This is a genomic window from Lacihabitans sp. CS3-21 (assembly GCF_024343675.1).
Lineage (GTDB): Bacteria > Bacteroidota > Bacteroidia > Cytophagales > Spirosomataceae > Leadbetterella.
In genome coordinates this window covers 57672-115342 of the sequence record NZ_RJUD01000104.1, presented here as the reverse complement: position 1 = coordinate 115342, position 57671 = coordinate 57672, and the positions used below count along the sequence as shown (strand labels likewise).

The following is a 57671-nucleotide window of genomic DNA, read 5'->3' as shown; positions in this document are numbered from 1 at the left end:
GCCATAAGAATATATATTTTAACCGATTGAAGGGCTTTTTTATGCCAAAAATCAATGCGGAACGATTTTCTAATTATTTTCTAAAAACAAAACTAACCATTAATCCAAATATTTCATTAAATCCAAGCCAATATCTTTCCTAAAATACTTCTTCTTAAATTTCACTTTTTTGGCCATTTTTTGTGATTTCTTCACTGCTGCAGTCATAGTTCTACCTAATCCTGTTAGTGCAACAACCCTTCCACCGTTGGTAATCACACCCGCTTCTGTAGTTTTTGTGCCTGCATGAAAAATTACGGTGTCTTTGTCGGCCACTGGAATTTCCATCAAGTCACCTTTTTTGTAATCTTCAGGATATCCTCCTGCTACCACCATGGTAGTTGCTGCAGATTTTGGATTTATGCTGAGTTTGATTTTGTCTAATTTACCATCGGCAGCAGCAACCATCAGCTTCACAAAATCAGTTTTAATTCTTGGCAATACTACCTCGGTTTCGGGGTCACCCATTCGGGCATTGTATTCTATCACCATCGGATTACCTTCGTCGTTCATGAGGCCTATAAATATAAAACCCACATAATGAATACCCTCGGCTTGAAGACCCTCCAAGGTTGGTTTTACTACCAATTCCTCCACTTTTTGCATAAAAGCGGCATCTGCAAATGGCACTGGAGACACAGCTCCCATGCCACCTGTATTGAGCCCAGTATCGCCCTCTCCTATTCTTTTATAATCTTTGGCTTCAGGTAAAATCACATAGTTTTTACCATCAGAAAGCACGAAAACCGAGAGTTCTATTCCTTTTAAAAACTGCTCTACCAGTACTTTATCTCCTGCTTCTCCGAATTTCCCTTCGGTGAGCATTTCTTTTAAACTAGCCTTGGCTTCGTCTTTGCTTTCGGTGATAATCACTCCCTTACCAGCAGCCAAACCGTCGGCCTTAAGTACGTATGGACCAGATTGTTTGTCGAGATAAGCGAGGCCAGCCTGTAAAGTTTCTCGTGTAAAAGTTTCTGAAAATGCTGTAGGCACACCATGTTTTTGCATGAATGCCTTCGAGAAGTCTTTGCTGCCTTCGAGCCTTGCACCAGAAGCATCAGGGCCCACAATTTTTACTTTTTTGAGTTGTTTATCGGCTTTGAAAAAATCTACGATTCCTTTTACCAAAGGGTCTTCAGGACCCACAACTACCAAACCAATACGCTCTGAAAGTACCAATTTTTTTATACCTTCAAAATCATCTACTTTGATATCTGCATTGGTGGCTATTTGGCTTGTCCCAGCATTGCCAGGAGCCACAAAAAGTTTGTCGCATTTTTTGCTTTGAGCCATTTTCCATGCAAAAGCATGCTCTCTACCACCCGAACCTATTATAAGAATATTCATTTTCTGTATTTAAAAATACAAAAATAGGTATTGAAGGGGTGGTAACAAAATGGGACCTAAGTGTAAATTCAGAATTAACATGCAATTCAGATACAAATAATCCAAAAAAAATTATATTCTGAGTTTTTTATCCATTAAAAAATAGGTTTTACAAATAGAGTGGAAAACAGATAAAACGGACGCAAACATCTCAGATTTGCACAGATTTTACTTTAAATTTTAATCATTTAAATATTAATAATATATCCGCCATTTTCTAAATATTACCTAATCACCCCCCTACACCCGCTCCAACTTAACCGGATAGGTCTTTTTAGAGGCCCATTGGGGTATGTAGATACTTCCGTCGCCATCTATACATACATCGTGCGGATGCATAAACACTTTGGCCGGATCTGATTTTCTTTGTTCTTGCAGTTGGCCGTTTTGATAAATCGGTTCAGAAGCTCCTGGCGAGGAAATCACTTTGTCGTTTTCGTCTAATATTTGGATATACCCTGAGTTTGGATATTCTTCTGATGTAGATCTATAAACTGCTCCATAAAGATTGTCGCCTTTGATTACTGGGCGACAAACAAACGAACCTGGCAAATGAATGGTTGATAAATAATTACCGTCGAGCGTAAATCTTTTCCAGCAGTTTTGTTGCCTTGAAGTGATAATCAATGTTGGTTTTGATGGATTTCTGATATCCACCACTATACCATGATTACATTTAAAATTAAAATTCTCATTTCCGTTTCCGCCCCAATGTCGAATGTATTTACCTTTCGAATCATACTGAATCACAAAGTTTTTACCATAACCATCAACCACATAAATATCTCCATTGTAAGGACTTACGGCAGTTTCTGTGGGCACAAACTGGCTTGGATATTGATATTCACCTGTTTCTTTGGGGTATTCAATTTTAAATATCTCTTTACCTTTCAAATCCGTTTTTATTACCTGATTACGGCTATTGTCACATATCAAAAGATACTGTTTTTCTCCCTCATTGAATATCGTGAGGCCGTGAGCTCCGGGATAAGAGTTACCCCAAGTTTCAAGCAATTTACCCGATTTGTCATAAATGAGGATGTTGTTTTTGGTTTCGTTGGTGCACATGATGAGCCTTCCTGAGGCATCTTCCACCATTTCATGGCAATCATTTACGGGTGTTTTTTGAGCATCTAACATTCCCCAGCCTACCACAACTTTGTATTTATGGGTATTATGGCCAATGATTATCTCATCCTTTTTACCAAAACTTAAACTTGGCATCATCTGCAAACTCGACGACACACCTACGATTTTCAGGAAATTTCTACGATCTAAATACATGTCACTTATGTTGAATAGTTTATGCAAAATACTCAATAATATATTTGGTTTGCTCTAATTTTAATTTTTTTCTTAAAAAATCGATAATTCTTAAAAAAACTTACGATATAAGCTTTTTCTTTTCTTCAAAAATGTACTTTTTAGCTGTTTTCATTTGAAATATGGATAAATATTTAAAAATTTGAGTCATGAAAATTTCCAATCTATATAAAACCCTTTCTACAATGAGTCATGTTTTTCCTAAAAAATTGAAATTATCACTTACTCTATTACTGTTCTCAACTGTATTTTCTTTTGCTCAATTACTCCCTTCAGGCCCGCAAGTACTGACATTTCACTCTGATGTAGATGATACAGAGCAACCTTATGGCTGCTATATTCCGAAAGAATACAGTGATAAAAAGTCGTATCCATTGGTGGTAATGCTGCATGGTGCAGGATCAAACCACCGTTTGGCGTTGCGGAGAGTTTTTGGAAAAAGTAATGCCGAAGGCGAAAACGATGTAGAAGCTAGCCTTAAGTTTCCAAAATGGAAAGATGTGAATTACATTGTCATTTCGGCATACGCTCGCGGCACTATGGGCTACCAAGGAATAGCCGAAAAAGACGTTTGGGATATGATAGCTGACGCAAAAAAACGTTTTAATATAGACGAAAATCGTATGTATCTCACAGGCCTTTCTATGGGTGGCGGCGGTACGATGTGGGTTGGACTTACACGTCCTGACGTTTGGGCAGCCATTGCACCTGTTTGTCCTGCACCTCCTGCAGAGACTATCAAGTATTTAGACAATGTATATAATATGCCTGTGCATTTTTTCCAAGGCGATCAAGATCCAGCAGTAAAAGTTGAAAACACTAGAAAATGGGTGGAAGACTTCAAAGCTGCAGGAGCCAAAGTAACTTATCAAGAATATCCGGGTGTAAAACACGACAGTTGGGTAAATGCCTACAAAGACGAATTTATATTTACATGGTTTTCCAAATTCACTAGAAATCCGTTTCCTGACAAAGTGAAATTTACCACTAGCCAACTAAAATATAACAAAGCATATTGGCTGGAAATCATTGATAAAAATATTGGAGAAACTTCAAAAATTGAGGCTAACTTCAAAAACAAAAATATATTGGATGTTAAAACAGAAAATATAAATGCGTTTTCAATAAATATTCTTGAACACCCAAATTTCAATACAAAATCTAAGTTAAGTCTCAATATTGACGGACAAAACCTTTCTGTTTTTGGTTTGACAAATGGCCAAATTTTGATAAAAACCGGTGAAAAATGGGCCGTAGGAAAAAGACCAGATAATATTAAAACCAAAAACCCAACTTTGGAAGGGCCCATGACTGAAGCCATTGGCGATAGACATATTTATGTTTACGGCACCAAAGGAAACCCGACAAAAGAGCAGCTAGACCAAAGACGTAAAATAGCTGAGCAAGCAGCAGATTGGAGTGTTTATAGAGGCGATTTTATGGGAAGAGTAATGGTGTTCCCTAGGGTATTGTCTGACAAAGAAGTTAGGCCAAATGACATAGAAAGATCCAATCTGATTCTTTTTGGTGATGCTGAAACCAACGAAATTATAGAAAAATATGCTTCTAATCTCCCTTTGTCTCTTAAGTCGACTGCAAGAGAAAATGCAAGTTTGAGTTTTATTTTTCCGAATGGCAATAAATACATTTTGGTAAACTCAGGTCAACCGTTTTGGGAATTGCCCAATGCCGACAATAGTCCATTTGCAAGATTACGTTCTGCTGGCAAAGCAAGTATACTTTCAGGATATGGGGATTGGGTATTGTATGATAAAAACATCAACAATGTGATATCTTATGGTATTTTTGATAAAGACTGGAAGCTGATGGAAAAAGACAAAGGGCTCCTGAAAAACTCAGGAATGATAGATATGAATTGACGAAAAGGGCTGAAAAGCCCTTTTTTGTTTTATAATAAATCCCGACCTTTGCTAACGAATAATACACGTAAGGCATGGAAAGTATCGAGCATCTGTTAAAAAACACCCACAAAGTAGCTTCACAAATTAGAAGGTTGACAAAAGACCAAAAAGCTCAAATACTGACTGATTTGTCTGAAATCTTATTATCCAATTCAGTGGAAATCATTGCTGAAAACAAAAAAGATTTGGACTTAATGGACCCCAAAGATGCCAAATACGATAGATTGCTACTCAACGAAAATCGGATAAAAGGCTTAGCGGACTCTTTGATTCAAGTAGCCAATTTGAATGATCCAACTGGACAAATTTTGACCGAAAGAACACTTGACAATGGCATTAAAATGCAGAAAATCAGTGTGCCGATGGGTGTTGTTGGAGCTATCTATGAGTCGAGGCCCAACGTTACGATTGATGTAGCATCGCTGTGCATGATGTCTGGTAATGCCTGCGTGCTAAAAGGCGGAAAGGAAGCCAATTTTTCCAATCAATATTTGGTGAGCTTGATACATAAAGCATTGACCAAAAACGGAATTTCGACAGAAGTGGTGATGCTTTTGCCAACTGACCGTAAATATTTGAGCCAAATGCTGGAAGCTGACAAATATGTGGATTTGATTATTCCTCGTGGTTCGCAGTCGCTAATAGATTTTGTGCGAAGCAATTCCAAAATCCCGACCATAGAGACGGGTGCTGGAGTATGCCATACTTATGTCGAAAAAACTGCAAATCTTGACATGGCTGCTGAAATCATCATTAATGCCCGAGCTTCTCGTCCATCAGTTTGCAATTCACTAGACTGTGCTGTTTTGGACGAAAGTGTTCTTGAAAAACTGATACCAAAACTAAAAACAGGATTCGAAAAATACAATATTGAAGTCTTTTCTGATGAAAAAGCATTTCCTATTTTCAAAAAAAATGGCTTCACAAAACTACAAAACGCTCAACCTGAAGACTTTGGTAAAGAGTGGTTGGATTTCAAAATTTCGATAAAAACTGTCAGTGGCTTCGATGATGCTTTAGAACATATCACCCAGTTTTCCTCAAAACACTCCGAAGCTATTATTACAGAAGACATCGTTTTAGCCGAAACTTTCCTACAAGAAGTGGACGCTGCCTCAGTATATCACAATGCCTCCACAAGATTTACCGACGGTGGTGAGTTTGGACTAGGTGCAGAAATCGGCATTTCTACCCAAAAACTGCACGCTCGTGGACCATTTGCTTTAGAGAAATTGGTTACTGAAAAATGGATTTGTAGAGGTGATGGACAGGTAAGGTGGTGATTCGATTGTAGATTTACGATTGGTTCGACTGTAAAACACATAGAAAACGATTGCATTTAGCTTCGATAATGTTTACAATAAAATTCACCAAATTTATCTGGGCCGCTTGTGTGATTTAATCCAGTAACTCCCTGTTCTTTAAGATTTCAAAAATCAAATTGGAAGGTTAACACGGGTATAAATCCACTTCCTCGATATTCTGTATAGGTAATATTTTTGGCCGAATCATAAGCTATATTGGTGGCATTGAGTCGGTTGCTAGCATTTTGAAAATCCAAACTTATGTTTCCAGAAGTTTTCTCCCCATTAAATCTATAAGCTATTCTGGTGTCTAATCTTTGGAATGGTGCCACTTGCCCTTCGTTTTCTTTGGTTTGATCACCCACATATTGCCCTTTTTCTTTGGATTTTATAGGATCAAAAGGCGTATATCTAAAACCTCCACTGAACAAATACCGACCACCTATCTGAAGAATATTGCCATTTTTAAAAGGAAATTCTTTTCCAAAAGTATAACTCGACGAAAATCTAGTATTGAAGCGACTATTGTGCCACAGACCGTCATTGGCCTTGAATTTGGAATCTAAAACCGAAAAAGTAGCCAAGAAAAAGTAAGAATTTGAAAACTGTTTTTCTATGGCTAAATCAATGCCTTTATTTCTGCCCAGGCCTTGGCTTTTCACCTGAAACTCAGGAAAATCCGAACTGTAATTAAGCAACCAATAATTGGAAGTAACATCAGCACTAATAGGCACATTAAAAATACTTTGGTAATAAGCCTCCAAGCTCAAACGCATGCGGCTTTGTGTATAATGATGAAAAGCTGCAATGAAGTGATCTGATTTTATAGGCTTTAAGTTCAAATTAATGTTTTTACCTGTTGAATCAGCAAAGAAATAAGTCATCATTGGCAATATTCTGCCATGACGACCATAGGCAAAACTTAGTTTACTTGACGTATTCGGAGCGTATTGCATAGAAACCCGCGGTTCAACAGAACCCGTTTTATTCGTCAGAAATTCAAGAAAATGCATTCCTGCATTGAGCGAAACTTTACTTGAAATTTTATAGGTGGTTTGCACATATTGCTGCAACATTTGGCTATTCCCATCGCCTTTTACAGATACATTAACTTGACGTTGATTGATATCCTGTTGATTAAGCCTAGCTTGCGTTTCTTTAAAAAAATCATAAAAAATCTGGTTGGCGATAATCCCTGTTTTTACCCAAAATTTCTCCGAAATCCGCTTTGAATAAGTCACGGATGCCACCAATCGTTTGTCGAGATACCGCTCTGAATTGTATCTAAATCTTACATTCTGTAAATCCAACGTATCACTATTTCTAATCTGATCGCTGCCCACCAATGCCACCACAGCTTTTATATATGTTTTATTATCAGGCATATAAGTATATGTATAACCCAAAGCACCCATGTTGGAAGGTTTCACTCTGTCTTCCCATTCACTTGATCGGTTTTTGTTTCTATCCACACCATTTTCAACTGGCAAATAACGCTCTTCACTCAGGCCACCAATACCAAATATTGTGGATATCGACTTTTTCTTTTTGAATACGAGATTGAAAGATAAATCCTGAAAATCGTTGGTAACACGTTCACCAACCAAATAAAATCCCATTTTTCCCAGAAGTCCTAAGGTAGAATATCTGTAGTTTACCAAATAGGAAGAAGTTCCGTTTTTTATGGGCCCGTCGGTTGCAAAGTCTAGTCCTAAAATTCCGATTTTGGCCCGATGTTCACGTTTTTGCATATCACCATGCCGAAACTGAACATCAAATGCTCCCGAAAGTGCATTGCCATATTCGGCCGCAAAACCACCAGTAGAAAAGTCGGATTTAGCCAATAGTTGTGCCGAAAATACCGAAACACCTCCACCTGACGAACCGACAACTGCAAAATGATTAGGATTGGGCATATCTACACCTTCTAATCGCCAAAGAATACCGATAGGAGAATTCCCTCTCACAACAATCTGATTTTCAGTATCGTCTGGACCTCGTTGCACACCAGGATATGACAATGCTACGCGACCAGGGTCGTTTACACCTGCGGGCATTCGTTCGGTTTCTTCTGCTGTAAATGAGCGAGTACTCACCACCGAAAGTTCGTTTAGAGGCTCAAAAGCGTTCTTATTTGCACTGATTATTACTTCGTCGGCATTGATACTGCCATAACTCAATTCTATTTTTAAGGTAACGCTTTTAGCCGAAGTCAAAACGATTGCATCAGATTTTTGGGGCAAATACCCAATGTAAGTAATGCTCAATATTTGACGACCAATGGGAACTTGGTTCAAAACAAAATTCCCGTTTTCGTCTGTTGATGCCACCAACTTTGGATTTGAATTTTCAACTAATATAGTCGCTCCTGGCAATGGTGTTTTGGTTTGTTTATCCAAAACCTGCCCATAAATAGTTTGAAAATGCTTTTGAGCGATGGCATTGAAGCTTATTAAGTATAAAAAAATTATACAAATTTTACTAGTCATTCTATTTAGGGTTTATTCTATCCCGAAAAATACATTTTTTAAATTAAATAAATTAAAGATAGATTAAAATCTTGACTTTTATCATGTCAATAAATAGCCTGATATTTTTAATAATTTAAAGCTAAAAACCCTGTGATGTTTATTTTTATTTAATTTGTGCATTCTTATAAATTGGATAAACTAAAGCAAATGAATGAGCTATTTAAATATTTTCAAAAATTCCTTCATTTAAGCGAAGAGAGCAAAAATGCTTTAGAGAAATCATGCTCCTTATTAACATTAAAAAAAGGAGAAAATCTTCAGAATTTTGGACAAACCTGCAAAACCATTTATTTTCTCAAAACAGGTGTGGCTCGAATATATTACTATAAAGACGGCATAGATATTACGGAATCTTTCGCATTCGATGGCGAAATTATTGCTCGTGTAGAAAGCCTTTTTACTGGATATCCCTCACAAAAAGCCATTCAGATACTAGAAGACTCCGAAATAATAGCCATAAACGCGACCCAATTATTTGGTTTGTACGATGAATTCCCGCAAATTGAAAGACTATTTAGGTTGATTTTTGAGGCTGGATATGTTGAAACCGTGCGACGGATTGAGAGTATTCAATTTCATACAGCAGAAGAACGTTATCAAGCATTGATGAAAAAACCGAATTTGCTTCAAAAAATTCCGTTAAAACACATTGCTTCTTTTTTGGGCATTACGCAGGTGAGTTTGAGCCGCATAAGAGCTACCTCAAAATAGAAATAGATTCATGAAGCATTAAAACGTTTTCTCAATGAATTCGCTTTTGAAAGATTTCTAAAACGGAAGTAAAGAAAAACTGCTGAAACGGATAAACCTGATAGCAATCCCAACCAAATGCCTATTGATTTTAAGCCAAAAACAAAACCTAAAAGATAACCCATTGGTAAAGCCACTACCCAGTAAGCCACAAATGTAATGATAGTTGGAAGTTTTATATCTGCCAAACCACGAAGTACTCCAAGTCCTACTACTTGAATGCCGTCTGAAAGCTGGAAAAATGCAGCTATGCTTAACAAAGGAAGGGCTAATTTGATAACTTCAAAGTCGTCTATATAAAGTTTAAGTAAAAATTGATCAAAGACCAAAATCAGCACACTGCACAAACTCATAAATAAAAACACTAGAAAATAGGCCGAAAAGCCCGCCAACTTGATATCTTTTATGCTTCGTTTTCCCCAAGCTTCTCCAACTCTTATACCGCCTGCAAAAGAAAAGCCAGTGGCCATCATGTAAGTGGATGATGCGATATTAATCGCAATTTGATGAGCCGCCAATGCAGTTTCGCTGATCCAGCCCATCATGATAATGGCAATCGAAAAGGCAGCTATTTCGAAGAAAAACTGAAAACCACCGGGAATACTTCTGAATAAAATTTCCTTTGCTAATCGAAGATTGACCCTAATTTCCAATTTCTTAAATACCCCTTTAAATGTATCACTATTTCTTAAATACAAGAAAAGCAAAATCAACATAAAAATTCTTGTCAAAAAAGTTGAAATAGCTGCTCCTTCTAAACCCAAACGCGGTAAGCCTGCTTTACCGTTTATGAGTAAATAATTGCCTATTCCATTTATTATCAAGCCCAAAGCCGTAATCACCATTGCAACTTTGGGTTTTGATAAACCATCCGCAAACTGCTTCAATGCCAAAAACAAAAATAAAGGGACATTGGAGGCCAAAATATAAAATAAAAACCCAGGAGCAGTACGGTTGATGATTGGCGACTGCTGTAATAATTCGAAATGAGTAAATACCAAAACCCCTACTAAAGAAAGTACGATACAAAATATTAAAGCTACCAATAAGGTATTGATAAAGAGTTCCTTGATGACCGAATTATCTTTCTCAGCGGCACATTTAGAAACCATTGGAGCCACAACCGACATTCCACCAATGGCTAATGATGCTATCAAATAGGCGATAGAATTGGCAATACCTGCTGCACCTAATTCTATTTTTCCAAGAAATCTGCCCACCATTATATTGTCTGTTATGGCCATCATCACCACGCCAAGCTGGCCAATAATTATGGGCACAGCCAGATTTAATGTGAGTTTGATTTCTTTTTTGAGTTCTTTTGAAAACATATTGCAAATTTCAACATTAAAAAGTCTTAAAAACAAAAATGACCAGTAAAAACCGGCCATTTTCTAATATCCCCGAAAAATTTCTCTTAAGCTCTCTTTAATTCAAAGACTGTTATCTCGGGTAAAATACCTACTCTTCCAGGATAACCCAAAAATCCAAAACCACGGTTTACGTACAATTGCTGATCGTTTTCTTTGTATAACCCAGCCCATTCTTTATATCTGAATTGCACTGGACTCCACTGAAAACCCCCGATTTCTATGCCATACTGCATTCCATGTGTATGACCAGCAAATGCAGCGTCAATGTCAGTTTTGCCCAAAACCTGAGATCTCCAGTGACTTGGGTCGTGCGAAAGCAAAAGCTTATTGCTGTATTCTTCAGTTCCGACAAGAGCTTTTTTTAGGTCGCCTTTTTTCTTAAAACCGCCCATTCCCCAGTTTTGTATACCTACTATTCCAAGTTGTTCACCGCCCAATTTTATACTGCGGTTTTCGTCTAAAAGTATATCCCAGCCCATTTGTCTGTGGCCAGCGATTAGCGTTTCTAAGTTTTTCGCTTTCTTTTCTTCATTATCCCAAGGAATGTAGTCGCCATAATCATGGTTTCCAAGCGTAGAATAAACGCCCAACGGAGCTTTAACTTTTTTGAAAACGTCGAAATAATCGTTCAATTCTTTGGCTTCATTGTTCACCAAATCTCCTGTAAAAAACACAACATCAGGCTTTTGAGCCAACAACATATCAACACCACCTTGCACAGCAGTTTTGTTATAAAAACTTCCAGAGTGTATATCTGAAAGCTGAGCAATTGTCATTCCTTCGAACGACTTCGGCAAGTTTTTCAGATATAGAGGCACTTTTTTTACTCTATAATCATGAGCACCAGAAATGATGCCGTAGGCCATAATTCCCAAATGAGCCCCACCGACTGCCATAGCTCCTTTTGCCAAAAACTCACCTCTAGTAATTGAATTTCCCGGTTCAACATTTCCAGTAATTTTTTGACCTATATTTCTGAACATATTCACAATATCTCCAATCAATAAGAACGCCGCTCCCATAATTTTAGATATGTAGATGATGAATACCGAGGCCACCATTAAATTTCTAACTTTAGCACTGAGGTATTCGGGATACAGAACCATGGCTCCAAATGAAATCAACAGAGAGAGAACAGGGATGCTCCAGTAGATAATTTTTATCCATCGCTGAGCAGAATCGCTAAGTCCTCGAATACCGACTTTTACTGCCTGAAAAAAGTAGTAGTCAACTGCAAGAAAAATCAGTACAACTACTCCTAAAAAAAATATTCTATTCATAATTTGTGTAAAAAAAAGCTGTCTTTCCCGGAGAAAATTTACCGATTAAGACAGCTTAAATTATTGTATATTAAGCCAATGCAGCCTTCACATTGTCAAAATTTGGCAAATCGCCAGCACTTTCCAATACTTCAGCATAAGCCAAAGTTCCATCAGGATTTACTACAAAAGCGGATCTTTTGGCAACTCCTTTCAAACCCAAAACAAACTCTTCATATTGTGCACCGTAAGCTGCACTTGCTGTTTTGTTAAAATCAGAAAGCAATGGAAAAGGAAGTTTTTGGTCTTCTTTAAATTTACCCAAAGTGAAAGGGGAATCCACAGAAATAGCTAAAATTTCAGCGTTTAAAGAACTGTAAGTAGCAATATCGTCTCTTAATGAGCACAATTCGGTGGTGCAAACTCCCGTAAATGCCATTGGGAAGAATAAAATAACCACTTTTTTGCCTTTATAATCTGAAAGACTTACTTGTGATTTGTCTGAAGAAACCAATGTAAAATCTGGAGCTACGTCGCCTATTTTCAAAGTCATAATTTTTGTTATTTTGTATAAGAGATAAACTCAATTTTTAGAATAAAGGTTTGATTTGATGTTTTTTTTTGGACAAAAGGCTGGTATGAGATTTAAATGGACTTCTTAGTTCAACATCAAATTACATCCACGAATGTCTGAATTGTCAAACCTGCCCATAACCTTAAATCCTTCATAGTCAGGCGTAAAGCTCCCCAAGTCTTTGGTTTCGATGAATGAACAGGAGTCAATATTGACCAAATCGACCACATTTATTCCGCCTGTACGGCCTCTGTATTTCACATCTTGGTCGGGTTCGCCCAAAGCAAACCTGGGTAAATAAGTAAATGGGTCGTTAATTTCTCTCAAAAGAATTTTCATGGTTTTAGGCAAATAAAAAACGCCTTCGCCTTTTGAATAACCTTGTGAAAGCAACTCAGTCATCCCGTATTCTGAGTGAATGTTTTTTACTCCAAAAGCAGTAGTAAGTACAGCATGTAATTCCTCCCGCACCATTTCTTTACGGCGGCCTTTCATACCACCCGTTTCCATGATGATGATTTTGTCAGAAATTGCTCTTATTTTTTCTGCAAAAACTTCATTTTCTGCCAAATCCAATAGACCGAAAGTTACACCTACCAAAAGGATTTTTCGACCGTCCTTAGCTGCTTCCGTCATATTTTGTATCATTTCATCCAGATTATCCAGATAAAATCCACCAAACTGACTAAAACTATGAAAAATAAAATTTTGAACCATATACACCAACGAAGAGTTATTTCGTTCGAGATAAGAAGGCAAAAGTGCAAAAACGTGGTAGTCTGTAAGCGGTCCATAGAAAGTCTCAAAAGTATTGCGACTCATGAGTTCGTAAAAAGGCAAGTCGCTAACAAAATGTCGACTTGTGTTAGCAGAAGTAGTTCCGCTACTTTCGAATACTATTTGTGGCTCGACTTCTCTTGAAATTACTTGATGATTTTTGAAAAACTCTATAGGTAAAAAGGGAATTTTTTCGAGACGGTCAATTTTTTTTATATCTTTATACAAAAACTTGACGTATGTATTGTAGACAGGATTTTGGGCAAACTGAAACCTAAAAACCTCCAGAGCGAGTTTTTCGAAAGAATATTCGAGAGAATATGGATTCTGGTCCAGTTGTACCAAAGCAGCCTTGAGTTCGTCTCTGATGGTCATTTTTGTTTAAATGTCCTTGGTTTTAATTATTTTTACAAAAATAAGTTTTCTCACATGAGTAAGCAGCATTTTAAAGGTTTAATATTTTTGGTTGTAGGAATTTTCTCCTTGAGCTCATGCTACAAAGAGCCAGATTTTTCTTTGACGCCAGCCATAGAATTTGATTCTATTACTAAAGATATTCGTCTAGATCAGTTTTCAGGAGCGAAAAAGGACTCCATCATCGTATCTGTAAAGTTCCAAGATGGTGATGGTGACTTGGGCTTTAATGCCGAAGAGATAGGCAGCAAAGTGCCACAAACCGACTATAATTATGTGGTGAAATCATTCAGGAAAACAAAAGGTGTTTTTACCCAATTCAATACCTTTGAAACTCTCTCAGGATTTTATCCTAGACTTAAAACTGACGATAAAACTGGTCCTATAGAAGGTAAACTTAGTTACAGAATTGAAATAGAGACCGCTTTTTGGCCTTTCAAGAAAGACACTGTAAAATTCGAAGTATATATAAAAGACAGAGCTGGGAATAGAAGTAACACAGTGGAAACTACACCCATTGTTTTGAATCAGCTTTAAGTTTTTTTGCAGAATTCCGATAAGGTTTATAAAATCTTCTACATATTTTCACAAAGATTTGGTGGTTGGTGCTAAGGGTTTTATCTTGTTGTATAATACCCTATCTTCAACATGAAAAAAATCTATTTCCTAGGCTTATCCGTCGCCATTTTTGCTTGTAAAGTAAACAAATCTCCCGAAACAGATTATCAGAAAAAAGCCGATGAATTGGCCCATAAATACATCATGGTGGACGGCCATGTGGATTTACCATATCGATTGAAAGTAAAGAATTTTCAGATGCAAAAGGAATTTACGGGCATACCTGTAGAAACCAAAGAGGGCGATTTTGATTACAAAAGAGCTAAAAAAGGTGGATTAAGTGCTCCTTTTATGTCTATTTATATACCGGCCAGTTATGATACCCAAGGTGCACAAAAACTGGCTGATTCGCTCATAACGATGGTCAATTATATAGCCACCGAAAAAAGCGACTACTTTGAAGTAGCCAAAACTCCCGCAGAAATACGAGAAATATTTAAAAAAGGTAAAATAGCCCTCCCGATGGGCATGGAAAATGGCTCACCGATTGGCGAAGTGGCCGACGTGGCCAAATATAGAGCCAAAGGCATCAGTTACATCACACTCAGTCATGGAAAAGACAATCGAATTTGCGACTCGAGTTACGACACCACCCACACTTGGAAAGGCCTGAGTCCATTTGGTAGAGAAGTAGTAAATACCATGGTGAAAGAAGGTGTTTTGGTGGATATCTCGCATGTGTCTGATGATACTTTTTATCAAGTGGTAGACATGTCGCCCGTGCCGGTAATTGCCTCCCATTCTTCTTCAAGGAAATTCACACCCGATTTTCAAAGAAATATGTCGGACGATATGATCGCTAAATTGGGTAAAAACGGTGGTGTAATCATGATCAATTTTGGGTCGACGTTCCTTTCGAGCGAAGTGTCAGAATACAGAAAAAGTCTACAAGCTGAAATCAAAACGATTCTTGATAAAAAAGGCCTAAAAGCCAGAGACCAAGCTGCCGAACCCATCATAGATGAGTTTTTTGCTAGTCACCCACTTGCCTTTGCCGATGTAAAAAAAGTAGCTGACCATATAGACAACGTAGTAAAATTAGCAGGAATAGACCATGTAGGCATTGGCTCCGATTTTGACGGCGTGGGCAATAGTCTTCCTACCGGCCTAAAAGATGTGAGCGATTATCCCAACCTCATAGCCGAATTACTTAGACGTGGCTATTCAGAATCTGACATCGAGAAAATTTGCTCAGGCAACATTTTTAGAGTTTGGGAGAAGGTGCTGGCCTATGCAGGGAAGTAGATTCTTTCTTTTTCTTCTTTTTGCTGGCCTGAGCTTTTGGGTTGTAGTCGAGACATTGTTGTATCCAAAAATCGAAATTGGCTTGGGTTCTTAGGCCGGTTTCATCCACTTGTACAAAGGCCTTCATGGGTCGGCCTGTAAACATCATTTCGAAGCAACCTTGCTTTTCCAAAAGTTCAGGTTTCAAATCAGGATCGACTCTGCACATGAGGTCATCTTTGATGATACCCACGCACATTTTATCATTCACCATAAAACACAAGCCACCCATCATGTGCTTTTCCTCTACATTATCGAGGTTTTGCAAACTTGTGCGTATGCGGTTGGCTAGGGATTCGGAATAGGACATTATTTACAATTTAAAGATTAACCAAACCATTTTTTATAGCGAAAAGTACTAGGCCAACTCTGGATTTCAGTTCAAGTTTAATAAATAGACTTTCTCTGTAACCATCAATGGTTCTTGGCGAAAGACACATTTTATCGGCTATTTCTTTGTAGGTGAGTTCAGAACAAGCCAATTCTAAAAACTCCTGTTCACGAGCCTGAAACTGCACAAGCGGCTTGGAGATTGTTCCGTTGGGTTTATGTAAACTTTTAAGTAAGGTACTGGATACCAGCTCGCTGTGATAATACCCTTTGTCTCGCACAATCTCCAATGCAATTCTAAAATTGGCTGTATCAGTGTCTTTCAACAAATAACCTTTGGCACCACACCGCAACATTTTTATGATAGACTCTTCGTTGTCTTCCACCGAAAGGGCCAAAGTTTTGATTTGTGGATAATGATTTGTAAGGTATTCAGTAGTTTCATAGCCATTTTTTTCTGGCATATTGATGTCGATAAGAGCAATGTCTGGAGCTTGATTTTGCTGAAGATAATCTATAAATTGCTGGCCATCAGCTACATCAAAGATCACTTTAAATCCTTCAAAACGGTTAATTAGTTCTACAAGAGCATTACGGATGAGGTGGTGATCATCCGCCAAAGCGATAGTTGTCATAGTTTTCTTTAAACGGGAATGGTTAATTGGGCTTTGGTGCCGCTGACCTTTCCTCGTTCGAAAACCAATGTGCCATTCATCAATGCAGCTCTATGAATTAGGTTATTCAACCCAGCTCCACTTTGAAAGCCATTTTTCTGAATTTTCGTCTCGAAATCGAATCCAATGCCATCGTCAACCACCTCCAAATTAAGGTATTGCATTGTCTCTTCCAAACTAACTTCAATATTTTTTGCCTTGGCGTGCTTCAAACAGTTTTGGAGCAATTCCTGAAAAATCCTGAAGATCAAAACTTCTTTCTTACGGTCAACGGATACAATTCCGGTATTTGCAGAGAATTTTACCGAATAGTTGCCCAATTTCTTCACCCGGTCCACCTCAAAACCAACGGCTTTTTCAAGACCTTCATGCAAAAGATTGTCACTGTTCAAACTCTTTGACAGTGCCCGAATATCTGTCAAAACATTATTCACAAACTCTTTTGAATCATTAATTTTCTTATTGTCAGGCGATTCTTCGGAGAGATTATTGAGTTGTATTTTCACTAAAGTTAGCATCTGCCCTACATTATCATGCAGCTCACGACTGATGTGCTTCATAGTGGAGTCTTGAATCTCGTTTTCAGCGTTAAGGATTTCTTGTTCGAACTGGGCTTTTAGAGCGGCTTTTTCGAGTTGGTGGTTTTCTAGGCGGTTTTGATGGATAAAGAAAAAGGAGATGATGAAGATTACAAGAAGTATTACTATCAAAATGATTGCAATAACTGTAATAAATAATTCGCTATTATATCCTCCTTCCATGTAAATTATATTTACCTAACATAATACTTAAAATGAATGAAATATATAAAATATAGTTTGAGAGAAATCTAAAAATAGAGAATATGCTTTCAATACTTTTGAATTTTGAATTCAGAAAATTAAATGAACCCAAAAGAAGAATGTTAATTGAGCAAAAAAATATTAGACCAATGCTAATGGGAAAAAGTCTATAATCATAAAATGCAATTTGCTCATTTGGATTTTCTAGTATTTTAAGAAGATAAATACTAGCAAAAATAACTTGAGTCAAACAGAAAATAACAAAGCTGTTAGTTCCGAAATCGACATTATATTTTTGGATAAACATACTATTTAATATCATGATTATAGTTTCGAAAAGAATTAATTTAAAAATCCATTTATTCTTCATTTCTTGATAAAAAATGAAACAAAAAAGATAATTTTCGAAAGGCATAAAAATATGAAATAGGAAAATATTGGACTTATTGAATTTAAAAAGTTGATAAGATGCAGTTTCAACCACAATAGTTGAAAATAAAATAAGTAATAATGGCATATTTGCCATTTTAAATTTAATCACCCCAATTATAAGGCCGAATAATAATATTGAGTAATATGCCTGATACATTCTATCCTATTTACACGGAGGCTTACAAGGTTGAACATATTCTATCACATAATTATCATTAGCAACTTTAAAATATTCTGAATTCAAAATATTTCTAGTAGCTTCATTATTTTTTGTTCTAATGCTATATTTAAATTTACCTTTACCTAAATCCACTTTATCTACTCCAAAAATCAATATTGTCATTGATTTCTTCTTTGTTATTGTATCTTCCCTTTCTCCAAGCCTAAACCACACTTCTTCAATGGGATCTTTCAAAGACTCTTTTTCGTTTTGTTTGATAATTACTTCTTCTAACAGTTTTGAATCCACTTGCCACCCTCCAATATTCCTATTCCACCACATAGCTTTAAGAGTATCAAGCTTTAATGGTTGGCACAATTTGTTCGTAAAATTTTCCGAAAACTTTACTTCATTTTCCTCGTCAATAACTTTACCGGGACCGGAAAAACTATTCTGTGGTTTGTCAAAAAATAACATTGCATTTTCTTCGGGTTTGAAAATGAATTCATTCAATCCAGGGATAAGAAATAGACTTATTAAAATTAAAAAAAGAGAAAAGATAAATCCTGGAATTAGTTTCTTAGCTAGTTCTACAATTAAGTTTTTCATATTAGAGAATATATTTTTAAATAAAATTCGGTATTTATAATACTTCATTAACCGAGAAAAACACCCTATTTCAAAAAACAACCACAAAAAAATCAAAAATCCGACGTAAATACATATCTTTAAATACCCAAATCCTGATAAGCCATTATACCCAAAAACCCAAATAGTAAACATAATTTCTCTCTCTGGCAAATTCTTCTCCTTTTGCCATTCCTAAACGCATGCTCCGTAAAAGAACAGCATATTTCTAACAAAATGCCTGAGCAAATTAGTGTTCAAAGTATTGAATGCCTGATTGACAGTACCGATAAATTAGGTTTTAGCGAAGTTTCAAAAAGTCCATCATTCAGAAAATTCAATGGTCCAGAAATTGGTTACGGACATTTGAGGAAGAATTTGTGGGTTAGGGTAGTTTTAAAAAATCAAACCAAAGAACCCCAAGAGGGAATTTTAAGTACAGACCAAATCATCCTTGAAAATGTTGAATTTTACACTAAACAGAGAGGTAATTGGCAAATAAAACAAGCCGGCTGGGGTAAGGCCATACAAAACAGGGAAGTTCCTGCATATTTGCATGCCTTTCTGGTGACTCTCAAGCCCAATGCTACAGATACTGTTTTCTACAAAATCCGAAACGAATATCAAGTCGTAAGGCTGCCTCTCAATTTGTTTAATAAGCAGCAGTTTTATCGACATTATTATACCTATATTTTATACGATGGTTTAGTAACCATGGCTTTGCTCACGGCCATTTTTTATTGCCTTTATAATCTATTTTATTCTAATGCGAGAGACCGCAAAACGCTGATTTTGTATTTGATTTATGCAGTCAATTTCCTGATTTTTTACACGATCCGTATTTCTTCGCCATCGTTTTTTACAACAGATCAACCTGTTGTTCTCAATTATTTCGTAAATATTTTTGTGTTCATCAGTACCTACACCTTTTACCGTTTTGCCACTGCATTTATTGATCCAAAACAAGCGTTTAGGAATCGAAGGGTTTCAAATGTCATCGATATGCTTTTTGTTTTAACCATTTTTGTATCACTAGTGCCTGCTTGGTCGGCTATTCAGTTCTTTTTGTATCTGAAGTTGGCATTTTTTGTCGGCACTATTTTTTACCTTATTTGGTATCTGATTATAAATTTCCGAAAGAGCTTCCTTACCCGCATTTATTTTTTTATGGCCATGCCGCTTATCAGTACCGGACTGATAGAGGGTCTGACCAACGTATTTGGCATTTTGAATGTTCCCTACCAATTCTTTGAAGCTTTTCGGGTTTCTATTTGTGTTGAAATGCTTTACATTTTGTTTGCTTTGATATTTCGTGAGCGATATTTTAGTAAACAAATACAGGCCAAATTGCTCAAAACTGAGTTGGAAATGTTGGAGTCACGAATTGCTATTCAAGAAACCGAGCAAAGACGCATAGCCAGAGATTTGCATGACGACCTAGGAGGAACTTTGGCCAGTTTGAAACACCTGATTTTGTCTAAAATAACCAATTTGGTGAGTAAGGAAGATGAAAAACTCATCAAGGACTTGGCACAAAAATCAGGTGATGACCTCCGTCGGATATCTCATGCCTTGATGCCACCTAATTTTGAGCGAGTAGGATTGGTTGATTCTATTAGAGAATTGGTGAGAACCAATAATTCGGAAAGTATTAAATTAAATTTTATCGAAGAAACGAATCGCCTGAATATAGACGCTAATGTGGCACTAAATATCTATAGAATCCTGACAGAACTTATCCAAAACATTCAAAAACATAGCAGAGCTACTGAGGTATTGATACAGTTATTGCAAAGTGAGTCGGAACTTACACTAATGGTTGAAGACAATGGCGTAGGTTTTGAAATTAGTGATGATGCTCAAGGTTTAGGTATAAAAAATATGTTTGCGAGAGCTAAGAATATCGGTGGAGTGCTTAATTTTGATTCAAATAAAAACGGAACCACCGTAATTTTAGAACTACCCTATGCCTAAATCAAGAATCTTGATCATTGACGACCACCAACTATTTGGCTTGGGTCTCAAGGAGCTGCTCCTGAAGCAAGAAAACTTTGAGGTTTTGGGTCCGTTCAAGAATATTCATGATATCCATGCGGCTATCCAGGCCAACCATCCCCATTTATTGTTGCTCGATATAAACCTAAACGGTGTGAATGGACTTGATTTGGGAAAAAAAATTAAAATAGACTATCCAAAACTTAAAATCATTATCCTTACCATGTATGAACATGCGGTGTTTTTGAAACAAAGCAAGGAATACGGAATGGACGGATATTTACTCAAAGACAGTGATCCTCAGATTCTCATAAATGGTATCAATAATGTACTCAAAGGTGGCCATGCATTTTTAGAAATTGAAGAAGAATCTAAAATCGGCCTTAAAGACGATTTCGCTGCTAGACATAAACTGAGCGAAAGAGAAATCGAGATTGGCCATGAGATTTGTAAAGGACTCAACAACAACGAAATAGCCGAAAAGCTATTCTTAAGCTACCATACCGTAAAGACCCACCGAAAAAACATCTACCAAAAGTTGAAAATCTCCCATGTAACTGAGCTCATCGAGATTTTGAATGGGTAATCCGTGAAAAATACCCGATAAAAATACCCCAACCAAAAGGGTAATTGAAGCCTAAAAAACCTTACTTAAAAGTTAGAATTTTGACACATCAAATCGTTGAGGCAAAGCCAAGACAATTGTTAAATTCTAAAAATTTAAGAAATGGAAACCCTTTCAAAAGTAAAAAACTCATCTAACACTTTAAAGACTTCATTTATAGCGTCTTTAAACGCAAAAGTAAAAAAAGCCAACATTCTTTTTGCGGACAAACTCACCGACAAACTTTGGAATGGTCTGGAGATTGAGCAATACGTCAGGTATTTGCAAGTACAATATCACCTCACCAAAGGTGTACAAAGTACATTTTTGGCTATGGCGAGTCATGCTGACACGAGACCTTACAAAGAGCTTAGAGCCTTTTTGATAAACTTCGGCTACGAAGAAGAAATGCATTACAAATTGGCTGAAAAGGATCTTCAGGAATTGGGAAGTCAGACGGGTGAAATTCCTTTTGTAGTAGAACTTTGGTGGGCTTATCAAAAGGCCATTTTGCCCACCAAACCGCTTGAAAGACTTGGAGCTACCGCCATACTGGAAAACATTGGAAACTTTGCCGCTCCAGTTATAAAAGAACTTATGGCTGAGGCGGACTTTATCACCAAGAAGAACAACTCATTTACACAAGTACACATGCACGAGGAGTTACCACATGGCGATCAAATAATGGATGCCTTGGCCAACGAAAATTTCTCGGAACAGCATCAGGCCCAAATATTAGAAGGTACCACCAGAGCGACTTGGCTCTATGCCAATACCATTTTCGATTGGATCATCACCGGTAAACTGATTTAAGACCATGAGAGTAAATATTGCCAAAACACAAGTAGAGTATGATGCAGTGAGACAACTACGCCTCAAGGTAAACTATGAAGAACTCGGTAAAGATTATCTCTTTGATAACCAGGAAGAAATAGATGAAAATGCCACGGTGCTCTTTGTCGAAAAAGACGACGAAGTCATTGGAACCGTCAGATGTTTATTTGTGAATTATAATCAAGAAATAGAAGATTATTGGGGAATAGGTAGGCCGATTTCGAGGTCGAAAATTGGCTTAACGGATCGTTTGGCCGTATTACCCGCCTTCAGAAATAGCAGAGCAGCCTATCAACTGGTGACACAAATATATAAACAAGCACTTTTGGAAGGTTCACATTTGGCCCTTATGGAATGTGAAGATTACCTGCTGCCATTTTATGAGCACATGGGATTTAGGGCATTCAGGCAAGTGGTACACAGCTACGGTTTGCGTAATCAACTGTACATAAATCCTTGGAACGCCAACCATTTGGCTAAGGTAAGAAGCCCTTTTTTAGGTGAATACAATCGATATCAAGAGGAGATGAATCGCTTTATAATGTCTCAAAATCAGGCCGTTTGATAAATTCAAAATACCCCACATGGGGTATTGACCTCCTACCTAAAAACCTCTAGTTTTGAAATTCTAATGTAAGCCAAAAAAGTAAAATATAAAATCATAGACCATGTTAGCCGTAAAACTACCAAGTCCACAGGACATCCTCTTTCTAAGAGGAGACATTAACTACACCGAGTTTCATCTGGTAAATGGAAAGAAGGTGGTATCAAGCACAACATTACTTAGACACCAAGAGAAATTGGACGGCTTCCTAAGAGTTAGTCGGAAGTATTTGGTGACTCCGGAATACATAACAGCAACGAGAAAGGAACAAAATGTCAGATATGTAGTGCTTTTGGGTGGTCAAGAGTTGAGGGTAAGTAGGAGACGAACCAACAACATACAATAAAACTCCTCTTTAATTATAAAAAAATACGCCAAAATACTTTGATTTTGTGAAATACTCTAATAACTAAATATTTAAAAATGTAGAAATCTATTTTAAAATATGAATTCGACTGATATATCAATTATTAAAATAATTCATCTTTTTTTACTCAGCATATAAAAGAAAAATTTACGAATTTTCTAAAACTCAATTTGAAAAGCATTTACGAAAGCGAAAGAGCAACAAAAAAACAAATGAAATGAAAAAAATATCACTGATAGTATTAATCTTCTTAACAACTAGTATTGTCTTTGGACAGAATAAGCCGAAAGTAGTAAATTTTGGAATTCAGTTTTTAGATACATTAAGTTTGCCATCTAAACATAATTATATTGAATCTGTAAAATTATATCCAATAAAAGACAAACATTCTAAGAAGTATTACAACGACCCAACGTTTAATTATTTATTAGATTCAAAAGGATTTAAAAACATTACCGTGGAGAGTAAAAGAGATAGTTTAAATATTGTCCTAATTCCACCTCTTAAACCAAATAGGTTTTACAAACTAGAAATCACTTATGTTGGAAGAGAAGACCTATATGGGGCTTTTCGAGATATGTTCATAGAAGGCAACGATTATGAAGACAAAACAAATTGGATGAAAACAATCGATTTTCTGAATGCTGAAAGTATTAGAAGCAATCAACCATATTTGTATTTATATCAACCAACTAATAAAGACCTTAAAATATTGAAAGAAGAATTAAAGGCTATAGATTTTAATTCTTCTCTTGACACAAATTACGTTTCAAATATTCTTTATAAAAACCTTACTGGTTTGAAAGTAAGGCAAAAAGAAATCGAAAAAAATAAAGTTATTGAATTCTGTAGATGGCTATCAACCTTTGATAATTTTCAGCCCGATACAGGCCTAAAAATATTTGAATATTTTGGAAGAATTCCTGACCATCAAAGGTTGTATGATTTTTACTTAAGATATATAAAAGTTGAATTAGTTAATAACCCAACAGCATATCTAACCCATACTAAATTTAAAGAATTGGTAGAAAACGCAATAGAAAAGGAAGTCGAATTTCTAAAGACCAATTTAGATGGTAAAGAACCTGTCCCTAATTATATAACATTCATTGATAAAGCCAAACTATATCCTAAGACTCACAAAATAAGCTCCTACCCAGATAAATACGAAACAAGCTACGAGAGAAGTCTCGTTCCAGACTTTGGCTACATAACATATATACCATATGAAGGAAGCATTAAGGGCGGTTCACCTTATGTTGGTGTACATATCTCATTATCTCCTGTGAATAAAGATGTTCCCCTTACATTATCTCAATTGACCTTTGCACAAAGATTTTCAATTCATACAGCCGTTACACTAAATTCGCTTAAGAAAGATGGATTTAGAGATGATTTCTTTGCTAATTATTCACTAATGTTAGGTGGTGGCTACAAAGTATTAACCCAATCAACAAGATTAAACTTCGGAGGTTTATTTTTCAAAAAGACTGATGCAGTTTCAGGAAATTCGAACATAGCGGTTCAACCTTATGTCGGCATATCAATTGATATTGAAATTAGAAAATGGCTAGAGGGAATTATTCCAACTTTTACAAAGAACTTTAAAGATAACTAACTATGAAAAAAAGAGCATTCAAATTATTTGTTCTAGCTTTAACATTAAATTCTTGTTACCAGGAAGACGACTTTTCTCCTTCGTCACTTTCAAATCTAATGATTTTGAGAATAGAAAATGATAACCAATTAGCAGATGGTACGAGTAAAATTAGAGCTATTGCAGAATTTCCACCAAACTTCTCTACAGAAGAGAATGACAAGGTTACCTTTGTTTTAGACGGAAATGAAACAGAAGTTAATATACGATTGGTTCAGATTAATGGAGAAAATAAGAAAATAGCTGATTTTGAATTTACTTCTAAAAGAGTTAAATCTACAAAAATAAAGGCAATAATATCTGTTTATGAATCCGAAATTTCAAAAGAACAAAGTGTTACTTTCAAACAAGCTTTTTGTGAATCAATAGATGTAACTTCATCATCCCTAACAATTGTTCCTGATTCGTCTTTTACAGAAATTATTTTAAGCACAAAATTAGTTAGAAATTTTGGTTTAGTTAGTACAGGTACAGTTGCTAAGACCAGGATTGTCGATATAAATGGTGTCAAGAGAGGTATTCTGATTGATAATAATTTTAAAACAGACTCTCTCGGTATAATTACTAATCGATTTACAATGGGCAATGACAGTTTCAAAGGTCATCTTTATGCAATATCAGAGTCTGTTGATGAAAATAATAATATTAAAAAAGACACTTTAGTCATATATTCTCAAAATTAATTTGATATGAAACAATCAAAAAAAGTATTCAAAGAAAATCTTAGGAAATTAGATAAGGATTTATTTGAAAAAATAAATGCACTTTTAAAAGAAAACGGAATTCATGATGCAGAAGTAACGAGTCTAAAAATTAAAAATACTAATCTTCAAGCGTTGACCTGCCCTCCTGGTAAGATTTTGTATTGTTGGACAGATATAAATGGGAGAGAATACTGTAGATGTGTATAATTAGCTTGCTTAACATGTATGTAAAAAATTGGAGAAGTAGCTCTAAAATCAAAATCTTTTCCACTGTCTTTGTGTCAAAGAGTTCCTTTTTCTTCTGCAAATGAAAATAGCTGATTCAATATTTCTACTCTAGTAGAATTTGATTTTTCATACGCAATTTATAGAGTCAAAAAATGGTTATTTAGAAATAGGAATAATTTGGGATTTTTAATATCGATAATTGACGTTATTGCGGTTATAGCAATTCGATTGTTAGGCAACAATGAAGCATTTCCAGAAATGACATGGAGTAATATTTTATCTCCGAGTCTGCTTTTATACCATGATATTCACAGGCAACCTATTACATTATTTCTTGGCAACCAAAAAGAAGCAGGTTTAGTTAAAATAGAAGATATTAAAGCAATTATAGGAAGCAGATAAAATAGATTTATCATTGGTCAACCTATGATATTCCAATGTTTAAATTATTAAGAAGATAGTAAGCTTATAGATAAATGAGAATAGAGTCTGTTAATTAAACTGTGTTAGTAAAATTAGGATCTGTCGATCAATAATAAAACATTTGCTCTGTTATTGACATTAAAGATTCCAGGATCATTACTAAGTCATAAATCGATAATAATAATTTAAATATTATATCCTCTCCCCCCCCCTCATACCACCTCCAACCTCTCCCCACCAAATCGCTCAAATTCCCTAGTTTCAACGATGGTTTTTATCCGAACAATGGTTTCAAAAATTTCTTCAAAGGTGTTGTAAAGAGGTGCAATACCCAAGCGGATGTTGTTGGGTGGGCGAAAGTCGGGTATGATTACGGGTGAATCGTTAGTGGGTTCTATCATGGCTCGGTTTATTCGGTATCCTTCTGGGTGTTGGATGGAAATGTGGGAACCTCGTTCTTTGGAATTGGTGGGCGAAGCAATTGTAAATCCAATAGGAGTCAGTAGATTTTCGATCAATTCTATCAAATAGTTGGTTTGAGAGACACTTTTCTCTCTCAAATTCTTCATGCCCGCTTCGAGTGTGATGTCTATGCCTGACGCTATGGCTGCCAGTGAAAGTACCGAAGGTGTGCCGGCTGAGAAACGCTGAATATCAGCTTTGGCCTCGTAATTTAAGGTAAAATCAAATGGCTTTTGGTGACTAAACCATCCCCAAATAGGATTCATCAGTTTAGCTTGGAGGTCTTTTCGCACATATAAAAATGCAGGAGCCCCTGGGCCACCGTTGAGATATTTGTATGTACAGCCTACGGCCATGTCTGCACCAGATTCATTGAGATTAACCTCCACAGCACCAGCAGAATGACTCAAGTCCCACAAAACCAAGGCACCTTTTTTATGGGCCAAGTGGTTAATTTTGTGCATGTCATACATATAAGCACTTTTGAAAACCACGTGGGAAAGTGTTAATAAAGCCGTTTCGTTATCTAAAGCATTAGAAATGGCTTCATCTGAAATTCGCTGTTCGTCGGCACTTTGAATTATAGTAAGCGAATGATTTTTAAACTGTTGCTCAATCAAACCTTGTAAAACATAAATATCCGTCGGGAAATTGAGTGAGTCGGTGATGATTCTGGTTTTGGACTCTTGGTTTTTAAGTGCCGCAAAAGCCAACTTATAGAAATTGATGGAGGTACTATCGCCAACAAATATCTCATCTGCTTGGGCTCCAACTACCTGGGCTATTTTGGCTGCAACCTTGCTGGGAAGCTCCATCCAATGCTCATTCCAACTTCTGATCAGACGTTTTCCCCACTGATTTTGAGTTATTTCCGAGATAAGGCTAACGGTTTTTTTGGGTAATCTTCCGAGTGAATTTCCGTCTAAATATATTTCCTCTCCAATTTCGAATTGATCTCTAAAGTGTGCGAGCTGATCCTTTTTATCTAGTTCTAAGGCTTTTTGCTGTAATTCGTCTTGGTTCATGGCTTAACTTTCTTCAGGAGTTCGGGTACTATTTTTTCTGTCCAAAGCTGATACATTTTTCCAGAAGGATGCAAACCATCTTCTGCAATAAGAGAAGGGTCATTGATGGCTTGGCGAGAAATGGGTGTGATGTCCACAAAAAGAATTCCCCTTTTCTCGGTTTCTTCTTTTTTTATGGCATTGAATAAGTCTATTTGTTCGGATATTGACTTTTTAGGACTATTTCTGCCAAAAGGCGTTACTCCCCAGTCAGGAATGGAAACAACAAAAACATAGTGTGGTCGATTCCCTGAAAATTGAATAGCGGTTTCTAATAAATCAACGTATTGTTTTCTAAATTCTTCCACACTTCGGCCCCTATATTGGTTATTTACGCCAATCAATAAAGAAACCCAATCATACTTTTTGGTGATATTTTCTGAAACAATTTTTGCTTTTAACTCATCGGTGGTCCAACCCGTTTTGGCGATTATTTGCGGTTGTGAAACCGCAATACCATTTGAAGTTAAACTTTTGGCCAATTGCACCGGCCATCTTTGATCCTCGGTGACACTTTCACCAATCGTATAACTATCTCCTAAGGCTAAATATGATAAACCGTTCGACATGGTATTGTTTTGATTATCTATCTCTTGCGAGGTGCTCTCACATGAATAAAAGAATAAAATTATAATTAAAAAGATAGGTTTCATCTACGTTGATTTTGTCTTTGAAAGAAACGAATATACTTATCAACATGGATCAAACCGTATGGTTATTTCTTTTTTTATAAAATTCAATTAGGATATAAAGTACAGACAAAACCGCCAGAAAAACGACTAAACTGGTGATTTCTTTCATCGCCAAATTAGATAAAAACCATAGGATGGAAATAGCTGCCGAGACAGGAATACCCACTCCGAAGGGTAATCTAAAGCCTATTGACTTGTCGGTTTCCTGCAATCGGAGTTTGATAGTTGCTGCTACGACACCGAAGTATACCACAAGAAGTGATGCACTGGCTATTATGGCTAATTGCTTAAAGCCACCAGAAAGTGAAAAGACCAAATCTAAGATTGCATAAGTAATAATGGCAACATAAGGGGTTGCAAATTTCGGGTGAACCTTGGCCATTATTTTTGGCATCCAACCTTTATTTGCTCCTGCAAAAATAACCCTAGGATAAGACAAAACCGAACCACTTAAAGCAGCAAACATAGAGAAAACCGCACCTGCAATCATCAAAGTTGAGCCAAAAGAGCCGATTACTTTGTTTGCTACAGCTGCCAAGGGTGCCTCTTTAAAATTAACCAAATCTGCTCCAAGTACCCCCTGAGAGACAGTCTGTATTAAAACATAAAACAAAACCACTGCACCCATACCCGAAAGTATGCCCAGTGGAACAACTTTTTGCGGATTTTTTAGCTCACCACTTACGTTTAATGAAGCTTCACCTCCTGCAAAAGCAAAAAATAGCAATATTGAGGCCTCACCCAATTTTGAGATTGTAGGCAGCGAATGCCACTTTAAATTGTCGATAGAAGTGCCCATAAAACCTGCGATAATGAGGATAGTCAATGGTACCAACTTGATAAGCGTATTAATCTTTACCATATTATCGCCATGTTTAACCCCTAAAATATTGACGAAAGTAAAAAATCCAAAAACTAACAAAAAGAAGATTGCCCTGAAAAGTATTTCAGATAAAAAAGGTAAATAAATACTGAGCATATCGGCCATGGCGTTGGCTATGGCGGCGTCGGCCAAGATTCCTACAAACCAAAACATGGTATTGGCCAAAAAACCTGCGTAAGGCCCAAAAGCGGCGTGGATATAAGCATATGCACCTCCTGTAGATGTAATTTTGCTGCCAATTTCTGAAAAACAGAGCATGATGAGCATCATTAAGAAACCGCAAAAAAGGTATGCTAAAATGCTTGTTTCGCCCAAAAAACTGGCCACAAAGGCAGGTAAAACGAAAATTCCGGCACCGATGGTACGGTTGAGCGTATTGGCTGCTAGTCCTAAAACCCCGATTTCGCGGCGAAGGCCTTCATGATTTGTTGATGACATCTATTTTGTTTGAAGTTTTAAATACGAAAGTCTAATTACTCCCATATTCAAAACTAAGCTTTTTGTGGAGAAGAAAAAAGTAACCTGTAAGTTTTTAAGATTTCTATTAAATTTAAATAAATAAGGTTTAATCTAAGATAGAAAGAGAGTTAAAGCTATTGAAAGCTACGCTCGATATTAAATCCATTTTTATCCAATTAAATCAAAAATCTTGCTTGAAAAATTTACGCACTCAGGCCAATTTTTGTAACGACTCCTCAATCGCTTTAATCTTTGCGTCCGCATCTTCCAGCTTATCTCTTTCTCTCTGTACCAATTCAGGTGCTGCGTTAGCTACAAATCTCTCGTTAGCGAGCTTAGCTTCAACTGATTTCTTAAAACCTTGGGTATATTCGAGGTCTTTTTTGAGATTTTCTATTTCTGCTGCGACATCCAAATTTTCGCCCAAATCAATGCCAAATTCATCGCCTTTTATTACCAAACTTATGCCTTTGACAGAAGAACTAACAAAAGTAATTTCTGAAAGATTGGCCATTTTTTTCATCAAACCCTCCAAATGAGCGTATTTGCTAGCATCTTGGGTATTTATGCTCAAAGGCAAGGCCTCTTTTGGCGACATTTGTTTTGACTGGCGGGTGTTACGAACCCATGAAACCAACTCAAACAAGATTTCGAAATCAGCCAATATTTTTCTATCTACCTCTCCTACTTTCGGGAATTCTTGAATACAAATAGAATCATTCTCCTTTCTCTCTTGAATATTTTGCCAAATTTCTTCAGAAATGAAAGGTGTCCAAGGATGCACCAAACGCATCAATTCCTCGAAGAATCCCAATGTAGCATCGTAGGTTTCTTGGTCTATCGGCAAACTTTGTCCATCCACATAAGCAGGCTTTATCATTTCGAGATACTGCGAACAGAAGTCGTTCCAAATCAAATTGTAAGTCACCAAAAGTGCATCTGACATACGGAATTTGTCGTAGTGGTCGAGGGCTTCTGCTATGGCAACGATGAGCTTTGCTCTAAACCAGTCTACCGCAACCTTATTTCCTTGACTTTCATGAGGGGTTCCCTGAACGGAATCGATTTGCTGGCTGAGTGTTCCCTGAGCGGAGTCGGTTTGGTGGCTGAGCGTTCCCTGAGCGGAGTCGATTTGGTGGCTGAGCGTCCCCTGAGCGGAGTCGAAGGGAGAAGCCACATTCCATCCCTTCACCAATCTAAATGCATTCCACATTTTGTTGGAGAAGTTTCGGCCTTGTTCTACTAATTTTTCATCATAAGGTAAGTCGTTGCCTGCTGGTGAACTAAAAAGCATTCCTGTTCGCACACCGTCGGCACCAAATTTATCTATCAAATCCAAAGGATCAGGCGAATTGCCCAAAGATTTGGACATTTTTCGGCCTTGTTTGTCTCTTACGATTCCTGTTAAGTAAACATTTTTGAACGGAAATGTGCCTTTATATTCATATCCTGCAATAATCATTCTTGCAACCCAAAAGAAAAGAATTTCTGGGGCAGTTACTAAGTCATTGGTCGGGTAATAATAGTTGATGTCTTCATTATTTGGGTCTTTGAAACCATCAAAAACCGAAATTGGCCACAACCATGAACTAAACCATGTATCCAATACGTCTTCGTCCTGCGTGAAATCTGATGCTGATACCGTTTTATTGTGCTTGGTATTTGCTATTTCAACTGCATCCTCAACTGACTTGGCTACGATGCAAGTGCCATCGGCCAGATAATAGGCAGGAATACGATGTCCCCACCAAAGTTGACGACTGATACACCAGTCGCGAACGTTTTCCATCCAGTGGTTATAAGTATTTTTGAATTTTGGCGGAATGAGCTGAATGGTGTCGTTCATTACGTTTCCGTGGGCAGGCTTGCTCAATCGTTCCATTTTCAAAAACCACTGCAAAGAGATCTTCGGCTCAATTACAGCTCCCGTTCTTTCTGATGTTCCCACATTGGATTTGTATTCTTCTACTTTCACCAAATTGCCAGATTCTTCCAGCATTTTGATAATCATTTTACGAGCCACAAATCTGTCTTCACCAACTAGAATCTGGGCTTTTTCGTTGAGTTTACCGTCATCCGTTAAGATATCAATTACCTCTAATTTATGCTTCTCGCCCAAAGCAAAGTCGTTTTGATCGTGGGCAGGTGTAACTTTCAAACAGCCAGTTCCAAACTCCATCTCCACATATTCGTCCGCAATGATTGTGATTTCTCTATTTATTAAAGGAATCCTTACTTTTTTGCCAATCAAATTTATATATCGTTCGTCTTCTGGATGCACACATATAGCTGAATCAGCCATAATGGTTTCAGGACGGGTGGTAGCTATTATAACCTCAGCATCATCGCCGATATATTTGATATGCACCAATTTTGATGGCATTTCTTTGGTAATTACCTCTTCATCTGAAACGGTAGTTTTGGCCTGAGGGTCCCAGTTTACCATGCGGTATCCTCTGTAAATGTCGCCTTTTTGGTGTAAATCCACGAAAACATCTATTACGGCATCGTACAGGCTTTCTTCCATTGTGAATCGTGTTCTATCCCAATCGCACGAAGCACCCAGTTTCCGCAATTGTTTCAGGATAATTCCACCGTATTTTTCGGTCCATTCCCAGCAATATTTCAAGAATTCATCTCTCGTCAAATCTGCTTTGTTGATGCCTTGTTCTTTGAGCATGGCCACCACTTTGGCTTCCGTGGCTATCGAAGCGTGGTCTGTTCCAGGAACCCAACAAGCTTCCTTTCCTTCCATACGTGCCTTGCGAATGAGTACGTCCTGAATAGTATTGTTGAGCATATGCCCCATATGCAGAACGCCCGTTACGTTGGGCGGCGGAATGACTATCGTGTAAGGCTCTTTGTCTTTGTTAGGTGTGGACTTGAAGAATTTATTTTTCTCCCAATAGACATACCATTTGTCTTCTATTTCCTTGGGAACGTATGTTTTCGAAATTTCCATTTGCTGATTTCTTTGAACCAAATTTTATATTTTGCAAAAATAAGGAATAAGTGGCAGAAAATTATCTTGGTTATGGCAGTTTGGTAGAAATCTGAAGATAGGGTTTTGTATAAAATTTAAGTTTGTAAGTTGTCAAAGTTGAGCGAGAGAAGTAATTAAAGCCATACACTTAGGATGTAGGAAAATCTACAAACCTTTCAAAAATGCCCAAAATCATTTTTTAAGCCTTAGAAAACCTTACTTTTGCATAAAAATCAAGCTTTTAAAGAATACAGCTATTGTTTAGGAAATTCTCTTCCATATTGTTTTTAGGTTTACTGCTCCTCCATGTTGCAGGTTTTACGCTTTTAACTTTTTGGAACAATTGGGAGTCAGAAAATAATATTGAACTAAATCATCAAATTGAAATAAAAGGAGATAGTCTGATTTACAAATATCCCATTTCATTGCCTTATAGTAATAATTTCCAAAATCATTTTCCTGAAGCTCAAACGGCTATTTATAATGGCAAATTCTACCAAACAATAAAAGTGGAATACCGCAACGATACGCTAATAACTTGCTATATACAAGCAAATTATACCCGAGAAAATGTATTAACAATAGTTAAAGATTTCAGTGACAGTTTGACGTTGGATTTGTCGAAAGAAAAAGAAAATTCTTCTCGAAAAACACTTGAATTTTTTAAGAAAATCACCAGCGACTATTTTGCCCAAAATTTAGTTTTGAAAAATTGGTTTTGGATAGATTTTACAACCATTGATCACTTTTACTTTTCCACAACCTATCTAATACCCCAACTAAAAGTTACTCAACTGCCCCCTATTTTGAAAGGTTAATATCGTATTTATTGGTGGCAAATCATTTCAAATTGATTTGGCACAGAATGTGATTTATTCCTAAAAAGCTCAAAATCAAAACTTAATAATGAAACCAATATATTTTTCTTTATTGGGTTTGGTGGTCTGTATCCATACTTTTGGACAAACTTTACCAGACTCCTCAAAAATATTAAACCTCAATGCCTTAAACGTATCTGAACAAAAATACAAGTTCAATGCCCTTTCGTTGCCAAATACCAAAGGAACTTATCTATATTCTGGTAAAAAAACTGAAGTTATCAATGTTTTGGGTCTAGATGCCAACATTGCTGAGAAAACTCCGAGACAGATTTTTGCTAAAGTACCAGGCATTTTTGTTTATGACATGGATGGTTCAGGCAACCAAATCAACATTTCGACTCGCGGCCTAGACCCACATCGTGGATGGGAATTTAATATCAGAAAAGACGGTGTAATAACCAATACCGACATCTATGGTTATCCTGCTAGCCATTATTCCATGCCGATGGAGGCAGTCCAAAATATAGAAATAATAAGAGGAACTGGCTCATTACAATACGGGGCTCAATTTGGAGGAATGTTGAATTATGTCAGTAAAACTGGCGATTCTACAAAAAAAATTACGCTTGAATGTACTAACAGCATAGGTTCATTTGGTCTTTTAAGTACTTATAATGCGATTGGAGGTCAAATAGGCAAAGTGAATTATTATGCCTATTATAGTAAGAGAGTTTCCGACGGATTTAGAAATAATTCAAAAAGCGACTATGAAGCAATGTCTGCGGTAATTCAGTACCAAATTTCAAAAAAATTTGAGGCCAAATTTGATTTTTCAAAATCGAAATATATTTTCCAATTGGCGGGTCCAGTAAAAGATAGTATGTTTTATACAAATCCAAAAATGGCTACCCGAGCAAGAAATTTCTACAGCCCTGACATTTATGTACCCTCAATTAGTCTAAATTATAAGCTATCTGAAAAAACTAAAATGTCGTTTGTAAGCTCTGCTATTTTTGGAAGTAGAAATAGTGTAATGTTTGACAAAACCGCAGATGTGGTAGATAGGATTGACTCCAAAACTCTTCAATACGCTAACAGACAGGTAGATATTGACAACTACCAAAGTTTTACCAATGAGCTAAGAATGTTGCATTTTTATAACATTGGACAAGTGAAATCCATTTTGGTAGGTGGTGTACAATATATGAACAACGACCTCCATCGACGTCAGCAAGGCAAAGGCACCACAGCCTCTGATTATGATCTGAGCATAGAAGGAACCTGGGGTAGAGACCTACATTTAAAAACACAGAACTTGGCAGTTTTCTTTGAAAACCATCTTACTTTTGGCAAAAACCTATCTTTGAACCCCGGCTTTAGGATTGAATCTGGAGAGTCGATTATGAGTGGTACAATAAGTTATTATGATTCAAGCAAGTTTCCTGATGTTATCGAACACAAATTTCCTCTCCTCGGAATCAGCGGGGAATATAAATTAGGTTTGAATCAAAAGCTTTACTCAGGTTTTTCACAAGCCTACCGCCCAGTTATTTTTAAAGATATAATTCCAGGCTCGGTTTTTGAAAAATCTGACGATAACCTCAAAGATGCCTTTGGTTATAATTTTGAAGCTGGATATAGAGCCGAATTTGAGAATTTGAAAGTAGAATTTACTTATTTTCAGTTGCTTTACAAAAACAGATTAGGCACTTTGGCTCAAACCGATGAGAACGGCAATTTCCAGATATTTAGAACCAACATTGGCACTTCTTTCACCAAAGGCTTAGAAAGTTTTGTAGAGTATTATGGTAAATTTAACCCGCAATTGAATTTTTCTATTTTTACTTCAACTGCATTAATGGATGCTAAATATCTACGGGCATCAGCAAGATTGGGAGAGAAAAATATTGACATTACGGGGAATGACGTAGAAAGTACACCTAAAGTAATTTCAAGAAACGGTCTTACGATAAGATACAAAAAAGTAAGTTTGACCTCACTCTACAGTTTTACTGCAAAAAGCTTTGCCGATGCACTTAATACAGAAAAAGCAACTTCAAATGGGAGCATAGGCATAGTGCCTGCTTATGGAATAATGGACTTTAACGCCACAGTGAGAATATCAAAAATGATATTGCTGAAAGCTAATCTAAATAATGCTTTGAATAAAATGTATTTTACAAAACGCCCACAGTTTTATCCTGGACCAGGTATTTGGGCATCAGATGGTAGAGGATTTAGCGTAAGCGTTTCTACAAAATTATAAATAAATTACGTCCTGAAATAATGTGTTTTTAGGAATTAAAAACCTTTTATCATCATTTCAGGACGCAATAAATCTTCATTAATTACTCCACAAAAATTGTTCCTGAAGAAGCTGACATTGTTACCTCAGTTCCACCGCCATTCACTTTACCTTTAACTCTTCCTGAGTCTAAGTTTGAAGACACTTTGGAAAGTTTGTCACTTTTTATTCTGTTGCCTCTAATATCTAAATCCATGCCTTCAGAAAAAGGAATATTGGCATGAATATTACCCGCACTGGTACTTAAATTTAACACCTTACCCAATTTTACGATGTCAGCATCTATTCCGCCACCTGATGTTCTGGCTACTACATCGCCACTTATTTGGTTCAAATCTATACTTCCACCTGAAGTAGATACATCTAAGCTACCTTTAATTTCATCTGATTTTATGCCTCCACCACTTGTGTGAGCCTTTATAGTTCCTTTTAGTTGGCTAAGTTCAATTCCACCACCCGAAGTTGACAGGTTGATATTTCCTTTTGAGCTTTTTGCCGTAATTCCGCCACCGCTGGTTTTCATGCTTATCAATCCATCACATTCTTGCATTTTTATTCCTCCTCCGCTAGTTTTTCCATCTACTTTTCCTTTAAGTTTCGAAACCGTAATTCCACCACCACTGGTTCTGAAATTTAAGTCTCCTTCAAGATTATCCAGCGTTATTCCGCCACCTGCTGTAGCCAAATTGACATCAATTTTCGATGGTGAATAAACCTCAAAACCAATAGAAAGTTTTTGTCTTTTCATTTCAGGATCTTTCGGTTTTGCAAGACAAACTATTGAACCGTCTTTGTATTCCATTTCGAGAATATAGTTTTTCAGTTCTTCCTCAATTTCACTTTTAGAAGCGGTTTTGTTCCAATTGTTGGTATTAATAAACACCTTAACCTCAGCGTCTTTACTGGCTGTTCCGAATACTTTAATACCACCACCAGAAGTATTTACTTTAACGCTTTGAATGTTTACGCCTGTGAATTTCTTAACTGCAAAAGGCTCTTTGGTTTGTGCCATACAAAAGCTTATGGCCAAGCTCAAGAAAATGATAATGTGATACTTTTTCATATTTATAATTTAGTTTTTCTTGAAAGATGCATTTTTGAGTTAAAGGTTGCACGGTAATTTATTTGAAAAAAAAATTAGAGAATCATAAATTTTGTAGGTTTGTCAAATATTTTATCAAACAGACCAACGCCAACCATGAACAATGGCATAGAACTAGAAAACATATACGCAGCGGCTTCAAGACTTAAAAATGTGGCCTTAAAAACCCCCTTGATGTTTAATCAAAACCTCTCGGAAAGATATCAAGCCAATATTTATCTCAAAAGGGAAGATTTGCAAGTGGTGCGGTCGTACAAAATAAGAGGGGCATATAACAAAATGGCATCCATGTCAGCGGAAGACTTGGCCAAAGGCGTGGTGTGTGCGAGTGCTGGAAATCACGCTCAAGGGGTGGCCTATGCCTGTAGAAAAATGGGTGTAAAGGGTAATATTTTTATGCCAACAACTACTCCGGCTCAAAAAATCAAGCAAGTAAAAATGTTTGGAAAGGAATGGGTTGAGGTGATACTTACAGGTGATACTTATGATGATTCGTTCGATGCTGCTCAAATATATGTCAAAGAAAACGGCGGAATTTTTGTTCATCCATTTGACGATTTGCAAGTAATAGAAGGCCAAGGCACAGTAGGATTAGAAATATTTAAAGACGCTGATTTTAAAATCGATTACCTACTTTTTGCGATTGGAGGTGGTGGCTTAGCTGCAGGCGTAAGTACGGTTTTCAAGAATTTAAGTCCAAAAACCAAACTTATTGGTGTTGAGCCTCTTGGTTCTCCAACAATGAAGGTTTCAATAGACAATGGAAAAGTAACGCCACTAGAGCATATAGATAAGTTTGTCGACGGAGCTGCTGTAAAAAAAGCAGGTGCCTTGACTTATGAAATCGTAAAAGATAAACTGGACGAAATATTGCTCATTCCCGAAGGCAAAGTTTGCTCAACGATTTTGCAGCTTTACAACGAAGAAGCCATAGTAGCTGAGCCAGCAGGTGCTTTGAGTGTGTCAGCTTTAGATATTATAAAAGACAAAATAAAAGGCAAAAACGTAGTTTGTATAATCGGTGGAGGCAATAACGACATTACCCGCACGGAAGAGATAAAAGAACGTTCTTTGCTTTTTGAGGGCTTAAAGCACTATTTTATTATAAAGTTTTTGCAAAGATCAGGGGCAATGAAAGAATTCTTGGAATTTGTTTTGGGACCGACTGTCGACATCGTTTTTTTTGAGTATTCAAAGAAAACCTCAAGGGAAAGAGGGCCAGCCTTGGTTGGGATTGAGTTGTCGAAGCAAGAGGAATTCCCTGCACTCATCGAGCGTCTTGAAAAATCTAATGTGCAGTTTACCTACATCAACGACAAACCTGATCTATTTGAGTTTTTGATTTGAGCGAAATGTTTTTACTCCAATAGAGAAAGAATATCTTTTTCTGAAAGTGACTTCATAAATCCTTCTTCAGCCGTTATGAGGTCGTTAAAGAGTTGTTTTTTTGTATTTTGCAAATCCAGAATTTTCTCTTCTACGGTATTTTTTGTGATAAATTTATAACTAAAAACAGTGTTTGTCTGACCAATTCGGTGGGCTCTGTCCACTGCTTGGGCTTCTATGGCTGGGTTCCACCATGGGTCTAGCATAAACACATATTCGGCAGCGGTAAGGTTTAGACCAACTCCTCCCGCTTTTAGCGATATCAAAAACACTTTCTCACGCTCTTCGTTTTGGAATTTCTCCACCAACTCCATACGATTTTTTGTGGAACCATCGAGATACAAATATGGTATATTTTGCTGATCCAACTTTTTTGCTATTAACGAAAGATGTTTTACAAACTGACTAAATACCAACGTTTTATAGCCTTCTTTTACTACGTCTAATAACTTGTGCATCACGTCTCGATCTTTGCCCGAATCACCCGTATAATGCTCGTCTACCATCAAAGGGTTATTGGCCAATTGACGGAGTTTTGTAAGGCCTTGTAACACCAAAATGCTCGATTTCTTAATGCCACCAGTTCCCACTTCGCTCAAGAGTTGATTACGAATAAAGGCCTTGGTTTCCTCATAAATTTTCTCCTGCTCTTCAGACATTTGGCAGTATTGAATAGTCTCTATTTTCTCAGGTAAATCTTTGGCTACTTGTTTTTTATGCCTACGAAGCATAAATGGTTTTATTCTTGCAAATAGCTTTTGAAGCGTTTCTTCATCTTTTTGTTTTTCTATCAGATTCTGAAAATTATCTCTAAAATAAGACATGGATCCCAACAATCCTGGATTGATAAAACTCATCTGCGACCACAAATCCATGGTGCTATTTTCAAGCGGAGTACCAGTCAAAATAAGTCTATTTTCAGTATTCAGCTGTATAACAGACCTGAAAATCAAAGAACTAGGGTTTTTTATGGCTTGAGATTCATCCAAGATGGCATAGTTAAATCTATAATTTTTCAGGAAATCAATATCCAATCTTAGCACACCATATGAACAAATAATAAGGTCATAAAACTTGAAAGCTCCAGCATCCTTGTGTCTATTTTGCCCAAAATGAATCAAGATTTTCATTTTGGGAGTAAACTTACTGGCTTCTTTTTGCCAATTATAAATCAGCGAGGTCGGCATTACCAGAATACTCGGACTTTCGGGCTTATCCTCCTTTATTTTTTGTAAAAAAGCAAGTGTAGTAACTGTTTTTCCAAGGCCCATGTCGTCGGCCAAACACCCACCAAACTTGAAGTTTTTCAAGAAATGCAACCAGTCATAACCAGCTCTCTGATAAGGCCTTAGACTGCCCTTAAAGTGTTTCGGAAGTTCTATTTCTTCTATTTCTTCAAAGTTTTTAAGGCCTTGCAGTTTTCGATTCATCACCGTTACGGCCAAGCCGTCTTCTTCCAAATAGTTTATAATACCAACATGGTGTTTTTTTAGGCGACCCTGTCCTTCATCTTCAACTTCCAGATTTTCAAACAATTCAGAGTACTTATTAAACCATTCTGTAGGTATCATCGCCATTTGTCCGTTGGGCAACTCAAACTCCCTTATGTTGTTAAGAATATAATTTCGGAGTTTTACAAACGGAATTTTGTACTCGCCAAACTGCACCAAAGCTTTTATATCAAACCAATCCCGGTTTTCCTCAATTTGGATTTCGAGTTTTGAATAGCCCAAGAAATATTTCACGGCATTCTCTGTATTCTGCTTAATTTCAATCTCAGATTCTTGAAGATTTATTGCGTTTTTCTGGATCCACTCGATAGCCTCACTTTTTGGTTTGGCTATTCTTCCATTTCTTAAATCAAGATTTAAGTTTTTAATGAAAAGTATTATTTCCTTTTCTTTTTCTAAGTTCTTTTTGATTTTATGAAAAATCCAAGACTCTTCTTTTTTCTCTAGAAAAACATAAGCAGGAGCACTAAAGTTGTCGTATTTAAAGTTGTATTTGCCATATTGGAACGAAAGTTCAAGGTAAAATTTACTTTCCTCATCATTATTAGAATGGCTATTTTTGTCAAACAAATTGGCTACTATTTTCTGAGATTTTATTTCAGAAACCAATAATTGAGCCTTCACTTCCTGTTTTTCCTGAACAATCTCAAAACCCTTAGCAAAGACATTAAAGTTGGCCACCAAGGGCACTATAAATTTCTGATAATAAGTATCTTCTATTTTTTTTGGAATAATGATATTGGGCTTATTCAGAAAAGGTTTTAATTTTCTACCATCAGCAAAATTATCAAAAATATAAAGCTTGGTGTCTATCAACATGCACGCTGGTAAGTCGTTGATGATATAGGCATTTTTAAACTGAAACCTTACCTTTTCTTCACCACATTTAATGATCGGATAATACACCGTTTGGTCTTCTTGTCTGTCAAAATGAAAATACGCCTTGGCGGGTTCTTTCATGATTTCTATTTCCTTCCATGTAGCCACACCATCGCTTCCCATCACGAAAAGATGCTTCTTCTTTATTCGAGAAAATATCTCTTTTTTATAGTTTTCAAGATACGAAAAGATGGAATCTCGCAATAATTTATCGCCCTTTTCTGGATGAAATGTCTTCTTGAAAAAATCTTCCGCTGATATTTTTTTGGTATTGAATTTCTTCAAAATCACATCTTGCTGAATACTATCAGTAAGTTTAACCAATTCAAAATCGTCTTCTTCAAGGCCAATCGCAAAATCAGAAATATTTTTTGATGAAATGTTCTGTGTTTGAAAAGTTACTTCTCCTCGTGCATTGAGCTGCACCACGTACGATTCTAACAGAAAACCGAGGTACTCGTGTTCATAAAGACTATATATAATTTTAAAAGGCTCTGTTGGCGATACAATCATTAGTACAATTTCAAAAAAGGGAATCAAATGTAATGGATTGGTAGTTGAAGACAAAAAAAACCTTCTGAAACATATCCACAATGCCCACGGATTATTGGTTTACAGTATTTATTAGTAAGCAAATCAAAAAAATATCTTAATTTTGCGAATATTATTCAAAAAAATAAACCGAAAACTAACCAATATTATGGCATACGGATTACTTAAAGGTAAGAAAGGTATCATATCAGGTGCTTTAGACGAAAATTCTATCGCATGGAAAGTGGCATTAAAAGCTAAAGAAGAAGGAGCAATATTTACACTCACAAACGCACCTATTGCTATGAGAATGGGTGAAATAAACAAATTGGCAGAAATTTGTGAGGCAGAAATAATCCCAGCAGATGCTACAAGCGTGGAAGATATCGAGAATCTTTATGCTAAGTCAATGGACGTTTTGGGAGGTAAAGTTGATTTCGTTTTGCACTCCATAGGCATGTCACCAAACGTACGTAAAGGCAGAGCTTACGGTGACTTAAATTATGACTATTACAAACAAAGTGTAGATATTTCGGCGATGTCTTTTCATAAATTTTTGCAAACTGCCGAAAAGATGGATGCCATCAATGAGTGGGGTTCAGTAGTAGCTTTGACCTATATGGCAGCTCAGAGAACTTTCTCTTTTTATAGCGATATGGCAGATGCCAAGGCTATGTTGGAGTCGATAGCAAGAAGCTATGGCTACAGATACGGAAAGTTGAAGAATGTGAGAGTAAATACAGTATCGCAGTCGCCAACTAAAACACGTGCAGGTGGTGGAATTGCTGGATTTGACTCATTCTATGAATTCGCTGAGAAAATGTCTCCATTGGGTAATGCTTCGGCTGATGCTTGTGCGGATTATGTTTTGACATTATTTTCTGACTTCACAAAAATGGTGACTATGCAGAATCTTTTCCACGATGGTGGTTACTCTATGACTGGGGTATCTGCTGAATTGTTGGAAATGATAAAGCCCGCCGAATAAGAAAGAACAATTTTTTGTTGTTATATTTGAACACCTGACCTCCTCAGGTGTTTTTTTTTGTTTTAAAAAGAAATACAATGACCAAAATAGCAACACTCACCTTAAACCCTGCAGTAGATAAAAACACAAAGTTTGAAGGATTAGTGGCAGAACACAAAATCAGATGCGAGCAACCAATTTATGATGCTGGAGGTGGTGGAATCAATGTTTCTAAGGCCATAAAACGATTGGGAGGTGAATCTACCGCGTTTTTTCCTGTGGGCGGACCTATTGGCGATTTATTGAAATCTTTAATAAAAAAAGAAAGCGTTACATTAGAAACAATAGAATCAAAAGCTTGGACTAGAGAAAATTTTATTGCAGTAGATATCACAACAAACGCCCAATATCGGTTCGGAATGCCCAGTCCTGAATTGACAGTTGAAGAGTTTGAGAATATCTTAGAGAAAGTTAAATATTATAACCCTGAAATATTGGTGGTGAGCGGAAGCTTGCCAGAGAATCTGTCCTCCCTAATCTTTAAGCGGATTTCTGAAGTATTTGGAGAAAAGAAACCCAAAATCGTAGTAGATACTTCAGGCGATGCATTGAAACAGGCACTAGAGAATGGAACGCACTTAATAAAACCCAACCACAAAGAATTAGCAAAACTACTAGGATTGGAAAAAATAGAGCCTAATCAAGTAGAGCATGCGGCCAAAACTTTGATAGATAAGTACGATTGTGAAATTGTGGTAGTTTCCATGGGGCCAGACGGAGCTATGCTTTATAATAAAGGCAGAACACACTTTGTAGCAGCACCCAAAGTAGAAAAGAAAAGTACCGTAGGTGCAGGCGACAGCATGGTAGGCGGCATGGTGTGGGCTTTAAGCCAAAGTTTACCCCTCGAAGATGTTCTTAAATGGGGCGTGGCTTGTGGTTCAGCTGCTACTATGAATGAGGGAACGCAGTTGTTTAAAAAAGATGATGCTGAAAGATTATTTGATTCCCTATAATTTGAATATTTAAAGACATAAAACTAGATGAAAAACCTCCTAATAAGTTTAGTATTGGCCATGACATTTACAAACTCAGCTGCCCAATCTCTCCGTCCAAACTATCACTATACCCCACCCAATAACTGGGTGAATGACCCGAATGGATTGGTTTTTCTCGACGGCGAATACCATTTATTTTATCAATACAATCCATTTGGTGATAAATGGGGACACATGAGTTGGGGCCATGCTGTGAGCAAAGATTTGCAAAAATGGGAAACGTTGCCGCTCGCATTACCTGAAATTCAAAACCTTGACGGAAGTACTACCATGATATTTTCGGGATGTGTGGTGGTGGATAGTTTTAATACCTCAGGATTTTTTGCCAAAGGATTTAAGAAAGGCTTGGTGGCAATTTTTACCTCACATGTATCTAAACCTGGACAAGATTTGGCTCAGCATCAAAGCCTTGCTTATAGTTCTGACAAAGGCCGCACTTGGAAATACTTTGACAAAAATCCAGTCTTGGATATTGGACTCACGAATTTCAGAGACCCAAATGTAATTTGGTTTCCCTCAGAGAACAAATGGATAATGAGCGTGGTAAAACCTTTGGAATATATAGTCCAGTTTTATTCTTCTAAGGATTTGAAAAAATGGACTTTTATGAGTGAATTTGGCAAGCAAGGCGACACGACCAAAATCTGGGAATGTCCCTCGCTTGTAAGGGTACCAGTGGAGAACACTAATTTATCCAAATGGGTGTTGATGCTCTCCAGCGGACACCGACAAGCTGGGTATTTGGCCATGCAATATTTTGTTGGAGATTTTGACGGCAAAAATTTCAAATCTCAAAAACAAAACGATGTATATTATTTAGACGAAGGAAAGGATTTTTATGCCGCTATTCCTTTCTATAATTTACCCAAAACGCAGAAAAATCCAATAATTATCGGCTGGACCAACGACTGGGAATACGCCAATGACATACCAGCGAATGATGGATATCGAGGTGGTTTTTCGGTCGCCAGAAAACTAGCATTGTATAATTCAGGCTCTGGGTTTAAACTAAAGCAGCAACCTATTATTAACTCAAAAATCAAAACAGAAACTTTAACTCTGTCCAAAAAATATGTGCTAAATTCAAAATTTGGAGAAAAAACTCAAAATTCTTACAGATTAAATTTGGAAATTGATCTAAACACTTCACAAGGTTTTGACTTAAAAATGTTGAAGTACGATAATCAATACTTGCTTTTGAGCTACGACATTTCATCCAATTTGCTCACATTAGACCGAACAAAATCTGGCAAAGTGGATTTTAACAAACGATTTTCAAGTATTGAATCAGTAAAAGTCTCTCCAAAAAACAATAAGTTATACTTAGATATTTTGGTTGATAAATCTGTTGTGGAAGTCTATGTTAATTCTGGCGAAAAAGTATTAACAGAGCTTGTTTTTCCAGAAAAATTAGAAACATCAGAAGTTTTCAATTTTAAATGAAGTTGTTTTTTGAATTCTTGAAAATTACAATGTGATATTTTTTAGGTCAAATATTGATATATCTCATTATTTACTTATTTTATTTTCTCTTGATTTGAGTAAACAAAACAAGATTAAAAATGGAAACTCAAACCTACTTTTTCGACCTTCACGAAGACCATGTTGAATGGTTAAAAGCTTTGGATTTTTATCAAGATGAAATTGTTATATTTAAAAACAGACTGGCAGAAGTCAGTGAGAAAAATACCAATTTGGAAGTAAAAAAACTTGTAGAAAAATTTCAAAACAAGTTTATCATTCAAAAAAATGAAATAGACTTGCTTAAACATTATATTAAGCATTCAGAGCAAGAAATGGAGATTGAAATAAAGAAAAATCCAGTGGCCATTGATCACCGAAAAACTACTGAAGACTTGAGTCTTAGAGACAGAGTAAAAATGTTTGTAAAACTTTTTGGCGAACTAAAAGAAGAGTTTAATGACTTTGTAGGTCGAAATTTATAATTGAATTTAAGGCTGCTCTAAAGGGTGGCCTTAAAAATTTTTTAAGGTATATATACAAAATGCTTTTTTATTTTTATCCTACAAAAATTAACCTATTTTTCATTTCATTTTAAACCTTACGCCATAATTAATTCCAAAGGTCCTTGGTTTAAAACTCAAATTCTGGTCGCTTGAAACGCCAGAAATTAAAGCATGCTGAAAAGTAGTCCCCATGTTGGCTTCCCAAGATTTATTAATATTGTAGTTTAATCTTAAACCACCCATTCCGCTGACATTCAATAAATTGAAAGCAGAGTTTGCTGCTGTAAGATTAGAACTTCTTGTGTTTTCAGAATCAGACTTCCCAAAAACAAACAAATCCCCACTAATACCACCTAGAGCCTCTACATCCAAATTTTTAACGATAGGTAGACTGTAGTTTAGTAAAAGAGGTACGTTGAAATAATTGTAAAGCTGCTTATTTGTAGCATTTACCGATAAAACAGTTTGTGTATTATTGGCTTGTTTGTCTAAATAATTTGACTGAAAATAGCTATTTACTTCTCCAGTAGTTTCGTCTATTGCATACACATTGGTACTTAAAAAAGCACTCGCTTGCATGTATCTCAACCCACTTTCAACGCCAATTCTTTTTTTAAGTTTTTTACCAAATGAAAAGCCGAAATTCAAAGCCGTACCGTTTTTAAAGCTGTTTTCTGGCAAACCGTTTGGCAACAAGCTAGCAACATTCCCTTGTGAACTAGGACTTGAAGGAGACATAGAAAAATCAGTATTTTTAGTAACAAAAGCAGCGTCATTTCTTGCTGAACTGAGAGCTTCACCGGTGAATCCCGTATTTTCAAAATTTGGATTAAATGGAGCCACTCCAGAGCTTAAACCAAACCATAATTTATCTTTCGGCGTTTTTACTTCTGCTACCGCATCTTCAAAATCAACACTTATATGAGAGCGAAAAGGTTGAAATCTATTCGCAAAATCCCTAAATCCTTTCTGTTTAATTTTACTGATTTCTGATTTCTGATTTTCATTAAGTGTGTTATAACGCTTCTCTTCCTCATTTTGTGATGCAACCTTGAAAAGCTCACTACCTGCCGGATTTATCAAAGCAATACTTCCATTTCGTTCACCAATAAAATTTGAATTTTTACTACCGGCAAGTAAATTTGAATTTCTTCCAACCTCACGCTGTCTTTCATGACCCAACGTGTTTAAAGTAGCTAAATCATTATTTTTAAGACCCAGAGAACCCTTATTTTGTGTGTCAATGATAAGTTGTTTTTCCTTATTTATTTTTATTTCAGTTGAAGAAGCCAAATTGTCTTTCTCTGTATTTACATTATGATTACCAACTAGTTGTATTGTTTTTTCAGACGATTTATTATTGTTTACAAATAGCACTGTAAGACCTAAAACCAAAGCAGCGGCAATACCCGACATTAATGCTGGATTCTTCCACCACAAAAAAGCCACTCTTTTCTTTTTCTTCTGATCAAGTTCTTTTTCGATATTTTCCCAAACAAAATCGGGAGGCGGCACTGAGGCGTCCTTCATGGCCTCTTTCCACTGATTTTCGAAATTTTTGAATTCTGATTCCATTGATTTAATTGGCTTTGGCCAGTCTAATATTTTCTTTGTCTATTTTTTCCATTAAAAGCATTCTCGCTCTCGAAAACTGAGATTTTGAAGTTCCTTCTGTAATATTCAACAATTCTGCAATTTCTTGATGTTTAAATCCTTCTATGGCATATAAGTTAAAAACCGCCCTACATCCTTCCGGAAGCTCATTTATTAGCCCCAACAAAGTTTCCATTTGGAGGTTTTCTAAACCCAAATTCCCAGGACTCTTATCCAATTCTCCATGATAATCAACGATGTCAATCGAGGGCATTTGTCCACGCTTTTGAATAGCCTTCAAAGCCGTATTTATCACAATTCTCTTCAACCAAGCTTCCAATGGACAATCGAAACGGAAAGCGTTTAAGTTTTTAAAAATCTTAATAAATGCGTCTTGTAAAACATCTTGGGCTTCATCTCGGCTTTTCATATATCTGAGCGATACGGCAAAGAGTTTCCCAGCAAATTGTTCATACAATTGCCGCTGAGCCACCCGCTCCTCACGAATGCAGGCCTCCACTACAAGTTTATCGTTTGACATATTTTACAAAAGGCAGAATACCGACATATGAGTATTCAAAAGGGTACAAGAATGATTCCAATAACGAAAAAAAGGTTGGAATTATCGTGCAAATATAAAAATCTGATCGTTGAGGATACTGTAATTTTTGACCAAAGGTATCCCACTGGGTACATTTGGAGCGTTGATTCCTTCCTTTATCGCACGACCACTTTTAATAATTCTGATTTCATCATAAAGCTGTTCCTCAAAAAAAGACTGAATAAGTTGTGGACCGCCTTCTACCAAAATGCTATTTATGCCTCTATTTTTGAGGCTTGAAAGCATTTTATTTAGAAAATCTATTTCCGATTCGATTTTAATATATTCAAGATTATCAATGCTTTGATTTTTGTGAAGATTGTAAATTAAAGTTTTTTGCTTTTGATCTAAAATATGGAAATCACCTTGAATCCTCAAGTTTCTATCAATAATTATTCGCGTCGGATTATTAGCTTCTGGCCAATTTCGGGCATTCAGTTGGGGATTGTCGTTCAAAATAGTGTTAGTTCCAACTAAAATACCAGCTTCTTCAGCTCGCCAACGGTGAACTGTGATATTAGTGGTTGTATTTGAAATCGCCAACGGATTTCCGTCCTTTTGAGCCACGTATCCGTCGGATGTTTCAGCCCATTTTATGACTATATATGGTAATCCAAAGCGATGTGCTTTGAAAAAACGTTTGTTGAGTTCTTCTCCTTCTTGAGCCAAAACACCTACTACAACCTCTATTCCAGCTTCTTGCAGTTTTTTAACACCAATTCCGGAAACTTGGGGAAATGGATCGAGATTACAGACTACTACTTTTTTAATTTTGTGTTTTATCAACAAATCGGCACAGGGCGGAGTTTTTCCGAAATGAGCACACGGTTCGAGTGTTACATAAACAGTGGCTTCATGCAGTAACTCTTTGTTAATAACAGCATTAACCGCATTTACTTCTGCATGAGCTTCTCCATACTTTTGATGAAATCCTTCGCCTATGATAAGACCATCATGCACAATTACACAGCCAACCATAGGATTTGGACTCACCCATTCTCTGCCCAAAGCGGCCAGCTGGAGGGCTCTTTCCATGAAAACTTGGTCGGCATTTTGACGTTCCATCAAGATAAATCGGCTATTCTAAAAGGTGTGATGGTATAACTCGCCCATACGCCTTCTAAAATATAAGGCTCATTATTTAGGTATTCTTGAAGGCCATTTTCATCTTCAAAATTCAAAATTACAGCGGAACCTTTCATCTTTCCATCATCAGTAAGTTGAGCTCCACCAACTATTATTTTACCTTCTGCCTTCATTCGTCGGGCATATTCAAAATGTCGTGGACGAACTTCCATTCGTTTTTCTAGTGCATTTGGGGCATCGCCATCATGAGCGACTAGGAGATATTGGGGCATTGGTTAACATTATATTTTCCTCAAAAATACGAAAAAGCCCCAATGAAATTCATTGAGGCTTTGCAAAATTCTTAAAATTGGTCAAACCAACTAACCATCAAATCAAATTCTTAAACCAAAGCAGCATTGGTTTCTGACATACGCTCAGAACGTTTACGTTCGTTCTCATCAAGATAAATCTTTCTCATTCTCAACGACTTAGGTGTTACTTCTAAGTACTCGTCTTTTTGGATGTATTCCATACATTCTTCCAAAGAGAAGTTCAACTTTGGTGTAATTTTCACGTTGTCATCCGAACCTGAAGCACGCATGTTGGTCAACTTCTTCGAAGTCTGTAAGTTCACCACTATGTCGTTCTGACGATTGTGCTCACCTACTACCATACCCATGTAGATATCTTCGCCTGGATCGATGAAAAATACGCCTCTATCTTGCAATTTGTCGATAGCGTAAGGAACGGCAGGGCCATTACCCATGGATATCATTGAACCGTTCGTACGACCAGGAATAACTCCTTTATAAGGCTCATAAGACTTGAAACGGTGGTTCATGATGGCTTCCCCTTGTGTTGCGGTCAATACATTTGAACGCAAACCAATCAATCCTCTTGAAGGAATGTTGAACTCCAAATGTTGTAAATCGCCTTTTGGTTCCATTATCAAAAGCTCACCTTTTCTTTGAGTGGCCAATTCAATTACTTTACCAGCAGTTTCTTCAGGAACATCCACAACCAAGGTCTCAATTGGCTCCATACGCTCTCCGTTTGGTCCGTCCATATACAATACTTGTGGCTGACCAACTTGGAACTCATATCCTTCACGACGCATGGTTTCAATCAAAACCGACAAGTGAAGAATACCACGACCAAACACTATAAATTTATCTTCTGAATCGCCTTGCTTAACTTTAAGAGCTAGGTTTTTTTCTGTTTCTTTCATCAAACGCTCTCTTACGTGACGCGAGGTAACGAATTTTCCTTCTTTACCAAAGAACGGTGAATTGTTGATAGTGAACAACATGTTCATGGTAGGCTCATCTATTGAAATTCTTGTCAAAGCCTCAGGATTCTCTGCATCAGCTACAGTATCGCCAATCTCAAAGTCGTCCAAACCAGTAATAGCACAAATTTCTCCACAACCCACAGTGTCCGTTTTTACTCTACCCAATCCTTCAAAAACCTGCAATTCTTTGATTCTCATTTTTTTGATAGTACCATCCGCTTTACAAAGTGATACTTGCATACCTTCTTTCAATGTACCTCTCGCTACTCTACCAATGGCTATCCTACCCACAAATGAGTTATAGTCCAATGAAGTAATTTGCATTTGTGGAGTACCTTCCACAATTGGAGATGGTGGAATAAATTCGATGATGGCATCCAAAAGAGGAGTAATGGTATCTGTTGGAACTTTCCAATCTGTACTCATCCAACCTTGTTTTGATGAACCATAAAGACAAGGAAAATCTAATTGATCTTCTGTAGCGTTAAGGTTAAACATCAAGTCGAATACATTTTCGTGTACTTCGTCAGGACGACAGTTTTCTTTATCTACCTTGTTTACTATAACAATCGGCTTCAATCCTAAATCGATGGCTTTACCTAGTACAAAACGTGTTTGTGGCATTGGACCTTCAAAAGCATCTACCAATAAAATAACTCCATCGGCCAATTTCAATACACGCTCTACCTCACCACCAAAGTCGGCGTGACCAGGCGTATCAATGATATTGATTTTGATACCTTTATATCTAACAGATACGTTTTTTGATACGATAGTGATACCTCTTTCACGCTCAAGGTCGTTGTTGTCGAGGATTAAATCTCCAAACTCTTGGTTTTCTCTAAAGATTTTAGAAGCGTGGATGATTTTGTCAACAAGGGTAGTTTTACCGTGGTCAACGTGAGCAATGATGGCGATATTTCTTATTTCTTGCATTTTGATTCCCTTCAAAAAAGGATTTTTAGATTGATTTTTTCTAGGAGATTAGCCCTAAAAAGTCCGCAAAGGTACGAATTTATTTTTAATAAACTTACAGCCAATATATTAATTTATAGTAAACTATTGATTGTCAAATAATTAATTGGAGAAGTGCAATTTTAAGAATTCTGATCAGCAGTTGGAGAAATTGAAATTAATTGATTTTGTTCTTCTCCAAAATCCGCTTTACAATTAATTCCGCATGTACTCTTGAGTTTTCAATAAACAAGCTACGTGTATCCATTCCACCACATATAACACCCGCAATGAAAACGTTGGGCAAATTGGTTTCCATGGTATTTTCATTGTATTCTGGCTTTCTTTGTTGGTCTAGAGATAGATTAATACCCATTTTCTCCAAAAATGGCAGATTTGGCTTGTAGCCAGTCATCGCCAATACCCAATCATTTTCAATTGAAATTTCGGCATCTGGAGTTTTAACAAACACAGCTTTTTCTGTAATTTTCAAAATTTCTGAGTTGAAATAGGCCTTTATAGAACCCTCAGCAATCCTATTTTCAATATCTGGCCTCACCCAATATTTAACACTTTTCCCGATTTCTGGTTCCCGAATCACCATCGTTACATCAGCTCCTTTCCTCCAAGTTTCTAGGGCAACATCTACCGATGAATTATTGGACCCAACAACCAAAACCTTCTGAAAAGCATAAAAATGAGGATCTTTATAATAGTGTGTTACTTTAGGTAAATTTTCTCCTTCAATTCCCAAAGTATTTGGAATATCATAGAATCCCGTTGCTAAAACTATGGATTTGGAATGATATACTGCTTTATTTGTGGTTGTTACATATTCAATATCATTATTTTCTACAGATGTAACTTCTTCGAAAAGCCTTACATTCAGCGTTCTATTTTGAGTAACTCTTCTGTAATATTCTAAGGCTTCTGAACGCGTGGGTTTTGCTGAAATAGAGACAAATGGTACCCCACCAATCTCCAGCCTTTCAGATGTACTGAAAAAAGTCATGGTTGTAGGATAGTTATATAGCGAGTTTACCAAACATCCCTTTTCCAAAATCACATAACTTAAGCCTGATAGCTGGCATTCAATTCCACAAGCCAAACCAATTGGACCACCTCCGATTATTACTACATCATATTTTTCCATGAAACAAATTTACGGACAAACAACGTTTTTTGAACTTGAATACGGTATTATAAATGAATTGTTTTGAAATAATTCTTAATTTTCGAACACATTATAATTTCATAAAATGCTGATTCTTGAAACTGAACGATTGATTCTCCGAAAATTCACTTTGGCCGACGCCCCATTCATATTAGAATTGGTTAACACGCCTACTTGGCTGCAGTTTATCGGAGACAAAGGTGTCAGGAATTTAGTTGATGCCGAAAATTATTTGAAAAATGGCTCTTTAAAAAGTTACGAAGAAAATGGTTTTGGATTCTATTTGGTGGGTGAAAAATTGACGCAAAAATCAATTGGTATGTGTGGCTTTATTAAAAGAGAAGAATTAGAAAATGTCGATTTAGGCTTTGCCTTTCTGCCAGACTTTATCGGAAAAGGATTTGGACATGAAATAGCAAATGCTACTTTAGAATATGGGAAAGATGCTTTGAAAATAAGCAGAATTATTGCTATTGTTGATCCGAGGAATATCCCTTCAAATGCTCTTTTACAAAAATTGGGGTTTGTTTTTGAGAAAACCATTCCATTTGGAGAGAAAAAGGATTTACTGAATTTATATGGAATTTGAAATCTATTTCCTACCACCCATCCGCCAAATAATTCGTTGGTAGAAAATAAATGCTTCACCAAAAAATAAAATATAACTTTGTTGCTTTCAAAAAAATAAATAAAAACCGATAGTATGGTTATTATCGAAACTAAGAATATCGCCAAAAGATATGTGATGGGCTCTGAAGTGATTGATGCATTGAAAGATGTGACGATTACCATTAAAAAAGGGGAATATGTAGCATTTATGGGACCTTCTGGATCTGGAAAATCTACTTTGATGAACATTATTGGCTGTTTAGATTCTCCGACTTCTGGAACTTATGTCCTAAATAATAAAGATGTTAGCGGAATGAGTGAGAACGAACTCGCTGAAGTAAGAAACAAAGAAATTGGGTTCGTATTTCAAACCTTCAACTTGTTGCCTCGCCAGTCTTCTTTAGAAAATGTAGCTTTACCACTCATTTATGCAGGTTATGGCAAAGCCGCTCGAACCGAAAAAGCTCAGGCTGTTTTGGCTAGTGTAGGTTTAGGTGAGCGTTCTCTACATAAACCCAACGAGCTTTCTGGTGGACAACGTCAACGTGTGGCAGTAGCTAGAGCTTTGGTAAACGACCCTTCCATATTGCTGGCTGACGAACCAACCGGTAACCTCGACACTAAAACTTCGTATGAAATTATGCAGCTTTTTCATGAAATTTATGAAAAAGGGAACACCATAATAATGGTAACACACGAAGAAGACATAGCCAATTACGCCCACCGGATTATCAGATTAAGAGACGGTCTAATTGAGTCAGATACTTTGAATCCAAATCCAACGAATCCTTTGGAAATGGCAAAAAAATTGGCCGAAAAAACTAATTGAGACTTTCGGTCGTTTATATATTCGAAACAATTTTTCAACTTAATATTTCAACAAAAATGAAAAAAAGCATATTTGTATTTTTTGCGTTAATCAGCTCATTCGCATTTGCACAAAAGCCTGCAGCTAGCCCAGCCATAACTACTGAAAGTGCAAACGTTAAAATAACTTATGGTCAACCATCTAAGAAAGATCGTGAGATTTTCGGCAAGCTTGTTCCTTATGGAGAGGTTTGGAGAACTGGTGCCAATGGTGCAACTGAAGTAACTTTCAAAAAGGACGTTAACTTTGGAGGTGCAGCTGTTAAAGCGGGTACATACTCTTTGTTTACTATTCCGGCAAAAGATGAGTGGACAGTAATTCTAAACTCAGAACTTAAGCAGTGGGGAGCTTACGGTTATGACAAAGTGAAAGATAAAAATGTAGCTTCTGTAAAAGTTAAGCCATTGAATAACGAGGCTTCTTTGGAAAAACTTACTATAACTGCTGAAGATACTCAAATTACTATCTCATGGGATATGACTTCAGTGAAAGTACCTTTAAAATGGTAATTTAGTTTTAACATTAATAATAAAGGCCTTTCGTTTGAAAGGCCTTTATTATTTTATGACGTTTTGCGGTTTTCCTTCCAAAAAACACTTTAAATTTTCAAAGACTATTTGCATAAGCTTTTGTCTGGCTTCATAGCTAGCCCAAGCTATGTGCGGGCTAATTCTACAGTGCTGTACATCAGCCAAAATGTGGTCTTTGGCTGGAGGTTCAACTGCTAATACATCTAAATAAGCACCCGCTATTTCACCTGAATTTAGGGCTTCTCTCAAATCCGATTCATTTATCAAACCACCACGTGCTGTATTTATCAATATGGCAGAATTTTTCATTTTTTTATAGGCAGACACATCCATAAACTTCTCATTATCAGCTGTAAGCGGGCAATGTAAACTGATAAAGTCTGAAGACTTCAGCAAGGTGTCTAAATCAACCTCTGTGATTCCCTCCAAAGGTGAATCCAAGGGAGTCCTTTTGTTGATCAAAACCTTCATATCAAAAGCCAATGCTATTTGAGCCACTTTTTGTGCAATATTGCCAAAGCCTATTAGACCAATGGTTTTACCTGCAATCTCAGAAAGAGAATAATTATAATAGCAAAAATCGGGTTGAGAAGCCCAAGTCTCAAAACTTGAATGCTCAGATAATCGATTTGCAAATGACAAAATCATTGCAAAAACCTGCTGTGCTACCGAATTCGAACTATAGTTTCTAACATTGGTTACGGTAATCCCAAGTTCGTTTGCGGCCTTTATATCTACTACATTAAAACCGGTTGCTGTTACACCAATATACTTAAGTTTTGGCAACTGACTCATCGTCGTTTTATCCAATACCACCTTATTGGTCAATATTATCTCTGCATTATGGGCTCTTTCAATCAATTCAGAAGGAACGGTTCGATCATAATGAACAAACTCTCCAAAAACCTTAAAAACATCTAAATTAATCTCTTCAGGGTGCACAGTATAAGAGTCAAGAAATACTATTCTCATAAATTCGATATTAGATTTTAGCCTTAAATCTATTAAAAATAAATCTTTATTACGCCAAATTTTCAATTAAAAACTTAAGCGATAAATTTCGATGGCTGAATTAAAAAATAAAAAGAGAATTATTATTATTTTTATAAAAAAACTGAGCCCAAATGACCATATCAAGTTTAAAGAGAATTAAGACACTTCAAATATTTACTATTTTCTTAAGATATTTAATAGGTTCGGCTTTTGTATTTGCGAGTATTGTAAAAATTCAAGGCTTGAGATTTACATCTGATTCTGGGGCAGGCAGTCCGATAGATTCAGCCTGGCATTTTTTCGAAACCATGTACGCCTCAGGACTTTACTGGAAATTTATAGGTTGGGGCCAATTAGCCGCCGGACTTATCCTTATGACCCAAAGATGGAGTACTTTCGGTGCAGTCCTCTTTTTACCCATTATAACCAACATCTTCATAATAACTCTTTCGTACGAATTCGCAGGAACCCCCTTGATCACGTTCTTGATGCTACTCGCAAATCTTTATTTATTAATATGGGATTGGAATAAGCTCAAATTTTTATTCTCAAACAATAATTTCGATTTCAGAGATGACAATCCACCGTTTTCAAAACTCAACACTTGGGCATTTCTGGGAATATTCTATTTCTTTTTGGTTTTAATAATGCGTTTCTGCTCCGAATACTTAGTAAAAAATGGTAGATTTAATCCTTTTTACTTTCTACTTACTTGCTTTGGATTAGCAGTTGTGATTGGCTTAATCCTAATCATTTATGAACTTAGAAGGACAAAAAGATACAAGTAGAAAACTTTTTCAGAAATTAATAATTTTGTATTTTTTTAGCCATTTCCATTACTTTTGGAACATATTCAACCTTTTTAAGATGAAAATTAAATTCTTGCTTTTTCTATTAATATCCCAAAGTTTAGTTGCTCAAAAAGTTCCGCTAAAACTTTGGTACAACAAACCAGCTGAATACTTCGAAGAAGCCCTGGTATTAGGAAATGGTAATCAAGGAGCCACAGTTTTCGGCGGTACAAAAACAGATAAAATTTTCCTGAACGACATCACATTGTGGTCCGGCGAGCCTGTAAATCCATACATGAACAAAGACGCTTACACGGCGTTTCCTGCTGTGAAAGAATCTCTAAAAAATGAAAATTATAAAGCTGCAGATTCGCTAATCAAAAAAATGCAGGGAAAATATTCAGAATCTTACGCTCCATTGGGCACTATGTTTATCGACTTTGGGCATGAGAATGTTTCAAACTACTATCGGGAACTATCGCTCGACGAAGCCATTTCTAAAGTGACATATAAAACTGGAAATACCACAATAACCAAAGAATACTTTTATTCATTTCCCGACAAAGCGTTTATTATCAAACTCAATAGCTCGGAAGTTGGAAATCTGAATTTCACTCTGAGATTTGATTCTCAATTAAAGTTTGATGTAAAAACTACAAGTAATCTATTAGAGTTTGCAGGAAGAGCACCTATAAAGGCTGATCCAAACTATGTGAATAACAAAATAGACCCTATAGTTTTTGACCAAAAAAGAGGAACTCGGTTTTTTGGGAGTATATTAATAAAGAGTATTTCGGGAAAAATCATAAAAACAGACTCCACAATTGGCATAAAAAATGGAACTGAAGTAATACTGGCTGTCTTTGTTGCGACCAGCTTCAATGGATTCGACAAAGATCCAGAAACACAAGGGAAAGATGAAAAAGCGATTGTAAACAGTAGAATAACTCCGCTGATTCAAAAAACTTACATGAACCTCAAAACTAGACATTTGAGTGATTACCAGAAGTTTTATAACCGAGTAAGCCTTGATTTAAAGCCTGACTTGAGTATAAATTTACCCACGGATGAACGACTTAGAAGATATGCAACTGGAGCAGAGGATAAATACCTCGAAACCTTATATTTTCAATATGGAAGGTATTTGTTAATTAGTTCATCTCGCACCGAAGGTGTTCCTGCCAATTTGCAAGGCCTATGGAATCCACACATGAGACCACCATGGAGTAGCAACTATACCATGAACATCAATGCCGAAGAGAACTACTGGTTGGCAGAAAATACTAATCTTTCAGAAATGCACACACCTTTTCTAGGTTTTCTTGAAAATTTGGAAAAAACTGGCAGAGTAACGGCAAAAACTTTTTATAACGCAAATGGATGGGCTTGTCACCATAATTCTGACATTTGGGCAATGACCAATCCAGTCGGAGATTTTGGTAAAGGTGACCCCGTCTGGGCCAACTGGGCTATGGGAGCAACTTGGGCATCTACGCATCTTTGGGAGCATTATATTTATACAAAAGATATAGATTTCTTAAAAAACAAGGCCTACCCACTGATGAAAGGAGCAGCTGAATTTTGTCTGGATATGCTCACAAAAGACAAAAATGGAAAATACATCACTGCGGTAGGTACGTCGCCAGAGAATGTTTATATAACAGACAAAGGCTACAAAGGTGCTACGCTTTATGGAGCTACCGCTGACATAGCTATGATAAAAGAACTATTTATCGATCTCATAGAAGCTAGCACTATTTTGAAAAGTGACTATGACTTTAAAAATAAATTAGAGGAAGTTTTGGCCAATTTATATCCCTATCATGTGGGCAAAAAAGGCAATCTACAAGAATGGTATTATGATTGGGACGACGCGGAACCCAAGCACCGCCATCAATCACATCTTTATGGTCTATTTCCTGGTTTGCATATCAATATGGCCGAAACACCAGGACTTGCAGCAGCAGCCAAAACGAGTCTCGAGATTAAAGGTGACGAAACAACAGGCTGGTCAAAAGGCTGGAGAATAAACCTTTGGGCAAGACTTTGGGATGGAAATAGGGCTTACAAAATGTATAGAGAATTACTCAAATACGTTGAACCAGATGGTGTAAAAGTTAACTATCAGAGAGGTGGTGGCACATATCCAAATCT

At 36.6% G+C, this 57671-nt stretch carries 50 protein-coding genes (2 of these 50 cut by a window edge); 25 read left to right on the top strand and 25 right to left on the bottom strand.

Going from position 1 to position 57671, the window contains the following annotated elements:
• The 3 genes from EGI24_RS18160 to EGI24_RS18150 all read right to left on the bottom strand — a co-directional run.
• Window positions 1-5, bottom strand: the 5' portion of a protein-coding gene (locus tag EGI24_RS18160) for a stage 0 sporulation family protein (RefSeq protein WP_409035491.1). It extends 1501 nt beyond the left edge of the window; only the first 5 of its 1506 coding nucleotides appear in the window; its start codon is at window positions 3-5; its stop codon lies off the left edge, out of view.
• A 94-nt stretch (window positions 6-99) separates the two neighbouring features.
• A complete protein-coding gene (gene purD, locus EGI24_RS18155; protein WP_255049976.1) occupies window positions 100-1386 on the bottom strand; it encodes a phosphoribosylamine--glycine ligase in 1287 nt (428 codons plus the stop codon).
• A gap of 279 nt (window positions 1387-1665) precedes the next feature.
• Complete coding sequence (locus tag EGI24_RS18150; protein WP_255050024.1) at window positions 1666-2652, bottom strand: 6-bladed beta-propeller; 987 nt, start codon at window positions 2650-2652, stop codon at window positions 1666-1668.
• A gap of 305 nt (window positions 2653-2957) precedes the next feature.
• On the opposite strand from EGI24_RS18150, the gene EGI24_RS18145 reads away from it, so the two are divergent.
• Together EGI24_RS18145 and EGI24_RS18140 are read left to right on the top strand one after the other, a co-directional pair.
• Window positions 2958-4628, top strand: coding sequence for a dienelactone hydrolase family protein (locus EGI24_RS18145; protein WP_255049975.1), 1671 nt, complete (start codon window positions 2958-2960; stop codon window positions 4626-4628).
• 74 nt (window positions 4629-4702) lie between these two features.
• Entirely contained in the window at window positions 4703-5953 is a 1251-nt protein-coding gene (locus tag EGI24_RS18140) for a glutamate-5-semialdehyde dehydrogenase (protein ID WP_255049974.1), read from the top strand.
• Between the two features lie 146 nt (window positions 5954-6099).
• Here EGI24_RS18140 and EGI24_RS18135 read toward each other — a convergent pair whose 3' ends face one another.
• Window positions 6100-8463 carry a TonB-dependent receptor gene (locus EGI24_RS18135; RefSeq protein WP_255049973.1) on the bottom strand — a complete coding sequence of 788 codons (2364 nt, stop codon included), beginning with the start codon at window positions 8461-8463 and terminating at the stop codon, window positions 6100-6102.
• A gap of 189 nt (window positions 8464-8652) precedes the next feature.
• Here EGI24_RS18135 and EGI24_RS18130 point away from each other — a divergent pair, with 189 nt between their 5' ends.
• Window positions 8653-9216 carry a Crp/Fnr family transcriptional regulator gene (locus tag EGI24_RS18130; protein WP_255049972.1) on the top strand — a complete coding sequence of 188 codons (564 nt, stop codon included), beginning with the start codon at window positions 8653-8655 and terminating at the stop codon, window positions 9214-9216.
• A gap of 8 nt (window positions 9217-9224) precedes the next feature.
• Here the strand turns inward: EGI24_RS18130 and EGI24_RS18125 are convergent, their stop codons facing one another.
• The 4 genes from EGI24_RS18125 to EGI24_RS18110 form a co-directional block, all read right to left on the bottom strand.
• The gene (locus EGI24_RS18125) at window positions 9225-10586 is read right to left on the bottom strand and encodes an MATE family efflux transporter (protein ID WP_255049971.1); all 1362 of its coding nucleotides are present in this window, start codon (window positions 10584-10586) and stop codon (window positions 9225-9227) included.
• A gap of 86 nt (window positions 10587-10672) precedes the next feature.
• Complete coding sequence (locus EGI24_RS18120) at window positions 10673-11908, bottom strand: metallophosphoesterase (protein ID WP_255049970.1); 1236 nt, start codon at window positions 11906-11908, stop codon at window positions 10673-10675.
• A 70-nt stretch (window positions 11909-11978) separates the two neighbouring features.
• Window positions 11979-12440, bottom strand: a complete 462-nt coding sequence (locus tag EGI24_RS18115; protein ID WP_255049969.1) for a redoxin domain-containing protein — start codon at window positions 12438-12440, stop codon at window positions 11979-11981.
• 105 nt (window positions 12441-12545) lie between these two features.
• Complete coding sequence (locus tag EGI24_RS18110; protein WP_255049968.1) at window positions 12546-13613, bottom strand: acyl transferase; 1068 nt, start codon at window positions 13611-13613, stop codon at window positions 12546-12548.
• Between the two features lie 54 nt (window positions 13614-13667).
• Between EGI24_RS18110 and EGI24_RS18105 the strand changes: the two genes are divergently transcribed.
• Together EGI24_RS18105 and EGI24_RS18100 are read left to right on the top strand one after the other, a co-directional pair.
• Complete coding sequence (locus EGI24_RS18105; protein WP_255049967.1) at window positions 13668-14189, top strand: hypothetical protein; 522 nt, start codon at window positions 13668-13670, stop codon at window positions 14187-14189.
• Between the two features lie 111 nt (window positions 14190-14300).
• On the top strand, window positions 14301-15515 hold the full coding sequence (locus EGI24_RS18100) for a dipeptidase (RefSeq protein WP_255049965.1): 1215 nt from the start codon (window positions 14301-14303) through the stop codon (window positions 15513-15515).
• On the opposite strand, the gene EGI24_RS18095 is transcribed toward EGI24_RS18100, so the two are convergent.
• The 4 genes from EGI24_RS18095 to EGI24_RS18080 form a co-directional block, all read right to left on the bottom strand.
• The gene (locus EGI24_RS18095) at window positions 15475-15864 is read right to left on the bottom strand and encodes a TfoX/Sxy family protein (protein WP_255049964.1); all 390 of its coding nucleotides are present in this window, start codon (window positions 15862-15864) and stop codon (window positions 15475-15477) included. The two genes, EGI24_RS18100 and EGI24_RS18095, sit on opposite strands and share 41 nt — an antisense overlap.
• A 10-nt stretch (window positions 15865-15874) precedes the next feature.
• Window positions 15875-16519 (bottom strand): response regulator transcription factor, encoded by a 645-nt coding sequence (locus EGI24_RS18090; RefSeq protein ID WP_255049963.1) that lies wholly within the window; start codon window positions 16517-16519, stop codon window positions 15875-15877.
• An 8-nt stretch (window positions 16520-16527) separates the two neighbouring features.
• On the bottom strand, window positions 16528-17319 hold the full coding sequence (locus EGI24_RS18085) for a sensor histidine kinase (RefSeq protein WP_255049962.1): 792 nt from the start codon (window positions 17317-17319) through the stop codon (window positions 16528-16530).
• Between the two features lie 616 nt (window positions 17320-17935).
• A complete protein-coding gene (locus EGI24_RS18080) occupies window positions 17936-18541 on the bottom strand; it encodes a hypothetical protein (protein ID WP_255049961.1) in 606 nt (201 codons plus the stop codon).
• 204 nt (window positions 18542-18745) lie between these two features.
• Here EGI24_RS18080 and EGI24_RS18075 point away from each other — a divergent pair, with 204 nt between their 5' ends.
• The 8 genes from EGI24_RS18075 (at window position 18746) to EGI24_RS18040 (ending at window position 25531) form a co-directional block, all read left to right on the top strand.
• On the top strand, window positions 18746-20533 hold the full coding sequence (locus EGI24_RS18075; protein WP_255049960.1) for a 7TM-DISM domain-containing protein: 1788 nt from the start codon (window positions 18746-18748) through the stop codon (window positions 20531-20533).
• The gene (locus tag EGI24_RS18070; protein WP_255049959.1) at window positions 20526-21140 is read left to right on the top strand and encodes a response regulator transcription factor; all 615 of its coding nucleotides are present in this window, start codon (window positions 20526-20528) and stop codon (window positions 21138-21140) included. The genes EGI24_RS18075 and EGI24_RS18070 overlap by 8 nt, the downstream gene beginning before the upstream one ends.
• Window positions 21141-21281: 141 nt before the next feature.
• Window positions 21282-21971 carry an iron-containing redox enzyme family protein gene (locus EGI24_RS18065; RefSeq protein ID WP_255049957.1) on the top strand — a complete coding sequence of 230 codons (690 nt, stop codon included), beginning with the start codon at window positions 21282-21284 and terminating at the stop codon, window positions 21969-21971.
• Window positions 21972-21975: 4 nt separating this feature from the next.
• Window positions 21976-22557, top strand: coding sequence for a GNAT family N-acetyltransferase (locus tag EGI24_RS18060; protein WP_255049956.1), 582 nt, complete (start codon window positions 21976-21978; stop codon window positions 22555-22557).
• 103 nt (window positions 22558-22660) lie between these two features.
• A complete protein-coding gene (locus EGI24_RS18055) occupies window positions 22661-22942 on the top strand; it encodes a LytTR family DNA-binding domain-containing protein (protein ID WP_255049955.1) in 282 nt (93 codons plus the stop codon).
• A 238-nt stretch (window positions 22943-23180) separates the two neighbouring features.
• Window positions 23181-24581: a hypothetical protein gene (locus EGI24_RS18050; protein WP_255049954.1), complete on the top strand. Its 1401-nt coding sequence runs from the start codon at window positions 23181-23183 to the stop codon at window positions 24579-24581.
• Between the two features lie 2 nt (window positions 24582-24583).
• Window positions 24584-25303, top strand: coding sequence for a hypothetical protein (locus EGI24_RS18045; RefSeq protein WP_255049953.1), 720 nt, complete (start codon window positions 24584-24586; stop codon window positions 25301-25303).
• A gap of 6 nt (window positions 25304-25309) precedes the next feature.
• Window positions 25310-25531 (top strand): hypothetical protein, encoded by a 222-nt coding sequence (locus EGI24_RS18040; RefSeq protein ID WP_255049952.1) that lies wholly within the window; start codon window positions 25310-25312, stop codon window positions 25529-25531.
• A gap of 656 nt (window positions 25532-26187) precedes the next feature.
• Here the strand turns inward: EGI24_RS18040 and kynU are convergent.
• From kynU to EGI24_RS18020, 4 genes are all read right to left on the bottom strand, one after another.
• The gene (kynU, locus tag EGI24_RS18035) at window positions 26188-27462 is read right to left on the bottom strand and encodes a kynureninase (RefSeq protein ID WP_255049951.1); all 1275 of its coding nucleotides are present in this window, start codon (window positions 27460-27462) and stop codon (window positions 26188-26190) included.
• Window positions 27459-28070, bottom strand: a complete 612-nt coding sequence (locus EGI24_RS18030; RefSeq protein WP_255049950.1) for an SGNH/GDSL hydrolase family protein — start codon at window positions 28068-28070, stop codon at window positions 27459-27461. Before EGI24_RS18030 ends, kynU begins: the two co-directional genes overlap by 4 nt.
• 133 nt (window positions 28071-28203) lie before the next feature.
• Window positions 28204-29514, bottom strand: coding sequence for an APC family permease (locus EGI24_RS18025; RefSeq protein WP_255049949.1), 1311 nt, complete (start codon window positions 29512-29514; stop codon window positions 28204-28206).
• Between the two features lie 232 nt (window positions 29515-29746).
• The gene (locus EGI24_RS18020; RefSeq protein ID WP_255049948.1) at window positions 29747-32497 is read right to left on the bottom strand and encodes a valine--tRNA ligase; all 2751 of its coding nucleotides are present in this window, start codon (window positions 32495-32497) and stop codon (window positions 29747-29749) included.
• Window positions 32498-32775: 278 nt separating this feature from the next.
• Between EGI24_RS18020 and EGI24_RS18015 the strand changes: the two genes are divergently transcribed.
• Complete coding sequence (locus tag EGI24_RS18015) at window positions 32776-33336, top strand: hypothetical protein (protein WP_255049946.1); 561 nt, start codon at window positions 32776-32778, stop codon at window positions 33334-33336.
• 88 nt (window positions 33337-33424) lie between these two features.
• Window positions 33425-35605 (top strand): TonB-dependent receptor domain-containing protein, encoded by a 2181-nt coding sequence (locus tag EGI24_RS18010; RefSeq protein WP_255049945.1) that lies wholly within the window; start codon window positions 33425-33427, stop codon window positions 35603-35605.
• A gap of 82 nt (window positions 35606-35687) precedes the next feature.
• Here the strand turns inward: EGI24_RS18010 and EGI24_RS18005 are convergent, their stop codons facing one another.
• Complete coding sequence (locus EGI24_RS18005) at window positions 35688-36707, bottom strand: DUF4097 domain-containing protein (RefSeq protein ID WP_255049944.1); 1020 nt, start codon at window positions 36705-36707, stop codon at window positions 35688-35690.
• Between the two features lie 135 nt (window positions 36708-36842).
• On the opposite strand from EGI24_RS18005, the gene ilvA reads away from it, so the two are divergent.
• The gene (gene ilvA / locus EGI24_RS18000) at window positions 36843-38093 is read left to right on the top strand and encodes a threonine ammonia-lyase (protein ID WP_255050023.1); all 1251 of its coding nucleotides are present in this window, start codon (window positions 36843-36845) and stop codon (window positions 38091-38093) included.
• Window positions 38094-38104: 11 nt separating this feature from the next.
• On the opposite strand, the gene EGI24_RS17995 is transcribed toward ilvA, so the two are convergent.
• A complete protein-coding gene (locus EGI24_RS17995; protein ID WP_255049943.1) occupies window positions 38105-41035 on the bottom strand; it encodes a DEAD/DEAH box helicase in 2931 nt (976 codons plus the stop codon).
• A 187-nt stretch (window positions 41036-41222) separates the two neighbouring features.
• On the opposite strand from EGI24_RS17995, the gene EGI24_RS17990 reads away from it, so the two are divergent.
• The 4 genes from EGI24_RS17990 to EGI24_RS17975 all read left to right on the top strand — a co-directional run bounded on the left by EGI24_RS17990 (window position 41223) and on the right by EGI24_RS17975 (window position 45024).
• The gene (locus tag EGI24_RS17990) at window positions 41223-42041 is read left to right on the top strand and encodes an enoyl-ACP reductase (RefSeq protein WP_255049942.1); all 819 of its coding nucleotides are present in this window, start codon (window positions 41223-41225) and stop codon (window positions 42039-42041) included.
• Between the two features lie 77 nt (window positions 42042-42118).
• Complete coding sequence (locus EGI24_RS17985) at window positions 42119-43036, top strand: 1-phosphofructokinase family hexose kinase (RefSeq protein ID WP_255049941.1); 918 nt, start codon at window positions 42119-42121, stop codon at window positions 43034-43036.
• Window positions 43037-43063: 27 nt separating this feature from the next.
• Window positions 43064-44521 (top strand): glycoside hydrolase family 32 protein, encoded by a 1458-nt coding sequence (locus EGI24_RS17980; RefSeq protein ID WP_255049940.1) that lies wholly within the window; start codon window positions 43064-43066, stop codon window positions 44519-44521.
• A 119-nt stretch (window positions 44522-44640) separates the two neighbouring features.
• Window positions 44641-45024 (top strand): hypothetical protein, encoded by a 384-nt coding sequence (locus EGI24_RS17975; RefSeq protein WP_255049939.1) that lies wholly within the window; start codon window positions 44641-44643, stop codon window positions 45022-45024.
• Window positions 45025-45123: 99 nt separating this feature from the next.
• Here the strand turns inward: EGI24_RS17975 and EGI24_RS17970 are convergent, their stop codons facing one another.
• The 6 genes from EGI24_RS17970 to EGI24_RS17945 all read right to left on the bottom strand — a co-directional run bounded on the left by EGI24_RS17970 (window position 45124) and on the right by EGI24_RS17945 (window position 51705).
• On the bottom strand, window positions 45124-46620 hold the full coding sequence (locus tag EGI24_RS17970; RefSeq protein WP_255049938.1) for a hypothetical protein: 1497 nt from the start codon (window positions 46618-46620) through the stop codon (window positions 45124-45126).
• Window positions 46621-46624: 4 nt separating this feature from the next.
• Window positions 46625-47179 (bottom strand): RNA polymerase sigma factor, encoded by a 555-nt coding sequence (locus EGI24_RS17965; protein WP_255049937.1) that lies wholly within the window; start codon window positions 47177-47179, stop codon window positions 46625-46627.
• An 81-nt stretch (window positions 47180-47260) separates the two neighbouring features.
• Complete coding sequence (gene ribD / locus EGI24_RS17960) at window positions 47261-48304, bottom strand: bifunctional diaminohydroxyphosphoribosylaminopyrimidine deaminase/5-amino-6-(5-phosphoribosylamino)uracil reductase RibD (RefSeq protein ID WP_255049936.1); 1044 nt, start codon at window positions 48302-48304, stop codon at window positions 47261-47263.
• The gene (locus EGI24_RS17955) at window positions 48304-48597 is read right to left on the bottom strand and encodes a YciI family protein (protein ID WP_255049935.1); all 294 of its coding nucleotides are present in this window, start codon (window positions 48595-48597) and stop codon (window positions 48304-48306) included. Before EGI24_RS17955 ends, ribD begins: the two co-directional genes overlap by 1 nt.
• A 110-nt stretch (window positions 48598-48707) precedes the next feature.
• A complete protein-coding gene (gene typA, locus EGI24_RS17950) occupies window positions 48708-50534 on the bottom strand; it encodes a translational GTPase TypA (RefSeq protein ID WP_255049934.1) in 1827 nt (608 codons plus the stop codon).
• A gap of 196 nt (window positions 50535-50730) precedes the next feature.
• Window positions 50731-51705, bottom strand: a complete 975-nt coding sequence (locus tag EGI24_RS17945) for a YpdA family putative bacillithiol disulfide reductase (RefSeq protein ID WP_255049932.1) — start codon at window positions 51703-51705, stop codon at window positions 50731-50733.
• A gap of 106 nt (window positions 51706-51811) precedes the next feature.
• Between EGI24_RS17945 and EGI24_RS17940 the strand changes: the two genes are divergently transcribed.
• The 3 genes from EGI24_RS17940 (at window position 51812) to EGI24_RS17930 (ending at window position 53712) form a co-directional block, all read left to right on the top strand.
• On the top strand, window positions 51812-52315 hold the full coding sequence (locus EGI24_RS17940; protein ID WP_255049930.1) for a GNAT family N-acetyltransferase: 504 nt from the start codon (window positions 51812-51814) through the stop codon (window positions 52313-52315).
• 114 nt (window positions 52316-52429) lie between these two features.
• Window positions 52430-53164 (top strand): ABC transporter ATP-binding protein, encoded by a 735-nt coding sequence (locus EGI24_RS17935; protein WP_262926217.1) that lies wholly within the window; start codon window positions 52430-52432, stop codon window positions 53162-53164.
• 56 nt (window positions 53165-53220) lie between these two features.
• Window positions 53221-53712: a DUF2911 domain-containing protein gene (locus EGI24_RS17930; protein WP_255049929.1), complete on the top strand. Its 492-nt coding sequence runs from the start codon at window positions 53221-53223 to the stop codon at window positions 53710-53712.
• 48 nt (window positions 53713-53760) lie between these two features.
• Here the strand turns inward: EGI24_RS17930 and EGI24_RS17925 are convergent, their stop codons facing one another.
• Entirely contained in the window at window positions 53761-54705 is a 945-nt protein-coding gene (locus EGI24_RS17925; protein WP_255049928.1) for a D-2-hydroxyacid dehydrogenase, read from the bottom strand.
• A gap of 152 nt (window positions 54706-54857) precedes the next feature.
• Between EGI24_RS17925 and EGI24_RS17920 the strand changes: the two genes are divergently transcribed.
• Both EGI24_RS17920 and EGI24_RS17915 read left to right on the top strand, forming a co-directional pair.
• Window positions 54858-55514, top strand: a complete 657-nt coding sequence (locus tag EGI24_RS17920) for a hypothetical protein (protein WP_255049927.1) — start codon at window positions 54858-54860, stop codon at window positions 55512-55514.
• A 79-nt stretch (window positions 55515-55593) separates the two neighbouring features.
• A protein-coding gene (locus tag EGI24_RS17915; RefSeq protein ID WP_255049926.1) for a glycosyl hydrolase family 95 catalytic domain-containing protein crosses the window boundary here: on the top strand, window positions 55594-57671 show its 5' portion. It continues 310 nt past the right edge of the window; only the first 2078 of its 2388 coding nucleotides appear in the window; the start codon lies at window positions 55594-55596; its stop codon lies beyond the right edge, outside the window.

Bases quoted from the DNA above. Each gene is read 5' to 3' on its own strand.
- EGI24_RS17990 (WP_255049942.1), top strand. From the start codon at position 41,223: ATGGCATACGGATTACTTAAAGGTAAGAAAGGTATCATATCAGGTGCT.
- typA (WP_255049934.1), bottom strand. From the start codon at position 50,534: ATGCAAGAAATAAGAAATATCGCCATCATTGCTCACGTTGACCACGGT.
- EGI24_RS18110 (WP_255049968.1), bottom strand. From the start codon at position 13,613: ATGACCATCAGAGACGAACTCAAGGCTGCTTTGGTACAACTGGACCAG.
- EGI24_RS17930 (WP_255049929.1), top strand. From the start codon at position 53,221: ATGAAAAAAAGCATATTTGTATTTTTTGCGTTAATCAGCTCATTCGCA.
- EGI24_RS17970 (WP_255049938.1), bottom strand. From the start codon at position 46,620: ATGGAATCAGAATTCAAAAATTTCGAAAATCAGTGGAAAGAGGCCATG.
- EGI24_RS18130 (WP_255049972.1), top strand. From the start codon at position 8,653: ATGAATGAGCTATTTAAATATTTTCAAAAATTCCTTCATTTAAGCGAA.
- EGI24_RS18105 (WP_255049967.1), top strand. From the start codon at position 13,668: ATGAGTAAGCAGCATTTTAAAGGTTTAATATTTTTGGTTGTAGGAATT.
- EGI24_RS18135 (WP_255049973.1), bottom strand. From the start codon at position 8,463: ATGACTAGTAAAATTTGTATAATTTTTTTATACTTAATAAGCTTCAAT.
- EGI24_RS18070 (WP_255049959.1), top strand. From the start codon at position 20,526: ATGCCTAAATCAAGAATCTTGATCATTGACGACCACCAACTATTTGGC.
- EGI24_RS17975 (WP_255049939.1), top strand. From the start codon at position 44,641: ATGGAAACTCAAACCTACTTTTTCGACCTTCACGAAGACCATGTTGAA.
- ribD (WP_255049936.1), bottom strand. From the start codon at position 48,304: ATGGAACGTCAAAATGCCGACCAAGTTTTCATGGAAAGAGCCCTCCAG.
- EGI24_RS18010 (WP_255049945.1), top strand. From the start codon at position 33,425: ATGAAACCAATATATTTTTCTTTATTGGGTTTGGTGGTCTGTATCCAT.
- EGI24_RS18100 (WP_255049965.1), top strand. From the start codon at position 14,301: ATGAAAAAAATCTATTTCCTAGGCTTATCCGTCGCCATTTTTGCTTGT.
- EGI24_RS18020 (WP_255049948.1), bottom strand. From the start codon at position 32,497: ATGGAAATTTCGAAAACATACGTTCCCAAGGAAATAGAAGACAAATGG.
- ilvA (WP_255050023.1), top strand. From the start codon at position 36,843: ATGAACAATGGCATAGAACTAGAAAACATATACGCAGCGGCTTCAAGA.
- EGI24_RS18085 (WP_255049962.1), bottom strand. From the start codon at position 17,319: ATGGAAGGAGGATATAATAGCGAATTATTTATTACAGTTATTGCAATC.
- EGI24_RS17985 (WP_255049941.1), top strand. From the start codon at position 42,119: ATGACCAAAATAGCAACACTCACCTTAAACCCTGCAGTAGATAAAAAC.
- EGI24_RS18025 (WP_255049949.1), bottom strand. From the start codon at position 29,514: ATGTCATCAACAAATCATGAAGGCCTTCGCCGCGAAATCGGGGTTTTA.
- EGI24_RS18115 (WP_255049969.1), bottom strand. From the start codon at position 12,440: ATGACTTTGAAAATAGGCGACGTAGCTCCAGATTTTACATTGGTTTCT.
- EGI24_RS18040 (WP_255049952.1), top strand. From the start codon at position 25,310: ATGAAACAATCAAAAAAAGTATTCAAAGAAAATCTTAGGAAATTAGAT.
- EGI24_RS18120 (WP_255049970.1), bottom strand. From the start codon at position 11,908: ATGAATAGAATATTTTTTTTAGGAGTAGTTGTACTGATTTTTCTTGCA.
- EGI24_RS17945 (WP_255049932.1), bottom strand. From the start codon at position 51,705: ATGGAAAAATATGATGTAGTAATAATCGGAGGTGGTCCAATTGGTTTG.
- EGI24_RS17965 (WP_255049937.1), bottom strand. From the start codon at position 47,179: ATGTCAAACGATAAACTTGTAGTGGAGGCCTGCATTCGTGAGGAGCGG.
- EGI24_RS17925 (WP_255049928.1), bottom strand. From the start codon at position 54,705: ATGAGAATAGTATTTCTTGACTCTTATACTGTGCACCCTGAAGAGATT.
- EGI24_RS18050 (WP_255049954.1), top strand. From the start codon at position 23,181: ATGAAAAAAATATCACTGATAGTATTAATCTTCTTAACAACTAGTATT.
- EGI24_RS18150 (WP_255050024.1), bottom strand. From the start codon at position 2,652: ATGATGCCAAGTTTAAGTTTTGGTAAAAAGGATGAGATAATCATTGGC.
- EGI24_RS18125 (WP_255049971.1), bottom strand. From the start codon at position 10,586: ATGTTTTCAAAAGAACTCAAAAAAGAAATCAAACTCACATTAAATCTG.
- EGI24_RS18030 (WP_255049950.1), bottom strand. From the start codon at position 28,070: ATGTCGAACGGTTTATCATATTTAGCCTTAGGAGATAGTTATACGATT.
- EGI24_RS17940 (WP_255049930.1), top strand. From the start codon at position 51,812: ATGCTGATTCTTGAAACTGAACGATTGATTCTCCGAAAATTCACTTTG.
- EGI24_RS17955 (WP_255049935.1), bottom strand. From the start codon at position 48,597: ATGCCCCAATATCTCCTAGTCGCTCATGATGGCGATGCCCCAAATGCA.
- EGI24_RS17920 (WP_255049927.1), top strand. From the start codon at position 54,858: ATGACCATATCAAGTTTAAAGAGAATTAAGACACTTCAAATATTTACT.
- EGI24_RS18090 (WP_255049963.1), bottom strand. From the start codon at position 16,519: ATGACAACTATCGCTTTGGCGGATGATCACCACCTCATCCGTAATGCT.
- purD (WP_255049976.1), bottom strand. From the start codon at position 1,386: ATGAATATTCTTATAATAGGTTCGGGTGGTAGAGAGCATGCTTTTGCA.
- EGI24_RS17980 (WP_255049940.1), top strand. From the start codon at position 43,064: ATGAAAAACCTCCTAATAAGTTTAGTATTGGCCATGACATTTACAAAC.
- kynU (WP_255049951.1), bottom strand. From the start codon at position 27,462: ATGAACCAAGACGAATTACAGCAAAAAGCCTTAGAACTAGATAAAAAG.
- EGI24_RS18080 (WP_255049961.1), bottom strand. From the start codon at position 18,541: ATGAAAAACTTAATTGTAGAACTAGCTAAGAAACTAATTCCAGGATTT.
- EGI24_RS18045 (WP_255049953.1), top strand. From the start codon at position 24,584: ATGAAAAAAAGAGCATTCAAATTATTTGTTCTAGCTTTAACATTAAAT.
- EGI24_RS18060 (WP_255049956.1), top strand. From the start codon at position 21,976: ATGAGAGTAAATATTGCCAAAACACAAGTAGAGTATGATGCAGTGAGA.
- EGI24_RS18095 (WP_255049964.1), bottom strand. From the start codon at position 15,864: ATGTCCTATTCCGAATCCCTAGCCAACCGCATACGCACAAGTTTGCAA.
- EGI24_RS18055 (WP_255049955.1), top strand. From the start codon at position 22,661: ATGTTAGCCGTAAAACTACCAAGTCCACAGGACATCCTCTTTCTAAGA.
- EGI24_RS18005 (WP_255049944.1), bottom strand. From the start codon at position 36,707: ATGAAAAAGTATCACATTATCATTTTCTTGAGCTTGGCCATAAGCTTT.
- EGI24_RS18065 (WP_255049957.1), top strand. From the start codon at position 21,282: ATGGAAACCCTTTCAAAAGTAAAAAACTCATCTAACACTTTAAAGACT.
- EGI24_RS18140 (WP_255049974.1), top strand. From the start codon at position 4,703: ATGGAAAGTATCGAGCATCTGTTAAAAAACACCCACAAAGTAGCTTCA.
- EGI24_RS17995 (WP_255049943.1), bottom strand. From the start codon at position 41,035: ATGATTGTATCGCCAACAGAGCCTTTTAAAATTATATATAGTCTTTAT.
- EGI24_RS17935 (WP_262926217.1), top strand. From the start codon at position 52,430: ATGGTTATTATCGAAACTAAGAATATCGCCAAAAGATATGTGATGGGC.